General features: G+C 73.6%; 57 protein-coding genes (2 of these 57 only partly in view). 36 read left to right on the forward strand and 21 right to left on the reverse strand.

The annotated features are described in order from the left end of the window. The 3 genes from GCE86_RS06915 to GCE86_RS06925 all read left to right on the forward strand — a co-directional run. On the forward strand, positions 1–107 hold the 3' portion of the coding sequence (locus GCE86_RS06915) for a hypothetical protein (RefSeq protein ID WP_154226158.1). It extends 103 nt beyond the left edge of the window; only the last 107 of its 210 coding nucleotides appear in the window; its start codon lies beyond the left edge, outside the window; its stop codon occupies positions 105–107. A gap of 160 nt (positions 108–267) precedes the next feature. Further along, positions 268–1,017, forward strand: coding sequence for a neutral zinc metallopeptidase (locus GCE86_RS06920; RefSeq protein ID WP_244317215.1), 750 nt, complete (start codon positions 268–270; stop codon positions 1,015–1,017). A 114-nt stretch (positions 1,018–1,131) separates the two neighbouring features. Next, positions 1,132–1,779 (forward strand): HAD family hydrolase, encoded by a 648-nt coding sequence (locus GCE86_RS06925; protein ID WP_154226159.1) that lies wholly within the window; start codon positions 1,132–1,134, stop codon positions 1,777–1,779. A 4-nt stretch (positions 1,780–1,783) separates the two neighbouring features. On the opposite strand, the gene GCE86_RS06930 is transcribed toward GCE86_RS06925, so the two are convergent. The 6 genes from GCE86_RS06930 to GCE86_RS06955 all read right to left on the reverse strand — a co-directional run bounded on the left by GCE86_RS06930 (position 1,784) and on the right by GCE86_RS06955 (position 8,725). Then, positions 1,784–2,158 (reverse strand): carboxymuconolactone decarboxylase family protein, encoded by a 375-nt coding sequence (locus GCE86_RS06930; RefSeq protein ID WP_154226160.1) that lies wholly within the window; start codon positions 2,156–2,158, stop codon positions 1,784–1,786. A 101-nt stretch (positions 2,159–2,259) separates the two neighbouring features. Next, entirely contained in the window at positions 2,260–4,809 is a 2,550-nt protein-coding gene (locus GCE86_RS06935; protein WP_154226161.1) for an ABC transporter permease, read from the reverse strand. Next, positions 4,809–5,576 (reverse strand): ABC transporter ATP-binding protein, encoded by a 768-nt coding sequence (locus GCE86_RS06940; RefSeq protein WP_091265895.1) that lies wholly within the window; start codon positions 5,574–5,576, stop codon positions 4,809–4,811. Before GCE86_RS06940 ends, GCE86_RS06935 begins: the two co-directional genes overlap by 1 nt. Positions 5,577–5,833: 257 nt before the next feature. Beyond that, a complete protein-coding gene (locus GCE86_RS06945; RefSeq protein WP_154226162.1) occupies positions 5,834–6,517 on the reverse strand; it encodes a response regulator in 684 nt (227 codons plus the stop codon). Between the two features lie 28 nt (positions 6,518–6,545). Beyond that, positions 6,546–7,739, reverse strand: a complete 1,194-nt coding sequence (locus tag GCE86_RS06950) for a sensor histidine kinase (RefSeq protein WP_154226163.1) — start codon at positions 7,737–7,739, stop codon at positions 6,546–6,548. 77 nt (positions 7,740–7,816) lie between these two features. After that, positions 7,817–8,725: a RecB family exonuclease gene (locus GCE86_RS06955; RefSeq protein WP_154226164.1), complete on the reverse strand. Its 909-nt coding sequence runs from the start codon at positions 8,723–8,725 to the stop codon at positions 7,817–7,819. Positions 8,726–8,927: 202 nt separating this feature from the next. Here GCE86_RS06955 and GCE86_RS06960 point away from each other — a divergent pair, with 202 nt between their 5' ends. From GCE86_RS06960 to GCE86_RS06970, 3 genes are all read left to right on the forward strand, one after another. Further along, positions 8,928–9,986, forward strand: coding sequence for a M50 family metallopeptidase (locus GCE86_RS06960; RefSeq protein ID WP_239543016.1), 1,059 nt, complete (start codon positions 8,928–8,930; stop codon positions 9,984–9,986). Next, complete coding sequence (locus tag GCE86_RS06965) at positions 9,983–10,939, forward strand: tRNA (adenine-N1)-methyltransferase (protein WP_154226166.1); 957 nt, start codon at positions 9,983–9,985, stop codon at positions 10,937–10,939. Before GCE86_RS06960 ends, GCE86_RS06965 begins: the two co-directional genes overlap by 4 nt. A 164-nt stretch (positions 10,940–11,103) precedes the next feature. After that, positions 11,104–11,676 carry a hypothetical protein gene (locus GCE86_RS06970; RefSeq protein WP_154226167.1) on the forward strand — a complete coding sequence of 191 codons (573 nt, stop codon included), beginning with the start codon at positions 11,104–11,106 and terminating at the stop codon, positions 11,674–11,676. Positions 11,677–11,730: 54 nt separating this feature from the next. Here the strand turns inward: GCE86_RS06970 and GCE86_RS06975 are convergent, their stop codons facing one another. Further along, entirely contained in the window at positions 11,731–12,024 is a 294-nt protein-coding gene (locus GCE86_RS06975) for a ferredoxin (RefSeq protein ID WP_154226168.1), read from the reverse strand. Between the two features lie 177 nt (positions 12,025–12,201). Here GCE86_RS06975 and arc point away from each other — a divergent pair, with 177 nt between their 5' ends. The 6 genes from arc (at position 12,202) to prcA (ending at position 18,321) form a co-directional block, all read left to right on the forward strand. Continuing rightward, positions 12,202–13,983 carry a proteasome ATPase gene (gene arc / locus GCE86_RS06980; RefSeq protein WP_154226169.1) on the forward strand — a complete coding sequence of 594 codons (1,782 nt, stop codon included), beginning with the start codon at positions 12,202–12,204 and terminating at the stop codon, positions 13,981–13,983. 180 nt (positions 13,984–14,163) lie between these two features. Next, a complete protein-coding gene (gene dop, locus GCE86_RS06985) occupies positions 14,164–15,681 on the forward strand; it encodes a depupylase/deamidase Dop (RefSeq protein WP_154226170.1) in 1,518 nt (505 codons plus the stop codon). Positions 15,682–15,787: 106 nt separating this feature from the next. After that, entirely contained in the window at positions 15,788–15,994 is a 207-nt protein-coding gene (locus GCE86_RS06990) for a ubiquitin-like protein Pup (RefSeq protein ID WP_073836803.1), read from the forward strand. A gap of 5 nt (positions 15,995–15,999) precedes the next feature. Beyond that, positions 16,000–16,668: an endonuclease VII domain-containing protein gene (locus tag GCE86_RS06995; protein ID WP_154226171.1), complete on the forward strand. Its 669-nt coding sequence runs from the start codon at positions 16,000–16,002 to the stop codon at positions 16,666–16,668. Beyond that, positions 16,587–17,426, forward strand: coding sequence for a proteasome subunit beta (gene prcB / locus GCE86_RS07000; RefSeq protein ID WP_208818080.1), 840 nt, complete (start codon positions 16,587–16,589; stop codon positions 17,424–17,426). The genes GCE86_RS06995 and prcB overlap by 82 nt, the downstream gene beginning before the upstream one ends. 58 nt (positions 17,427–17,484) lie before the next feature. Continuing rightward, complete coding sequence (prcA, locus tag GCE86_RS07005; RefSeq protein ID WP_154226173.1) at positions 17,485–18,321, forward strand: proteasome subunit alpha; 837 nt, start codon at positions 17,485–17,487, stop codon at positions 18,319–18,321. A 69-nt stretch (positions 18,322–18,390) separates the two neighbouring features. Here prcA and rfbB read toward each other — a convergent pair whose 3' ends face one another. After that, positions 18,391–19,368, reverse strand: coding sequence for a dTDP-glucose 4,6-dehydratase (gene rfbB / locus GCE86_RS07010; RefSeq protein ID WP_154226174.1), 978 nt, complete (start codon positions 19,366–19,368; stop codon positions 18,391–18,393). A 118-nt stretch (positions 19,369–19,486) separates the two neighbouring features. Between rfbB and pafA the strand changes: the two genes are divergently transcribed. From pafA to GCE86_RS07025, 3 genes are all read left to right on the forward strand, one after another. Beyond that, a complete protein-coding gene (gene pafA, locus GCE86_RS07015; protein ID WP_091265859.1) occupies positions 19,487–20,845 on the forward strand; it encodes a Pup--protein ligase in 1,359 nt (452 codons plus the stop codon). 63 nt (positions 20,846–20,908) lie between these two features. Continuing rightward, positions 20,909–21,130, forward strand: coding sequence for a hypothetical protein (locus tag GCE86_RS07020; protein WP_154226175.1), 222 nt, complete (start codon positions 20,909–20,911; stop codon positions 21,128–21,130). A 289-nt stretch (positions 21,131–21,419) separates the two neighbouring features. Continuing rightward, complete coding sequence (locus GCE86_RS07025; RefSeq protein WP_239542996.1) at positions 21,420–21,800, forward strand: carboxymuconolactone decarboxylase family protein; 381 nt, start codon at positions 21,420–21,422, stop codon at positions 21,798–21,800. Positions 21,801–21,806: 6 nt separating this feature from the next. Here the strand turns inward: GCE86_RS07025 and GCE86_RS07030 are convergent, their stop codons facing one another. Both GCE86_RS07030 and GCE86_RS07035 read right to left on the reverse strand, forming a co-directional pair. Beyond that, positions 21,807–22,892: a DUF3866 family protein gene (locus tag GCE86_RS07030; protein ID WP_154226177.1), complete on the reverse strand. Its 1,086-nt coding sequence runs from the start codon at positions 22,890–22,892 to the stop codon at positions 21,807–21,809. A gap of 60 nt (positions 22,893–22,952) precedes the next feature. Next, positions 22,953–23,960, reverse strand: a complete 1,008-nt coding sequence (locus GCE86_RS07035; RefSeq protein ID WP_154226178.1) for a cation diffusion facilitator family transporter — start codon at positions 23,958–23,960, stop codon at positions 22,953–22,955. Between the two features lie 151 nt (positions 23,961–24,111). On the opposite strand from GCE86_RS07035, the gene GCE86_RS07040 reads away from it, so the two are divergent. The 6 genes from GCE86_RS07040 (at position 24,112) to GCE86_RS07065 (ending at position 28,375) form a co-directional block, all read left to right on the forward strand. Next, the gene (locus GCE86_RS07040; protein WP_154226179.1) at positions 24,112–25,110 is read left to right on the forward strand and encodes a helix-turn-helix transcriptional regulator; all 999 of its coding nucleotides are present in this window, start codon (positions 24,112–24,114) and stop codon (positions 25,108–25,110) included. Next, entirely contained in the window at positions 25,107–26,114 is a 1,008-nt protein-coding gene (locus tag GCE86_RS07045) for a helix-turn-helix transcriptional regulator (protein ID WP_154226180.1), read from the forward strand. The genes GCE86_RS07040 and GCE86_RS07045 overlap by 4 nt, the downstream gene beginning before the upstream one ends. 10 nt (positions 26,115–26,124) lie before the next feature. Next, positions 26,125–26,373, forward strand: coding sequence for a hypothetical protein (locus GCE86_RS07050; protein WP_154226181.1), 249 nt, complete (start codon positions 26,125–26,127; stop codon positions 26,371–26,373). Between the two features lie 215 nt (positions 26,374–26,588). Then, positions 26,589–26,873, forward strand: coding sequence for a Sec-independent protein translocase subunit TatA (gene tatA, locus GCE86_RS07055; protein WP_091308730.1), 285 nt, complete (start codon positions 26,589–26,591; stop codon positions 26,871–26,873). Between the two features lie 20 nt (positions 26,874–26,893). Further along, complete coding sequence (tatC, locus tag GCE86_RS07060) at positions 26,894–27,847, forward strand: twin-arginine translocase subunit TatC (protein ID WP_154226182.1); 954 nt, start codon at positions 26,894–26,896, stop codon at positions 27,845–27,847. A 132-nt stretch (positions 27,848–27,979) separates the two neighbouring features. Next, on the forward strand, positions 27,980–28,375 hold the full coding sequence (locus GCE86_RS07065; RefSeq protein WP_154226183.1) for a hypothetical protein: 396 nt from the start codon (positions 27,980–27,982) through the stop codon (positions 28,373–28,375). Positions 28,376–28,385: 10 nt separating this feature from the next. Here GCE86_RS07065 and GCE86_RS07070 read toward each other — a convergent pair whose 3' ends face one another. After that, positions 28,386–29,270: an ABC transporter substrate-binding protein gene (locus GCE86_RS07070; RefSeq protein ID WP_154226184.1), complete on the reverse strand. Its 885-nt coding sequence runs from the start codon at positions 29,268–29,270 to the stop codon at positions 28,386–28,388. Between the two features lie 164 nt (positions 29,271–29,434). Between GCE86_RS07070 and GCE86_RS07075 the strand changes: the two genes are divergently transcribed. The 5 genes from GCE86_RS07075 (at position 29,435) to GCE86_RS07095 (ending at position 34,754) form a co-directional block, all read left to right on the forward strand. Further along, a complete protein-coding gene (locus GCE86_RS07075) occupies positions 29,435–29,803 on the forward strand; it encodes an SCP2 sterol-binding domain-containing protein (protein WP_163636870.1) in 369 nt (122 codons plus the stop codon). Next, positions 29,800–31,851: an amylo-alpha-1,6-glucosidase gene (locus GCE86_RS07080; protein ID WP_154226186.1), complete on the forward strand. Its 2,052-nt coding sequence runs from the start codon at positions 29,800–29,802 to the stop codon at positions 31,849–31,851. Before GCE86_RS07075 ends, GCE86_RS07080 begins: the two co-directional genes overlap by 4 nt. Positions 31,852–32,023: 172 nt before the next feature. Further along, positions 32,024–32,722 carry a hypothetical protein gene (locus GCE86_RS07085; RefSeq protein WP_154226187.1) on the forward strand — a complete coding sequence of 233 codons (699 nt, stop codon included), beginning with the start codon at positions 32,024–32,026 and terminating at the stop codon, positions 32,720–32,722. A 2-nt stretch (positions 32,723–32,724) separates the two neighbouring features. After that, entirely contained in the window at positions 32,725–33,768 is a 1,044-nt protein-coding gene (locus GCE86_RS07090) for a zinc-dependent alcohol dehydrogenase family protein (protein WP_154226188.1), read from the forward strand. Positions 33,769–33,827: 59 nt separating this feature from the next. Next, positions 33,828–34,754: a diacylglycerol kinase family protein gene (locus GCE86_RS07095; RefSeq protein WP_154226189.1), complete on the forward strand. Its 927-nt coding sequence runs from the start codon at positions 33,828–33,830 to the stop codon at positions 34,752–34,754. Here the strand turns inward: GCE86_RS07095 and GCE86_RS07100 are convergent. After that, on the reverse strand, positions 34,717–35,682 hold the full coding sequence (locus GCE86_RS07100) for an EamA family transporter (RefSeq protein WP_154226190.1): 966 nt from the start codon (positions 35,680–35,682) through the stop codon (positions 34,717–34,719). The genes GCE86_RS07095 and GCE86_RS07100 overlap by 38 nt on opposite strands. Positions 35,683–35,761: 79 nt before the next feature. Next, on the reverse strand, positions 35,762–36,526 hold the full coding sequence (locus tag GCE86_RS07105; RefSeq protein ID WP_154226191.1) for an HAD family hydrolase: 765 nt from the start codon (positions 36,524–36,526) through the stop codon (positions 35,762–35,764). 86 nt (positions 36,527–36,612) lie between these two features. Here GCE86_RS07105 and GCE86_RS07110 point away from each other — a divergent pair, with 86 nt between their 5' ends. Both GCE86_RS07110 and GCE86_RS07115 read left to right on the forward strand, forming a co-directional pair. Beyond that, positions 36,613–39,414, forward strand: coding sequence for a DEAD/DEAH box helicase (locus tag GCE86_RS07110; RefSeq protein ID WP_154226192.1), 2,802 nt, complete (start codon positions 36,613–36,615; stop codon positions 39,412–39,414). Positions 39,415–39,576: 162 nt separating this feature from the next. Continuing rightward, positions 39,577–40,461, forward strand: a complete 885-nt coding sequence (locus GCE86_RS07115) for an MHYT domain-containing protein (RefSeq protein ID WP_154226193.1) — start codon at positions 39,577–39,579, stop codon at positions 40,459–40,461. Positions 40,462–40,474: 13 nt separating this feature from the next. Here the strand turns inward: GCE86_RS07115 and GCE86_RS07120 are convergent, their stop codons facing one another. Genes GCE86_RS07120 through GCE86_RS07135 form a run of 4 tightly spaced genes read right to left on the reverse strand, consistent with a single transcriptional unit; the run spans position 40,475 to position 44,547 of the window. After that, positions 40,475–41,398, reverse strand: coding sequence for a 5'-3' exonuclease (locus GCE86_RS07120; RefSeq protein ID WP_154226194.1), 924 nt, complete (start codon positions 41,396–41,398; stop codon positions 40,475–40,477). A 52-nt stretch (positions 41,399–41,450) separates the two neighbouring features. Next, positions 41,451–42,113, reverse strand: coding sequence for a YdcF family protein (locus GCE86_RS07125; RefSeq protein WP_163636868.1), 663 nt, complete (start codon positions 42,111–42,113; stop codon positions 41,451–41,453). Positions 42,114–42,144: 31 nt separating this feature from the next. After that, positions 42,145–44,160, reverse strand: coding sequence for a hypothetical protein (locus GCE86_RS07130; protein ID WP_154226196.1), 2,016 nt, complete (start codon positions 44,158–44,160; stop codon positions 42,145–42,147). Between the two features lie 15 nt (positions 44,161–44,175). Next, positions 44,176–44,547 carry a hypothetical protein gene (locus GCE86_RS07135; protein WP_154226197.1) on the reverse strand — a complete coding sequence of 124 codons (372 nt, stop codon included), beginning with the start codon at positions 44,545–44,547 and terminating at the stop codon, positions 44,176–44,178. A 177-nt stretch (positions 44,548–44,724) separates the two neighbouring features. Here GCE86_RS07135 and GCE86_RS07140 point away from each other — a divergent pair, with 177 nt between their 5' ends. Beyond that, positions 44,725–45,798: a DUF4037 domain-containing protein gene (locus tag GCE86_RS07140; RefSeq protein WP_154226198.1), complete on the forward strand. Its 1,074-nt coding sequence runs from the start codon at positions 44,725–44,727 to the stop codon at positions 45,796–45,798. Positions 45,799–45,834: 36 nt separating this feature from the next. Here GCE86_RS07140 and GCE86_RS07145 read toward each other — a convergent pair whose 3' ends face one another. Further along, entirely contained in the window at positions 45,835–47,097 is a 1,263-nt protein-coding gene (locus GCE86_RS07145; protein WP_154226199.1) for an MFS transporter, read from the reverse strand. An 83-nt stretch (positions 47,098–47,180) separates the two neighbouring features. Here GCE86_RS07145 and GCE86_RS07150 point away from each other — a divergent pair, with 83 nt between their 5' ends. Beyond that, entirely contained in the window at positions 47,181–48,089 is a 909-nt protein-coding gene (locus tag GCE86_RS07150; RefSeq protein ID WP_154226200.1) for a winged helix-turn-helix transcriptional regulator, read from the forward strand. Between the two features lie 18 nt (positions 48,090–48,107). Here the strand turns inward: GCE86_RS07150 and GCE86_RS07155 are convergent, their stop codons facing one another. Then, the gene (locus GCE86_RS07155; protein WP_154226201.1) at positions 48,108–48,824 is read right to left on the reverse strand and encodes a TetR/AcrR family transcriptional regulator; all 717 of its coding nucleotides are present in this window, start codon (positions 48,822–48,824) and stop codon (positions 48,108–48,110) included. A gap of 101 nt (positions 48,825–48,925) precedes the next feature. On the opposite strand from GCE86_RS07155, the gene GCE86_RS07160 reads away from it, so the two are divergent. Then, positions 48,926–49,909 carry an NAD(P)-dependent alcohol dehydrogenase gene (locus tag GCE86_RS07160; RefSeq protein WP_154226202.1) on the forward strand — a complete coding sequence of 328 codons (984 nt, stop codon included), beginning with the start codon at positions 48,926–48,928 and terminating at the stop codon, positions 49,907–49,909. Here GCE86_RS07160 and GCE86_RS07165 read toward each other — a convergent pair. After that, positions 49,906–50,469 (reverse strand): GNAT family N-acetyltransferase, encoded by a 564-nt coding sequence (locus tag GCE86_RS07165; protein ID WP_154226203.1) that lies wholly within the window; start codon positions 50,467–50,469, stop codon positions 49,906–49,908. The two genes, GCE86_RS07160 and GCE86_RS07165, sit on opposite strands and share 4 nt — an antisense overlap. 47 nt (positions 50,470–50,516) lie before the next feature. Between GCE86_RS07165 and GCE86_RS07170 the strand changes: the two genes are divergently transcribed. The 5 genes from GCE86_RS07170 to GCE86_RS07190 all read left to right on the forward strand — a co-directional run bounded on the left by GCE86_RS07170 (position 50,517) and on the right by GCE86_RS07190 (position 56,443). Continuing rightward, on the forward strand, positions 50,517–51,107 hold the full coding sequence (locus GCE86_RS07170) for a TetR/AcrR family transcriptional regulator (RefSeq protein WP_239542995.1): 591 nt from the start codon (positions 50,517–50,519) through the stop codon (positions 51,105–51,107). Between the two features lie 200 nt (positions 51,108–51,307). Further along, entirely contained in the window at positions 51,308–52,639 is a 1,332-nt protein-coding gene (locus GCE86_RS07175) for an extracellular catalytic domain type 1 short-chain-length polyhydroxyalkanoate depolymerase (RefSeq protein ID WP_154226205.1), read from the forward strand. 214 nt (positions 52,640–52,853) lie between these two features. Further along, entirely contained in the window at positions 52,854–55,439 is a 2,586-nt protein-coding gene (locus tag GCE86_RS07180; RefSeq protein ID WP_154226206.1) for a discoidin domain-containing protein, read from the forward strand. Positions 55,440–55,542: 103 nt separating this feature from the next. Continuing rightward, positions 55,543–55,665 carry a 50S ribosomal protein L36 gene (locus tag GCE86_RS07185; protein WP_091265774.1) on the forward strand — a complete coding sequence of 41 codons (123 nt, stop codon included), beginning with the start codon at positions 55,543–55,545 and terminating at the stop codon, positions 55,663–55,665. 4 nt (positions 55,666–55,669) lie between these two features. Continuing rightward, positions 55,670–56,443, forward strand: coding sequence for an SDR family oxidoreductase (locus tag GCE86_RS07190; protein ID WP_154226207.1), 774 nt, complete (start codon positions 55,670–55,672; stop codon positions 56,441–56,443). On the opposite strand, the gene GCE86_RS07195 is transcribed toward GCE86_RS07190, so the two are convergent. Beyond that, a protein-coding gene (locus GCE86_RS07195) for a glycosyltransferase family 2 protein (protein ID WP_154226208.1) crosses the window boundary here: on the reverse strand, positions 56,403–56,768 show its final stretch. The gene runs 393 nt beyond the window's last position; the window shows 366 of its 759 coding nt (coding positions 394–759); the start codon falls outside the window, past its right edge; it ends in the stop codon at positions 56,403–56,405. The two genes, GCE86_RS07190 and GCE86_RS07195, sit on opposite strands and share 41 nt — an antisense overlap.

Genomic DNA, 56,768 nt, shown 5'->3' on the forward strand with positions numbered 1-56,768 from the left:
CGGCGGCGGTCCGGGCGGCCAGGGCGGAGCGGCACCGGCGGGCGGCCGAGCGGGAGCACGCGCAGCATGACGGCTGGAACAACGGGGGTCACGGCTTCACCGGCTGACGCCGTCCGGCGCGGCGCGGCGTCCAGCGGCTGCCCGGTGACCCGCATTCACCGCCCTCGGCTGAACGAAGGCCGGCGCGCGCCCGTGATCTCCGGTGGGCATCAACGGCGCACCGCCGGGGTACTGCGTCCACGACAGCGACTCAGCCGGGAGGCAACGGTGGGGGAGAAGGCGGTACGTCGGCGGCCAGGACCGCTCGCCGGGCTGCTGGTGGCGCTGGTGGTGGCGGCCGGCTGCATGGGCGGCGGGCTGGACCAGGGCGAGCCGGAGCAGCCCCGTCCCCGGCAGAGCGGCCGGCCGGCCTCCCCGGGGGCGGACGCGACCCGGGCCGACGGCACCACCAGCGTGGCCGAGTTCAAGCAGGACTTCTCCGACGCCGTCGGCATCGCCGAGCAGTACTGGACGGCGCAGTTCCGCGGCTCCGGCAAGCAGTTCCAGCCCATCCGCCGGGTCGTGCCGTACACGAGGTCGGGCGAGGTGTCGTGCGGCGGCCAGGGACTGCCCCGCAACAACGCGGTCTACTGCTCGGCCGGTGACTTCATCGCCTACGACGTGAACTGGTCGGTGGCGGCCTTCCGCCAGGTCGGCGACGCCTTCCTGTTCTACCTGCTCGGCCACGAGTACGCCCACGGCGTCCAGGTCCGCCTCGGCATCCGCTACAACTTCACCATCCAGCAGGAGCTGCAGGCGGACTGCATGGCCGGGGCGTACATCGGTGACAACGTGCGCTCGGGGACGCTGACGCTGGCCGAGGGCGACCTGGACGAGTTCCGGGAGGGGCTGCTGGCGGTCGGCGACGACCCGGACCAGCCCTGGTTCGCCGAGGGCTCGCACGGCACGGCCGAGCAGCGCAGCGAATCGTTCTTCCGCGGCTACGAGAAGTCCCTGGACGCCTGCGACCTCGGGTGATGCCGCAGGTCACCCTCGCCGGGGACGGTGACCGCCCGGCAGGGCGCGGCTGAGAGGATCGGTGGGTACCCGCACCGAGGGAGGCCCCCGCTGAGCAGCAGACACCCCGCCGCCGTGCTCTTCGACATGGACGGCACCCTGGTCGACAGCGAGAAGCTCTGGGACGTCGCGTTGCAGGAGCTCGCGGCCGTCTACGGCGGCACCCTCTCCGAGGCGGCACGCCGGGCGATCATCGGCACCAGCATGGCCGTCTCCATGCGCATCGTGCACGACGACCTGGGCCAGCCGGAGCGGGACCCGCAGGCCAGCGCCGACTGGATCAACGCCCGGATCCTGGAGCTGTTCCGCGACGGGCTGCGCTGGCGGCCGGGAGCGCTGGCCCTGCTGCGCGCGGTCCGCGCCGCGGGCATCCCCACCGCCCTGGTCACCTCCAGCACCCGGCCGCTGGTCGAGGTCGCCCTCGACACGCTGGGCCGGGACAGCTTCGACGCGGTGGTCTGCGGCGACGAGGTGGGCGCGGCCAAGCCGCACCCGGAGCCGTACCTGACCGCGGCGCAGCTGCTCGGTGTGCCGATCGAGCGGTGCGTGGCCATCGAGGACTCGCCGACCGGGGTGGCCAGCGCCCTCGCGGCCGGTGCCGCCGTGCTGGCCGTACCGGCCGAGGTGCCGCTGGCGCCGGTCGACGGCGTACACCAGCTGGAGAGCCTGACCGCGGCGGACCTGGAGCTGCTGTCCGCCCTGCTCGGCGAACGCCCCGCCTGACCGGTCAGCGGGCCTCGCCGAACACCGCCACGGCGATCTGGTAGCTGTCGAACGCGCGGGCGGCGCCCGCGTAGGCGGCCAGGTGGATGAACAGCTCGACGATCTCCTCCCGGGTCACCCCGGAGTGCAGGGCGATCCGCAGCTGCCCGCGCAGCGGCTCGTGAGTGCCCAGCGCCGCGGCGATCGCCACCGACACCAGGCACCGGGAGCGCAGGTCCAGGCCCTCGCGGGGCCACACGTCGCCGAAGGTGTGCTCGGTGGCCAGCCGGCGGAAGTCCGCGCCGGCCGCCGGCTCGCCGGGGCCGAGCGGAAGGGTGAGCGGCTGGCCGAGCAGCCGCTCGGCGTTCTCCAGCGCCCGCGCGTAGGCGTCATCCGGCACGTCCCTCACCCCCGTAACCCGAGTGTGGCAGCGGGCGCGGTGCCGGCGGGAACGGAAACGGCCCCCGCCACACTCCCGTGGCGGGGGCCGTCCTGCGTGCGTCAGTCGTGGGCGATGGCGCCCAGCACGTTGATCCGCGCGGCGCGGATGGCGGGCAGCACCGCGGCGACCACGCCGATGATCGCCGCCAGGACCAGGAAGGTCCCCATCTGGCTCCAGGGCAGGACCAGGTCGGTGATGCCCTCGTCCTTGAGGGCCCGGACCACGGCCGCGCCGAGGCCGGTGCCGACCACGACGCCCAGCAGCGCGCCGAAGATCGAGATCACCACCGCCTCCACGGTGATCATCCGCATGGTCTGGGCCCGACGCAGGCCGATGGCCCGCAGCAGGCCCAGCTCCCGGGTCCGCTCCAGCACCGACAGGGCCAGGGTGTTGATGATGCCCAGCACCGCGATCACGATGGCCAGCGCCAGCAGGATCTGGATCATCCGCAGCGGGGTGTCCAGCTGGCTGGTCTGCTGCTTGATGAACGCGGCCCGGTCCGCGACCGACACCTCGGGGCTGTCGGCGAGCAGCCGTTCGATCTGCGGCTGCACCGCGGCGACCGAGGTGCCCGGGGCGAGCTGCACGAAGCCCTGGATGGGCTGCGGGATGGCGAAGTCGGCGGCCGCCTGCGGCGGCAGCACCACCGGGTTGGTCAGCTGCGAGCTCTCGTAGACGCCGCTGACCGTGTAGGTGCGGGCCTCACCCCGGGACAGCTGCACGGTGACCGTCGAGCCGACCGACAGGTTGCGGGACTTCGCGGTGTCCGAGCTGAGCAGCATCTGGTCCGGGTTCAGCCGGCTGATGTCACCGGCGTTCGCCTTCGCTCCGAAGATCTGCCCCAGCGCGGCCACGTTGCTGGACGCGGCCACCCAGGTCCGCTGGCCGTTCAGCGTGGCCATGTCGCCGTACTCGCCGTCGACCAGCCGCACCCCCGGGATGGCGGCGGCCTTCTCCAGCACCGCCGGGTCGAAGCTCGGCGGGCGGGGGCCGGCCTGGGCGCCGGAGATCACCAGTTCGGCCTTGATGGTGTCCTCCGCCAGGGCGCTGATGCTGCCCTTGGCCGAGTCGAGGATCACCGTCACCCCGGTCACCAGCGCGATGCCGACCATCAGCGCGGCGGCCGTGATCGCCGTGCGGCGAGGGTTGCGGCCGGAGTTCAGCCGGCCCAGCTTGCCGGGCACCGACCAGGCGAACAGCGTGCCCAGCAGGGCGACGACCGGCCGGCTGATCAGCGGGGTGAGCAGCGCCACGCCGATGAACGCGAACAGCACGCCGCCCAGGATGGTGGCCAGGGTGTTGTCGCCGGCGTGGCCGCCGAGCCCGAGGAACAGCAGGCCCGCGCCGATCGCGGTGACCACGGATCCGCCGATGGTCACCTTGGTCAGCGGCCGGTCCGGCGTGGCGACGTCCTGCATGGCGGCGATCGGCGGGATGCGCGAGGCGCGCAGCGCGGGCAGCAGCGCCGCCACCACCGTGATCACCGTGCCCACGGCGAAGGCGCCGATGACCGCCGCCGGGGGCACGCCCAGGCCGGCCAGGGTGAGCCCGCCGGCGAGCTTGCCGAACAGGTACGCCAGCAGCGCGCCGACCCCGATGCCGGCGGCGAGGCCGAGCACCGAGGCGATCAGGCCGACCGCCACGGCCTCCAGCACCACCGAGCCGATGATCTGCCGCCCGCTCGCGCCGATGGCCCGCATGAGCGCCAGCTCGCGGGTGCGCTGCGCCACGATGATCGAGAAGGTGTTGAGGATCAGGAAGGTGCCGACGAGCAGCGCCACCGCGGCGAAGCCGAGCAGGATCTTGTTGAAGAAGGACAGGCCCTCCTTCAGCCCGGCGGACGCGTCGTCCGCGAGCTGCTTGCCGGTCTTCACCTCGTAGTCCGCGCCGAGGGTGCGGGCCACGTCGTCGCGCAGCGCCTCCGGCGTGGTGCCGTCGGCGGCCTTCGCGGTCACGTTGGAGAACACGTCCGGCTTGCCGAGCATCAGCTGCTGGGCCACCGGGGTCGTGAACATCACCTCGTTGACCCCGCCGACCGAGTCCCGGCCGCCGCTGTAGCCGAAGACGCCCACCAGGGTGAACTCCTTCTTCGGCGCCAGGGTCAGTACGCCCACCCGGTCGCCGACCTTCACCTTGGCCGCGTCGGCGAGCGCCGCGTTGACCACGATCTCGTCGTCGGCCCGCGGCGCGCGCCCCTCGCGCAGCTTGAGCAGGTCGCCCTCGCCGAGCCAGTTCTCGCCGAGCTGCGGCGGGCCGAACGAGGTGACCACCTTGCCGTTGCTGCCGATGAGCCGGGCCCCGTCGGCGTTGACCACGCCTTGGACGTCGGTCACGCCCGGCACCGCCTTGACCCGGTCGACGACCGACGCGGGCACCGGGGCGGCCACCTGCTCGCCCTCGACCTCGGACAGGGCGACCTTGGGCTTCGCGGCCACGTTGACGTCGACCTCGGAGAACGCGTCGGCGAAGACCGCGTCGAAGGAACGGCCGAGGGTGTCGGTGAGCACGAACGCGCCGGAGACGAACATGACGCCGAGCACCACCGCGAGGCCGGACAGCAGCAGGCGCACCTTCCGCGCCAGCAGGCTCTTCAGAGTGGCCCGGAACATCAGTTGCCCACCTCGGCCGGCGCGTCGAGCTTCTTCATGGTGTCCAGCACCGTGTCGGCGGTCGGCTCGATCAGCTCGGAGACGATCTGGCCGTCGGCGAGGAAGACCACCCGGTCGGCGTACGCGGCGGCCGTCGGGTCGTGGGTGACCATGACGATGGTCTGGCCGTGCTCCCGGACCGAGTTGCGCAGGAAGTTGAGCACCTCGGCGCCGGAGCGGGAGTCCAGGTTGCCGGTCGGCTCGTCGGCGAAGATCACCTCGGGGCGGGCCACGAGGGCGCGGGCGCACGCCACCCGCTGCTGCTGGCCGCCGGAGAGCTGCGCCGGGCGGTGCCCGAGGCGCTCGCGCAGGCCGACCGTGTCGATCACGGTGTCGTACCAGGCCGGGTCGGGCTTGCGGCCGGCGATGGACAGCGGCAGCAGGATGTTCTCCTGCGCGGTGAGCGTGGGAAGCAGGTTGAACTGCTGGAAGATGAAGCCCACCTTGTCGCGGCGCAGCTTCGTCAGGCCGGCGTCGCCCAGCCCGGTCACCGTGGTGTCACCGATCATGACGGTGCCCCGGGTCACCGAGTCCAGGCCCGCCAGGCAGTGCATGAGCGTCGACTTGCCCGAGCCGGACGGGCCCATGATCGCGGTGAACCGGCCCCGCTCGAACTCGGCGCTCACCCCCCGCAGCGCGATGACCTGCGCCTCGCCGCTGCCGTACACCTTCCACACGTCGCTGGCCCGGGCCGCGGCCTGCGCCTGCTGCCCTACCGTCGCGGTCACGTCATCTACCTCTTCCGTCAGCCTGCTATCCGCAACCGCCCCCGCTGGCCGGTGCGGCAGATCCATCCTCGGCGCCGCCGGGCGCGGATCCGTCCACCCCCGGGCGGAACCGTCGCCGAACTTTCCGTTGGGGTCGCCCCCGAGGCCGACTCAGGGTCATCCCTGACCGGCCGGCGCCGCCGACGCTAGGACCTCACGTCGCGTCATGGTCAACCCCGCCGCGCCGCCGATGGTCACGGTAGGTGACCGGCGCCACCTCACCCGCCGGGGCGGACCAGGCCCGTCTCGTACGCCAGCACCACGGCCTGCACCCGGTCGCGCAGCCCCAGCTTGGTCAGGACGTGCCCGACGTGGGTCTTCACGGTGGTCTCGCTCACCGACAGTTCCCGGGCGATCTCGGCGTTGGACAACCCGCGCGCCACCTGCACGAGCACCTCCCGCTCCCGTTCGGTCAGCGCGTCGAGGGCCTTCGGCGGGGTGGCCGCCGGGTCGGGCAGCACGTCGGCGAAGCGGTCCAGCAGCCGGCGCAGGATCCGCGGGGCCACCACCGCCTCACCGGCCGCCACCGTCCGGATCGCGGTCACCAGGTCCTCGGCCGGAACGTCCTTGGCCAGGAAGCCGCTGGCGCCGGCGCGCAGCGCGCCGACCACGTACTCGTCGAGGTCGAAGGTGGTGAGGATGAGCACCCGCACGGGCAGCCGGGCGTCCACGATCGCCCGGGTGGCCGCGACCCCGTCCATCCGCGGCATCCGGATGTCCATGAGCACCACGTCGGGCAGCAGCCGCCGGGACAGCTCCACCGCCTCCACCCCGTCGCCGGCTTCGGCCACGATGTCCAGGTCGTCCTCGGTGCCCAGCACCATCCGGAAGCCGGTACGCAGCAGCGGCTGGTCGTCGGCCAGCAGGATCCGCACCGGTCGGCCGGCGGTGCTGTCGGTCATCGGTCTCCCTCGTTCGGCCGGGTGCCGGTCACGCCGGGACCGCCCCGGCGGGCTCCAGCGGGATCCGCGCGTACACCCGGAAGCCGCCGCCCGGGCGCGGGCCGGTCCGCAGGATCCCACCGTAGAGGGCGACCCGTTCCCGCATGCCGACCAGCCCGTGACCGATCCGGTCGGCCGCCGGCGCCGGGCCGCGCCCGGTGTCGGTGACCTCCACGGCCAGGAAGCCGTCGGCGAGGGTGAGCCGCACCAGCGCCGTGGCCCGGCCGGCGTGCTTGAGCGCGTTGGTCAGCGCCTCCTGCACGATCCGGTAGACGGTGAGCGCCACCCCGTCCTCCATCGGCCCGGGCGTGCCGTCGACCCGCAGCGTGACCGGTAGCCCGGCCTCGCGGACCTGCTCGACCAGGGCCTCGATGCCGGTCAGCCCCGGCTGCGGGGTCAGCTCGGCGGCCGGTTCGGCGTCGGTACGCAGCACGTCGAGCAGCCGGCGCAGCTCCCGCAGGGTGGCCCGGCCGGTCTCCTCGACGGTGGCCATCGCCTCGTCGGCGGCGTCCGGGTCCCGGCGCAGCACCCGGCGCGCCCCGGTGGCCAGGACGCCCATCACGCTGACGTGGTGGGCCACCACGTCGTGCAGCTCCCGGGCGATCCGGCGCCGCTCGTCGGCCACCGCCTGCTCGGTCAGCGACCGCTGCGTGGCCTCGGCGACGCGGGCGCGCTCCCGCAGCATCCGGGTGGACTGCCGGCGGGCCTGCACGGCGCGGCCCACCGCGTACGCCACCGACGCGGTGAGCAGGTTGTTGAGCACCAGCACCCCGGGGCCCATGGTGAGCACGCCGTCCAGGGGCGCGACCAGGTTCGCCAGCACCACCGGCACCCAGAGCAGCACCGCGGCGAGGCCGGCCTGGCGCAGCGGCCGGTGCGCCGCCATGGTGTAGGTGAGGACGACGAAGGCCAGCCCCTGCGTGGTGGGCGCGTGGTGGAACAGCACCGGCACGGCGAGGGTGGCCACCGCCGCGCCCACCGCCGGCCACGGCGCGGCCCGCCGGATCGCCACCGGGGCGGCGCACAGCACACTCCAGCCCAGCGCCGCCCAGAGCTGCTCGGGCCGCAGCTCCCGCGGTGTCAGCAGCAGGAACGCCGCGTCCACCAGCGCCAGCGCGACGGCCGTGGCGGCGTCCACGGCCAGCGGCCGGTCCCGCGCCCACGCGCGCAGCCGGTTGGTCATGCGTCGACGCTAGCCGCCGCCCGGCGCCGGCCGGTCGTCGCCGATGCCGAACCCGGTCTCCTCCGTGGGGAGGATGCTCACTCGTCCGCGCCGGGCGCGGCCGGCCGGGACCGCGCGTCGGTGAGCGGGTCGGCCGGGCCGGCGACCGGGAACGGCGGCGGGGTGCCGCCGAAGCTCGGGCAGAGCGCCTGGTGGCTGCACCAGTCGCAGAGGCGGCTCGGCCGGGGCCGGAAATCCTGCCGGGCGGTGGCCTGCTCGATGGCCTGCCAGAGCGCCACGATCGTGCGCTCGAAGCGCAGCAGCTCGTCGGCGTCGGGGGAGTAGTCGCACACCTCGGCGTCGCGCAGGTAGAGCAGCCGCAGCACCCGCGGCACCACCCCGCGGGTGCGCCACAGCACCAGCGCGTAGAACTTCAGCTGGAACAGCGCCCGCGCTTCGAACGCCTCCCTCGGGGCGCCGCCGGTCTTGTAGTCGACCACCCGCAGCGCGCCGTCGGGCGCCACGTCGAGACGGTCGAGGTAGCCCCGGATGAGCAGCTCGTCGTCGACCACCGCGGAGATCAGCGCCTCCCGCTCGGCCGGCTCCAGCCGGCGCGGGTCCTCCACCGCGAAGTAGCCCTCCAGCAGCCCCGCCGCCGAGCGGAGGAAGCCGTCGACCGCGGCCGCGTCGCCCTCGGCGAACAGCGTCGCGAGCTCCGGCTGCTCGGTGACCAGCCGGTCCCACTGCGGGGCGACCAGGTCGCCGGCCGACTCCGGGGTGCGGGCCGCCGCCGGCAGGTCGAACAGGCGCTCCAGAACGGCGTGGACCAGCGTGCCCCGCACCTGCTCGACGGTGGGTCGCTCGGGCAGCCGGTCGATGCTGCGGAACCGGTAGAGCAGCGGGCAGGTCTTGAAATCGGCCGCACGCGACGGCGACAGCGACGCCCGCACCGTGGGCGGAGTGGCCGTCGGGTCGGGCTGCGTGTCGATCACCGGTTCCGCCGTCATGCCCGGAAGGTTAGGGCACCGGTGTGACAGGGCCGCCGTCGCCGCACCGGTGCATGATCGGCGCCCTCCTGCGTTCGCCACTGCGGGCTCGCAGACCCGCTCACGTAGCATCGGGCCGGTGAAGCAGCGCACCCGACCGTCGCGCCGGCCCGGGCTGACGCTCGGCCGGGTCTTCGGGGTGCCGCTGCGCGCCGACGCCTCGATGCTGCTGCTCACGGCGGTCGTCACGGTGCTCTACGCCGCGCTGGCCCGCCGCCAGCTCGACCTCGGCCACCTCGGCGGCTACCTGGTCGGCCTGGGCTTCGTCGTCTCCCTGCTCGGCTCGGTCCTGCTGCACGAGCTGGGCCACGCGCTGACCGCCCGGCGCTACGGCATCGGTGTGCGCGGGATCACCCTGGAGCTGCTCGGCGGCTACACCGAGATGGACCGGGACGCCCCCAGCCCCAAGGTCGACCTGCTGGTCTCCCTCGCCGGCCCGGCCGTGTCCGCGGTGCTCGGCGCCGGGGCGGTCGCCGCCACCCTGGCCCTGCCCGCCGGCACCCTCGCCCACCAGCTCGCCTTCCAGCTCGCGGTCAGCAACGTGGTGGTGGCCGTCTTCAACAGCCTGCCCGGGCTGCCCCTGGACGGGGGCCGGGCGCTGCGCGCCGCGGTCTGGGCGGTCACCCGGGACCGGCACCGGGGCACCGAGGTGGCCGGCTGGATCGGCCGGGCCGTGGCGGTCGCCACCGTCGTCCTGGTCGTGGTGCTCACCCTGCGCCGGGCGCTCGCCCCGCTCGCCCTGCCGCTGATGCTGCTGGTCGCCGTGACCCTGTGGCGGGGCGCCGGGCAGTCCATCCGGATGGCCCGGATCGGCCGCCGCCTGCCGCTGGTCGACCTGGCGCGGCTGGCCCGCCCGCTGCTGCCGGTGCCCACGGGCACCCCGCTGGCGGAGGCGCAGCGCCGCCGCGCCGACGGGGGCACACCGGACGCCGCGCTCGCCGTGGTCGACTCCGCCGGCCGCCCGGTCGCCCTGGTCGACCCGGCGCGCGTCGCCGCCGTACCCCCGGAACGGCGGCCGTGGCTCGCGGTGGACGAGGTGGCCCGCGGCCTGGACCGGGTGCCCGCCCTGCCGGTCGGCGCGGACGGCGAGCGGGTGCTGGAGACGGTGCGCACCCACCCGGGCGCGCAGTACGTCGTGACGGCAGGCGAAGATGTGGTCGGCGTGCTGCACATCGCGGATCTCGCCCAGCTCCTCGAACCCAAACGGAAGACGAACACGTGACCGCAGATACCTCCACCGTCCCGGCGCTGCCCCCCGTGCACCGGGGGCCGTTCCGCCCCGGCGACCGGGTCCAGCTGACCGACCCGAAGGGCCGGATGCACACCGTGACGCTGGAGCCCGGCAAGGAGTTCCACACCCACCGGGGGATCCTCAAGCACGACACGCTCATCGGCCTGCCCGACGGCAGCGTGGTCACCACCGCCGGCGGCGGCACCGCCTTCCTGGCCCTGCGGCCGCTGCTGTCCGACTACGTGCTCTCCATGCCGCGCGGCGCCCAGGTGATCTATCCGAAGGACTCGGCGCAGATCGTCGCCATGGGCGACATCTTCCCCGGCGCGAAGGTCCTGGAGGCCGGCGCCGGCTCCGGCGCGCTGTCCTGCTCGCTGCTGCGGGCCGTGGGCACCGACGGCGAGCTGCACTCCTTCGAGGTACGCGACGACTTCGCCCAGATCGCCCGGCGCAACGTCGAGGCGTTCTTCAACGGCCCGCACCCCGCCTGGCGGCTGCACGTCGGTGACGTCGCCGAGTGCACCGAGACCGGTTTCGACCGGATCATCCTGGACATGCTCACCCCGTGGGAGATGCTCGACATGGTCGAGCGCGCCCTCGTCCCCGGCGGCGTGCTGATCGGCTACGTGGCCACCACGCCGCAGCTGTCCGAGCTGGTCGAGGCGCTGCGCGAGCGGGGCGGCTGGACCGAGCCCCGCGCCTGGGAGTCCCTCGTGCGGGACTGGCACGCCGAGGGGCTCGCGGTGCGGCCCGACCACCGCATGATCGCGCACACCGCCTTCCTGGTCTCCGCGCGCAAGCTCGCCCCCGGGGTCACCGCCCCGCCGCGGCGCCGCAAGCCCAGCAAGGGCGCCGAGGCGTACGCCCAGCGCCGGGACGCGCTGCGCGCGGCCGAGGCGGCCCGGCGGACGGCCGCCGAGGGCGAGGAGCCGGATCAGGCGTGACCCCGCGGCGCGGGCGGGTATGAGCGGGCGGATCATGGGTCCCGGCGTGGACGACACCGAGCGGGTGGAGACGGTGGCATGAGCGAGCGGATCGGGGCACGCGGCGCGGACCGCGCCCGCCCCGGCGGTCCGGACCGGCGGCGCGCGGGCCGGGAGGCGGCGGCATGAGCAGGCCCGGCTACGGCAACGGCGACCTGCCCGCCGTCTTCCCCGACTGGTCGCCCTACACCGACCTGGAGTCGGCCGCCCGGGCCTACCTGCGCGACCCCGACATCGCCCTGGACGCCCTGGGCAGGGTGCTGCGCGGCGCCTCCGTGCTCGGCTTCACGCTGGAACGCTTCGTCAACGAGGTCAACGGGGTGTGGCAGGAGGTCGTCGTCTGCGACGGCAGCCGGCTCGTGCTCTGGCACGGCGAGGACGTCCCGCCGGGGGAGGGGCCGCCCGGCTCGATGACCTCCTCGCTGCGGGTGGTGCCGGTCTCCACGGTGACCGAGGTCGGCTGCCGCCGGCGGCTCACCCGCTCCGACACCGGCGAGGTCCGGGTCGACAGCATCGACGTCTACCTGCTGCTCAGCTCGCTGGACGAGGCGCCGCCCAGCGACGAGGTGGTCGGCGCGCCCCGGCACGACGCCCTGCGCTTCGGCAAGACCCTCGACGACGGCGGCGCCGGGCAGATCGCCCGGCTGGAGGAGTTCGCCCGGCTGGTCGCCTCGGTCGTCGGCCGCCCGATGCTCTGACGAGACGCCACGGGCCGGGGACCATCCGGTCCCCGGCCCGCGGCGATCCGTCCGTCAGTCCTCGGCCTCCGGGCCGGCCACCTCCGTGCCGTCGGAGGCGCGCACCACGTGTATGCACTCGCCCGGGCACTCCTTCGCCGAGTCGATCACCTCGAGGCGCAGGTGCTCCGGCACGTCGACCCGGGCGCCCGGCGCCTGCCGCAGCTCGCCGTCGGGCCCCTTGACGTACGCCAGGCCGTCGACGTCGAACTCGAAGACCTCCGGCGCGTACTGCACGCACAGCCCGTCACCCGTGCACAGGTCCTGATCCACCCAGACCTGCAGCTGGTCCGTCGCGACGTCGGTCACGAAGCACCCCCCATGTTCTCCCGTCCCACGCTCCGACGGTACCCGAACGCCCGTACCCGCCCGACGACCAGCCCTTGGCGATCAAGCTTCGGTGACGAGCGCGTTGCGGAGGACCGAATCGGGCTCATAGCGGCTAGTGTTAGCTCAGAACGTTCAAGCCCCCCGGGGAGGTGGGACGTGGCACGCAGCGACGACGCGGACTCGCGCGCCGCACGGTGGGAGAAGGAGGCCCACGATCTCTCCACGCAGGTCGCGTTCCTTCAAGAGGAACTCGCTCTGGTGCGGCGCAAGTTGACCGAAAGCCCCCGACACGTCCGGCAGCTCGAGGAGCGGCTGGCGGCCACCCAGGCGCAGTTGGCGCGGCTGACCGAGAACAACGAACGGCTCGTGAGCACCCTCAAGGAGGCTCGCGCGCAGATCGTGACGCTCAAGGAGGAGATCGACCGCCTCGCCCAGCCGCCGAGCGGCTACGGCGTCTTCCTGGCGAAGCACGACGACGGCACGGTGGACGTGTTCACCGGCGGGCGCAAGCTCCGGGTGGCCGTCTCGCCCTCACTCGAGGTCGACGAGCTGCGCCGGGGCCAGGAGGTCCTGCTCAACGACGCCCTCAACATCGTCGACGCGTTCGGCTACGAGCGGGTCGGCGAGGTCGTGATGCTCAAGGAGGTGCTCGCCGGGCCCGACGGCGCTCCGGGTGACCGGGCGCTCGTGGTCTCGCACTCCGACGAGGAGCGCATCGTGCACCTCGCGGAGACCCTGATCGGCACCGCGATCCGGGCCGGCGACTCGCTCATGATCGAGCCCCGCTCGGCGTACGCGTACGAGCGGATCCCGAAGAGCGAGGTCGAGGAGCTCGTCCTGGAGGAGGTGCCCGACGTCGACTACTCCGACATCGGTGGTCTCCACTCGCAGATCGAGCAGATCCGCGACGCGGTCGAGCTGCCGTTCCTGCACGCCGACCTGTTCCGCGAGCACCAGCTCCGGCCGCCGAAGGGCATCCTGCTCTACGGGCCGCCCGGCTGCGGCAAGACGCTGATCGCCAAGGCGGTGGCCAACTCGCTGGCCAAGAAGATCGCCGAGCGGCGGGGCGAGGAGAAGCACACCAGCTTCTTCCTCAACATCAAGGGCCCCGAGCTGCTCAACAAGTACGTCGGCGAGACCGAGCGGCACATCCGGCTGATCTTCCAGCGGGCGCGGGAGAAGGCCGGCGAGGGCACGCCGGTGATCGTGTTCTTCGACGAGATGGACTCGGTCTTCCGCACCCGCGGCTCCGGTGTCTCCTCGGACGTGGAGAACACCATCGTCCCGCAGCTGCTCAGCGAGATCGACGGCGTGGAGGGCCTGGAGAACGTCATCGTCATCGGCGCCTCCAACCGGGAAGACATGATCGACCCGGCGATCCTGCGCCCCGGCCGGCTCGACGTGAAGATCAAGATCGAGCGGCCGGACGCCGAGGCGGCCAAGGACATCTTCTCCAAGTACATCCTCTCCGGGCTGCCCCTGCACGCCGACGACCTGGCCGAGCACGGCGGCGACCCGCAGGCCACCGTGGCGGCGATGATCGACGCGGTCGTCCTGCGGATGTACTCGGAGACCGAGGAGAACCGCTTCCTCGAGGTCACCTACGCCAACGGCGACAAGGAAGTCCTCTACTTCAAGGACTTCAACTCCGGCGCGATGATCCAGAACATCGTCGACCGGGGCAAGAAGATGGCCATCAAGGAGTTCCTCACCTCCGGGCGCAAGGGGCTCCGGCTCCAGCACCTCCTCGACGCCTGCGTCGACGAGTTCCGCGAGAACGAGGACCTGCCCAACACCACCAACCCCGACGACTGGGCCCGCATCTCCGGCAAGAAGGGCGAGCGGATCGTCTACATCCGCACGCTCGTCTCCGGCGGCAAGGGCGCCGAGGCCGGCCGGTCCATCGAGACCGCCAGCAACACCGGCCAGTACCTGTAGTCCGACGGCACGACGGAGGCCCGTGGCGCACCGCGCCGCGGGCCTCCGCGCGTCCGCGCCCGGCGCCGCCGCGCGCCGCCACACCGGACGCCCCCGGGCCGCCGCGCCACCATCCCGCGTGACGGCGACTACGCTCGACGTGACGGGGGACCGGGACGGGCGAGCGGAGCGGGCAGGTCGATGAGCGTTAGACGGATCATGGGCACCGAGGTCGAGTACGGCATCTCCGTGCCGGGCCAGGCCGGGGCCAACCCGATGGTCACCTCCTCCCAGGTGGTCAACGCCTACGGGGCACGACCGGAACTCAACCGGGGCGGCCGGGCGCGCTGGGACTACGAGGAGGAGTCGCCGCTGCGCGACGCCCGCGGCTTCACCTACTCCGGGGCGGCCTACGACCCGGCCGAGGCGCTCGCCGACGAGGACCTCGGGCTGGCCAACGTCATACTCACCAACGGCGCACGGCTCTACGTCGACCACGCGCACCCCGAATACTCCACGCCCGAGGTGACCAACCCCCTCGACGTGGTGCGCTGGGACAAGGCCGGTGAACGGGTGATGGCCGAGGCGTCCAGGCGGGCCGCCACCATCCCGGGCACCCACCCGATCCACCTCTACAAGAACAACACCGACAACAAGGGCGCCAGCTACGGCGCCCACGAGAACTACCTGATGCGGCGGCAGACCCCGTTCGCCGACATCGTGGCGTACCTGACGCCGTTCTTCGTCACCCGGCAGATCGTCTGCGGCGCCGGCCGGGTCGGCATCGGCCAGGACGGCGGCCAGAGCGGCTTCCAGATCTCCCAGCGCGCCGACTTCTTCGAGGTCGAGGTGGGGCTGGAGACCACCCTGAAGCGGCCCATCATCAACACCCGCGACGAGCCGCACGCGGACGCCGACAAGTACCGCCGGCTGCACGTCATCATCGGCGACGCCAACCTGTCCGAGATCTCCACGTACCTGAAGGTCGGCACCACGGCGCTGATCCTCACCATGATCGAGGAGAAGGCGCTCGGCCCCGACCTGGGCATCGCCGACCCGGTCAGCGAGCTGCGCGCGGTCAGCCACGACCCGGGGCTCAAGCACCTCATGCGGCTGCGCGACGGCCGGAAGCTGACCGCGCTGGACGTGCAGTGGGCGTACCTGGAGCGGGTCCGGTCCTTCGTGGACGACCGCTACGGCAGCGACGCCGACGCGCAGACCACCGACGTGCTCGACCGCTGGGAGAGCGTGCTGGACCGGCTCGGCCGCGACGCCTTCCTCTGCGCCGACGAGCTGGACTGGGTGGCCAAGCTGCGGCTGCTGGAGGGCTACCGGGAGCGGGAGAAGCTCGGCTGGGGCTCACACAAGCTCCAGCTGGTCGACCTGCAGTACTCGGACGTGCGGCCCGAGAAGGGCCTCTACCACCGGCTGGTGCAGCGGGGCTCGATGAAGACCCTGCTGACCGACGAGCAGACCCGCTCGGCCATGACCGAGCCGCCGGAGGACACCCGGGCCTACTTCCGCGGCCGCTGCCTCGCCCAGTACGCCTCCGAGGTCGTCGCCGCGAGCTGGGACTCGGTCATCTTCGACGTGGGCCGGGAGTCGCTGGTCCGGGTGCCGATGATGGAGCCGGAGCGGGGCACCCGCGCCCACGTGGGGCAGCTGTTCGACCGCTGCGAGAGCGCCAAGGACCTGCTGGAGATGCTGACCGGCGGCTGAGCCGCATGCCGGAAAGCCCGTCCCGTGCCGGAACCCGGCGCGCGACGGGCTTTTCGTCGTCGGCGCGAGGTAAGTTGATCGCAGGCGATCGTGGAGGAGGCACACCATGGCGACCCAAGAAGGCGGGCAGACCCAGTCCGGCAAGTCCCACGAGGAGGTCGAGGAGGTCACCGCGCAGGCCAACCCCGAGGTTGCCGAGCGGCACGCCGAGATCACCGAGGACGTCGACGACCTGCTCGACGAAATCGACTCCGTCCTGGAGGAGAACGCAGAAGAGTTCGTGAGGGGGTACGTCCAGAAAGGGGGTCAATGAGGCTTATGTCCGATTTGCCGGAGGCGTCGGACAAGCCCTGCCCCCAGTGCGGCCGGTCGCTGCCCACATCGGCGTTCCACCGCAACCGGCGACGTGCGGACGGCTTGGCGTTCTACTGTAAAACCTGTGCGGCGGCCCGCTCCGAGGCGAGCCGCCGCAAGCGCGGGATCGAGCCGCAAAGGAAGGCCGCCGTGCCGGTGACGGACGGGCTGAAGTGGTGTCCTGACCGCGAGCAGATCAAACCGGTCGAGGACTTCCCTCGCACCACTAACGCGAGTGGACGGCACAGCTATTGCAAGCCCTGCCACAACGCCCGCGGCAGGGAGACGGCTCAGCGATTCTACGGCGGCACCCGTGAATACCACCTGCGGAGGCGCTACGGCGTGGGGGAAGAGGAGTTTCAGGACCTTCTCGCTGAGCAGGGCGGCGTGTGCGCGATCTGCGGCGGCGAAGATCCGCAACACCTGGACCACGATCATCGCACCGGATGGGTGCGCGGGATACTCTGCTTCAACTGCAACGGTGGTCTTGGTCAGTTCAAGGACAGCCCCGAGAGTCTGGCCAGGGCGATCACGTACCTGAGAGGAACCACGTGGCAGCGGGTTTTGATCCATCCGGGCGTCTTCCAGATGTGTTCACCAACGCGGGGACGTCCTCCTTCACCGCGTTCCTGAGCAAGGTGGCTCCTGAAATGCTGCCCGGCCGTCGGCCGCTGCCGCCGGGCATGGCCGCCGACATGGCGCCGCACGCGACGACCATCGTGGCCATCTCGGCCAGCGGTGGTGTGGTCATGGCCGGCGACCGGCGCGCCACGATGGGCAACCTGATCGCCCAGCGGGACATCGAGAAGGTGCACCCGGCCGACGCGTACTCGCTGGTCGGCATCGCCGGCACCGCGGGCATCGGCATCGAGCTGATGCGACTGTTCCAGGTGGAGCTGGAGCACTACGAGAAGATCGAGGGCGCCATGCTCTCGCTCGACGGCAAGGCCAACCGGCTGGCCTCGATGATCCGGGGCAACCTGGGCGCCGCCATGCAGGGCCTCGCCGTGATCCCGCTCTTCGCCGGCTTCGACCTGGCCGCCGCCGACCCGGCTCGGGCCGGGCGGATCTTCAGCTTCGACGTGACGGGCGGCCCCTACGAGGAGACCGGCTACGACGCGATCGGCTCCGGTTCGCTGTTCGCCAAGTCGGCGCTGAAGAAGCGGTTCCGGGCGGGCCTGTCGATCGACGACGCGACCCGGCTGGCCGTCGAGGCGCTCTACGACGCGGCCGACGATGACACCGCGACCGGTGGCCCGGACCTGACCCGCCGGATCTACCCGGTGGTGATGACCGCGACGGCCGAGGGCACGCACCGGCTCACCGACGCCGAGACGGCGGCGATCGCCGAGGGCGTGGTGTCCGGCCGGATGGAGAACCCGGGCGGCTGACCCCGCTCCCACCTGAGTCAGCAGTCCGCAGCACAACGCCCGAAGGAGAACCGCCGCCGTGGCCATGCAGTTCTACGCCTCGCCCGAGCAGATCATGCGCGACCGCTCCGAGCTGGCCCGCAAGGGCATCGCCCGGGGCCGCAGCGCGGTGGTCCTGAGCTACGAGGGCGGGGTGCTCTTCGTCGCGGAGAACCTGTCCAGCACCCTGCACAAGGTCAGTGAGATCTACGACCGGATCGGCTTCGCCGCGGTGGGCCGGTACAACGAGTTCGAGAACCTGCGCCGGGCCGGGGTGCGGATGGCCGACCTGAACGGCCTGAGCTACGACCGGCGGGACGTGACCGGGCTCGGCCTGGCGAACGCGTTCGCGCAGACCCTCGGCGCGATCTTCACGGAGCAGTCGAAGCCGTTCGAGGTGGAGATCTGCGTGGCCGAGGTGGGCGCCACGCCCGAGGACGACGCGCTCTACCGGCTGACCTACGACGGGTCGGTCAACGACGAGCCGGGCCGGATGGCGATGGGCGGTCAGGCCGAGGCGATCACCGGGGTGCTGAAGAACGAGCACCGGCCGGAGATGTCGCTTTCGGAGGCGGTCCGGGCCGCGGTGAAGGCGCTCAGCAGCGTCGGCGGCGAGGGCGGGGCGGCCCGCACGATCGCGGCGAACCAGCTGGAGGTGGCGGTCCTGGACCGGCGCCGGGTGGGGCGGACGTTCCGGCGGATCACCGGGGCGGCCCTGACCGCGCTGCTGGACGGCGACGCGGGTGCGGACGCGGCGCCGGCGCCGGGGCGGGCGAAGACCCCGACGGTGCCGACCGAGGAGGCGAAGAAGCCGACGACGTCGGCGGGCTCGGCGGACCTGGAGGGCCAGTCGCAGGAGGAGCAGCCCGGCGACTGACACCGGCGTGGTGGCGGTATCGCCGCGGGCTGGAAGCCGCCACTCGCCGACCTGGAGTCGATCACCGGCTCAGCGGTGCGGCTTCAGCGGCGTCCACCAGGCGCGGTTGGCCCGGTACCAGTCGACCGTGGCGGCCAGCCCGGCGTCGAGGTCGACCGTCGGGTGCCAGCCCAGCTCACGGCGGGTGGTGGTGGTGTCGAGGGCGTACCGGCGGTCGTGGCCCTTGCGGTCGGCGACCGGCCGGACGCGTTCCCAGCCGGCGCCGCAGGCGGCGAGCAGCCGGCCGGTGAGGTCCCGGTTGGTGAGTTCGTCGCCGCTGCCCAGGTGGTAGATGCCGCCGGCCCGGCCGCGGGTCTGCGCGAGCGCGACGCCGTGGCAGTGGTCGTCGACGTGCAGCCAGTCCCGGACGTTGCCGCCGTCGCCGTAGAGGGGCACGTCGTGCCCGTCGAGCAGGTTGGTGACGAACAGCGGGATGATCTTCTCGGGGTACTGGTAGGGCCCGTAGGTGTTGGCGCCGCGGGTGACCACGACGTCGAGGCCGTGGGTGCGGTGGTAGGCCAGGGCGAGCAGGTCCGCCGCGGCCTTGCTGGCCGAGTACGGGGAACTGGGGTCGAGGGCGGTCTGCTCGGTCCAGGCGCCGGTGGCGATGGAGCCGTACACCTCGTCGGTGGAGACCTGGACGAAGCGGCGCACGCCGTGGCGTAGGGCCGCGTCGAGCAGGATCTGGGTGCCGACCACGTTGGTGGTGACGAAGTCGGCGGCGGCGGCGATGGAGCGGTCCACGTGCGACTCGGCGGCGAAGTGCACGATGGTGTCGTGACCGGCGACGGTGGCGTCGACCAGGGCGGCGTCGCGGATGTCGCCGCGGACGATTCGCAGCCGCGGGTCGGCGCGGACCGGGTCGAGGGCGCCGTCGGTGGCGGCGTAGGTCCAGGCGTCGAGCACGGTGACGGCGCCGGGGGAGAGGTCCGGCTCGGCGCCGGTGAGCAGCCGCCGGACGTACGCCGACCCGATGAAGCCGGCGCCGCCGGTGACGAGGATTCTCACGGCTGGGACCGTACCCGGCGGTGGGATCCGCGGACGCGGGGAATGCCCGGCCCGGTACGGATGAGACCACCGGGTTGAGCGCTGCCCATCCGGGGCTCCGGGCGGCTAATGTCACATCATGGAGCGGCGAATCTTCGGCCTCGAAACCGAGTACGGCGTCACCTGCACCTATCGCGGGCAACGCCGACTGTCCCCCGACGAGGTCGCGCGGTACCTGTTCCGGCGGGTGGTGTCGTGGGGCCGGTCGAGCAACGTGTTCCTGCGCAACGGAGCCCGCCTCTATCTGGACGTGGGCTCGCACCCGGAGTACGCGACGCCGGAGTGCGACTCGGTGACCGACCTGGTGGCCCACGACCGGGCGGGGGAGCGGATCCTGGAGGGGCTGCTCGTCGACGCGGAGAAGCGGCTGCACGACGAGGGCATCGCGGGTGAGATCTACCTGTTCAAGAACAACACCGACTCGGCCGGCAACTCGTACGGCTGCCACGAGAACTACCTGGTGTCCCGGCACGGCGAGTTCGGCCGCCTGGCCGACGTGCTGATCCCGTTCCTGGTCACCCGTCAGTTGATCTGCGGGGCGGGCAAGGTCCTCCAGACGCCGCGCGGAGCGGTCTACTGCCTGTCGCAGCGGGCCGAGCACATCTGGGAGGGCGTCTCCTCGGCGACCACCCGCAGCCGGCCGATCATCAACACGCGGGACGAGCCGCACGCCGACGCCGAGCGCTACCGGCGGCTGCACGTGATCGTCGGCGACTCGAACATGAACGAGGTCACGACGCTGCTGAAGGTCGGGACCGCCGACATCGTGCTGCGGATGATCGAGGCCGGTGTGGTGATGCGGGACCTCACGCTGGAGAACCCGATCCGGGCGATCCGCGAGGTGTCCCACGACATCACCGGCCGGCGGAAGGTGCGGCTGGCCTCCGGCAAGGAGGTCTCGGCGCTGGAGATCCAGCAGGAATACCTGGCGAAGGCGACGGAGTTCGTCGAGCGCCGGGGTGGGGACCAGACCGCGAAGCGGGTGGTGGAGCTCTGGGGCCGCGTGCTGCGGGCCGTGGAGACCGGTGACCTGGACCCGGTGGCCCGCGAGATCGACTGGGTGACGAAGCTGCGGCTGATCGAGCGCTACCAGCGCAAGCACGACCTGCCGCTGTCGCACCCCCGGGTCGCGCAGATGGACCTGGCCTACCACGACCTGCGGCGCGGCCGGGGCCTCTACGGGCTGCTGGAACGGCGCGGCGAGGTCGACCGGGTGGCCACCGACCCGGAGATCTTCGAGGCGAAGGAGACCCCGCCGCAGACCACCCGGGCGCGGCTGCGCGGCGAGTTCATCCGGCACGCCCAGGAGAAGCGGCGGGACTTCACCGTGGACTGGGTGCACCTCAAGCTGAACGACCAGGCCCAGCGCACGGTGCTGTGCAAGGACCCGTTCCGGGCGTACGACGAGCGGGTGGAACGGCTCATCGCGAGCATGTGACCCGGGTTCGGCGGCCGGTGCCGGGGCGCCGGCCGCCGCACCCACGGGTACGCTGGCGTCGCGATGAACACTTCCGAACCTGCCGGCCGCCCCGGCCGCGACACGCCCGCCGGCCGTGACGGCGGCACCGAGAAGCTCAACTGGATCGACCGGCGCCGGGAGAAGATCCGCGCCGAGATCGAGCGCAACCGCCGCGGCGAGTTCACGGTGCCGACCTGGGTGCTGGCGGCGGCGCTGGTGCTGATCGTGGGCGCCTGGCTGGCGCTGATCTTCCTGGCCGGCTGAGGCGCCAGTCGCCGAGCCGGGGCCTTGACGCCTCGCCGCGCACCATGCTCGGGTATGGCCCACGGGTGAACCGGCGGATGTCGCCGCGTGCTCCCGGCCGACGACGAGGGAGCGTGACGTCATCGCACACATCGACCTCGGCCTGGACGAGCAGGCCCACCCCGGCATCAACGGGCTGGCCCGCTACCGCCCCGAGACCGGCGCGCTGCTCCAGGACCTCGCCGACGCACTGCTGCACGCCCCGCATCCCACGCTGAGCCAGGGGGAGCGGGAACTCATCGCCGCGTACGTGTCGGATCTGAACGCCTGCACGTTCTGCTGCGAGTCGCACTCCGCGTTCGCGGCCGCCCAGCTACCGGCGGGGATGCCGCTGGTGCGGCAGGTCCGCGAGGACCTGGACGCGGCGCCGGTTGAGGCGAAGCTACGGGCCCTGCTCCGGATCGCCGGGGCGGTGCAGCGCAGCGGCCGGGAGGTCACCACCGAGCTGGTGGAGGCCGCCCGCGTCGAGGGCGCCACCGACCTGGAGATCCACGACGCGGTGCTGATCGCCGCCGCCTTCTGCATGTTCAACCGCTACGTCGACGGGCTGGGCACGGTGGCACCGGCCGACCCGGCGGGCTACACCCGGGCCGCCGAGCATATCGTCGCGCACGGTTACGCGACGCGCTGACCGGCCTCAGCCGAGGAGGCGGGCCGCGTGCCGGCCGGCGGCGGCCGCGGCCAGGAAGTAGGCGTGGTCGCCGTCGAGGTCGCGCCCCATCGTCGACAGGCCGACCGGGCTGGCCCGCAGCGCCGCGTCCAGGCCGTCGGTGGGCACCGTGACGATCCGGTGCCGCGCGGCGAGCGGGGCCAGCGCGGCGGCCACCTCGGCGGCGAGAGCCGGGTCCAGGCCGTCCGGCACGACCAGCTCCGCGGGGGCCAGGGCCACCCGGCCGTACGCGGTGAGGCTGTGGTGGGAGACGCCACGGTGCCGGGGGCGCGGGTCGGCGTCGGAGAGGCGCAGCGAGCCGACCGGGCGTCCGCCCAGCGTGGCGACCGCGTTGACCGCCTCGCCGACGGCCACTCCGGAGAAGCCCCAGCGGGTGCCGGTGCCGAGGTTGCCGGGGCCCTGGGCGACGATCGCGACGTCGGCGCCGAGCACGTGCCGCGCGGCGAGCAGGCCGCTGTGCAGGGTGCTCGCCTCCAGGTCGCCGCCGAACGCCTGGCCGACGCTGACCGTGCCGGCGAGGTGCCCGGCGAGCCCGGCGAGGGTGCGGGAGAACCAGGCCGGCAGCGCCCCGCCGTCGGTGAGCAGGTAGGCCACCCGGGCGTCCGGGGCGTCGGCGTGGACGCCGGCCAGGATCGCCGGCAGCGCGGAATGCAGGTCGGCGGTGACCACCGGCATGCCGTCGACGGATTCGGCGGCGGCCAGCCGCGCGTGGTGCGGGGAGGCCTCCTCGTCCACCCCGAGCAGGATCGGCTGCAGCGGGGTGTAGCGGGCCTTGACGAGGTGCCCGGCGTCGCGGGTGTCGGTGGCCTGCGGCGGGTCGGCGGGGAGCCGGTCGGGCAGGGCGACGACGAGGGCGTACCCGCCGGTGCCGAGGCCCATGAGCAGGGCGCCGGCGTTGAGGAGCACCCGGTCGCCGGGCTCCGGGTCGCCGACCAGCCCGGGGTAGGCCAGGGCGCGCATCCGGCCGCCGCCGGGCAGGTCGACGTCGAGTTCCACGGCGCCGGCCCACCGTCGCCGTACCGCCGTGACCGTGCCGGACCGCCATCGCACCATGCCCGGCACGCTATCGGCCGCCGCCGGGCCGGGGTGTGGCCGGGTCGGCCGGGCCGCCGGTCAGGGCACCCCGCCGGGCTCCTGGTCCACGGCCCGCTCGTCCTCGTCCTGGGTGGTGCGGGCCCGGTGCCCGTCGCTGCCGCGCCTCGAGCGGGTGGGGTCGAGGAAGACGTACCCGATCTCCGGGTACCGGTCGGTGAGCCGTCGCTCGGCCTCATCGGCGGCGGCCTCGATGTCGGCGCCCGTGGCGTCGTCGTGGAAGTCGACCTTGGCGGCGACCAGGATCTCCTCGGGGCCGAGGAACATGGTCATGAGGGTGTCGACCCGGTTCACGGTGGGCAGCCCGGCCAGCTCCTGCTCGATCCGGCGGTGCACGCGGTCGGACACCGCCCGGCCGACCAGCAGCGAGATGTTGCTGCGCGCCAGGATGCCGGCGACGATCAGGAGCAGCACGCCGATGAGGATCGAGGCGACGCCGTCGTAGACCTCGTCGCCGGTGAGGTGCGACAGCGTGAGCCCGCCCGCGGCGAGCAGCAGGCCGATGAGGGCGGCGCTGTCCTCCAGGAAGACCGCCTTGACCGTGGTGTCGGCGGTCAGCCGCAGGTAGCGGTGCGGGCTGGCCCGCCAGCGGCGCGACTCCCTGCGGACCTGCCGGACCGCCCGGGCCAGCGACACCGACTCGATGGCGAACGAGATGGCCAGGACGATGTAGGAGGCCAGGTAGTCGCCGGTGTGCTCGTGCACGAGGATGGTGGTCACGCCGTGGGTGATGGCGAAGCCGGCGCCGACCACGAACGTGAACAGGGCCGCGAGGAACGCCCAGACGTAGCTCTCCTTGCCGTACCCGAAGGGGTGCCGGGTGTCGGCGGGCCGCGCCCCGCGGCGCAGCGCCAGGTAGAGCAGGACCTCGGTGGTGGTGTCGGCCACCGAGTGGGCGGCCTCGGAGAGCATCGCCGCGGAGCCGGAGAGCAGGCCCGCGACCAGCTTGGCGATCGCGATGGCGAGGTTCGCGGCGCCGGCCACCACGACGGTGCCGACGCTCTCGCTCTTGATTTCCGGCTCCGCCATGCGCTCACCCTATGGCCGCCGTCGGCCCCCCGCGCGGCGAGCGGCGCGGGGGCCGGGCGGTGTGGTGCGGATCGCCTCGGCGGCGGGACTCGCGCGCGCCGCGCCCGCGCGGGTGCGCGCTGCGGACGTGCGGGCTGCTAGCGTTTCCCACGTGTCGCGGACCCGTACCGAACGCCTGGTCAACCTGGTGATCTGCCTGCTGTCCACGCGACGGTTCCTGACCGCCGCGCAGATCGCCGCGACCGTGCCCGGCTACGAGCACGATCCGGACGACGCCAAGGACCACGAGGCGTTCCAGCGCAAGTTCGAGCGGGACAAGGCCGAGCTGCGGGAACTCGGGGTGCCGCTGGAGACCGGCACGGCCAGCGTCTTCGACGCCGAGCCGGGCTACCGGATCGCGCCCCGGGAATACGCCCTGCCCGACATCCCCCTCGAACCGGACGAGGCCGCCGCCGTGGGCATCGCGGCGCGGCTGTGGCAGCACGCCGGCCTGGCCGCCGCCGCCTCGTCGGGGCTGGCCAAGCTGCGCGCCGCCGGCATCGACGTGGACCCGCAGGCCACGCTGGGCCTGGAGCCGATGGTCACGGTCGACCCGGCGTTCGCCCCGCTGACCGCCGCCGCGCGCGACCGGCGCGAGGTCAACTTCGACTATCGGGTGCCCGACCGGGACGCCCCGACCCGGCGCCGGCTACAGCCGTGGGGCGTGGTCTGCTGGCGCGGCCGCTGGTACGTGGTCGGCCACGACCTGGACCGGGCGGCGACCCGCTGCTTCCGGCTCTCCCGAGTGGTGGGCGCGGTCCGGGTGACCGGCCGGCCGGAGGCCTACGAGCCGCCCGCCGGGGTGGACCTGATCAGTCACGTGGCCCGCTGGTCCGGGCCGGTGGAGCGCACCGGGCGGGCCACCGTGCTGGTCGCACCCGGCCGCGCCGCGGGCCTGCGCCGCTGGGCGGTGGAGACCCAGGCCGGGCCGGACGGCGACCACCTGGTCCTGCCCTACGCCGACGCCGACTACCTGGCCGGCCAGATCGTCGGCTACGGCCCGGACGTGCGGGTGCTGGAGCCGCCGGAGGTCCGTGAGGCGGTCATCCAGCGGCTGAAGGAGATCGCGGCCCGCCACGACGACCTGGCCGTGGCCGGGGGTGCCCGGTGACCCGCCCGGCGGCCCGTGGTGGCCGCGCCTCGGCGGACCGGCTCGCCCGGCTGCTCAACCTGGTGCCCTACCTGCTGGCCCGCCCCGGCATCGAGATCGCCGAGGCGGCGCACGACCTCGGGGTGACCGAGAAGCAGCTCCGCGAGGACCTGGAGCTGCTCTGGGTGTGCGGGCTGCCCGGTTACGGCCCGGGTGACCTGATCGACATGGCGTTCGACGGTGACCGGGTGACGATCACCTACGACGCCGGCATCGACCGCCCGCTGCGGCTCACCCCGGACGAGGCGCTGGCCCTGGTGGTGGCCCTGCGGATGCTCGCCGAGACGCCCGGCGTGGCCAACCGGGAGGCGGTCGAGCGGGCCCTCGCCAAGATCGAGAGCGCGGCCGGTGACCTGGCCGGCGCCCCGGTCGAGGTGCGGCTGCCCGGCGACACGGCCCGGGTCCGTGAGCTGCGCGCCGCCGTGGAGCGTGGCCGGGCGCTGCGGATCACCTACTACACGGCGGCCCGTGACGAGACGACCGAGCGCACCATCGACCCGCTGCGGATGCTGATGGTGGGCGGCCGGGCCTACGTGGAGGCGTGGTGCCGCCGGGCCGAGGCCGTCCGGCTGTTCCGGGCCGACCGGATCGACGCGGTCACCGAGCTGGCGGAGCAGGCCGTGGTGCCGCCGCAGGCCCGCCCGCACGACCTCAGCGACGGGGTGTTCCGCCCCTCGCCGGACCTGCCGCTGATCACGTTGCGGATCGGCCGGGGGGAGCGGTGGATCACCGAGTACTACCCGTGCGAGCGGGTCGAGGCCGACGGCGAGCAGTGGCTGGTGTCGCTGCGGGTCACCGACCTGGGCTGGGCCCGCCGGTTCGTGCTCGGGCTCGGGCCCGACGTGACGGTGGTCGCGCCGACCGAGCTGGCCGAGCAGGTGCGGGCCCAGGCGGCCGCCGCGCTCGACGCGTACGCCATTCCGGTCGACCGCGCCGACCCGGCGGTGGCCGGCGCCACCCAGTAGGCTGACCGCCGTGGTGACGTGGATCGTGCTCGGGGTCGTGCTGTTCGCGCTGATCGTGCTGGCCCTCGCGGTCCGGCCGGTGCTGGCGCGTCTGCCCCGGCTGCGCCGGGCGGCGCTGGCCCTCCAGCGGCGCGCTACCGAGGCGGAGTCCCTGCGGTCCGCCGCCGAGGAACTCCAGGCGCGGGCCGAGTCGCTCCAGGAGCGGGCGACCGTCGCGCAGGAGCGGATCGCGTTGATCAAGGCCAGCCGCGGGAAGTGATCGACGGCGGTCGGTCCGCTGTTCGGTAGCTGCGCGTTCGCGGGCGGATCCGCGCACGATTGCGCCCCCGCGGGTGGTTGACGGGACACTCCGGGTTGGCCGAGACTTCACCGACCAGGCCCGCAACCGGGGGCCCGGCAGGGTGGCAACCGCCTTCGACGCACGTACGATGGGCTCCGACCACCCTCACCGACACAGAGCGACTGGAGCTTCCCATGGGTGCCCTCAAGCCGTGGCACATCGCCGTACTCGTGGTCGTGCTGATCCTGCTCTTCGGCGCGAAGCGGCTCCCCGACGCGGCCCGCTCGCTGGGCCGTTCGCTGCGGATCATCAAGGCCGAGACCAAGAGCCTGCACGACGACGACCGTGACCTGGCCGAGAAGGCCGACGCGCAGTCCGGCTACCAGCCGCTCCCGCCGCAGCAGCAGCAGTTCGCGCAGCCGCAGCAGCAGCCGGTCGCCCCGCCGGTCGACCCGGTGCAGCGCGTCCGCGAGAACTGACCCGAGAGGGCCCCACCATCGTGGCCTTCGGGTTGAAGAAGCGCGGCCCGAGCACGTTCGAGCGGGCCGCCGACGGCTCGATGACCCTCATCGAGCACGTCCGTGAGCTGCGTAACCGGCTGTTCCGGGCGTCGCTGGCGATCCTGGTCGGCTTCGGCTTCGGCGTCTGGCTCTCCGGGCCGGTGCTGCACCTCCTGCAGAAGCCGTACTGCGACCTGCCGAAGGCGCGGCTCGTCAACGGCACCTGCAACTTCGTCCAGCTCGGTCCGGCCGACCTGTTCCTGTTGCAGATGAAGGTCGCCCTCTGGGTCGGCCTGATCATCGCGGCGCCGATCTGGCTCTACCAGCTCTGGGCGTTCATCGCGCCGGGCCTGCACCGGCACGAGCGGCGCTACGCCTACTTCTTCACCGCCCTGGCCGCGCCGCTGTTCGCGGCCGGTGCGGTGCTGGCGTTCTTCGTCACCTCCAAGGGCCTGGAGTTCCTGCTCAACGTGTCGGGTGGCGGCGACGTCACCACGACGCTGGACATCACCCGCTACATCGGCTTCGTCACGAACCTGATCCTGCTGTTCGGGGTGGCGTTCGAGTTCCCGCTGATCGTGCTGATGCTCAACTTCGTCGGGCTGGCCAGCGCCAAGCGGCTGCTGGGCTGGTGGCGGGTGGCGATCTTCGTGTTCTTCGCGTTCTCCGCGGTGGTCACGCCGACGCCCGACCCGTTCGGCATGACGGCGCTGGCGATCTGCCTCGCCGCGCTCTACTTCGGCGCGGTCGGGGTGGCCTTCATCAACGACCGGCGGCGGGGGCGGGGACGCGAGGTCTACGCCGACCTGGCCGACGACGAGGTGTCGCCGCTGGACCTGTCCGTCGAGCCGGTCGGTGCCGCGGGCGGGGTCGAGGCCGCCACTCCGGTCGGGGCACCCGAACCGATCGCCGCGCCGGCGCCGATCGAGCGCCGCTACGACGACATGACCTGACCGGTTCCGCCCGAGCACGACCCGGACGCCGTCCCCGCCGCAGGGGGCGGCGTTCGTGCGTGCGGTGGCCGGAACACGGCGAGCGGGGTTCCGGGACACCGTGGGGCCCGGTGGCTCGGCATACTGGCGACCATGATCGACAACGACCGGGCGGGCCGTACCGACCTGCCCTCGGCGCTGCGCTTCCTCACCGAACTGGTCGCCTGGGTCGCCGCCCCCTGGGCCCTCGCTCCGCACTCCGTGGTGCTGGCGGTCGCCTCGGTGGTGTTGCTGATCGGCCTGCCCACCGTCTTCGCCACCCCCGGCGACAAGCGGCACGCGATCGTGCCGGTGCCCGGGCTGGTCACCGTCGCGCTGGTGCTGCTGCAACTGGTCGCCGCGGTGCTCGGGGCCTGGGCGGCCTGGCCGCGGCCGGTCGCGGTGACGGTCACCCTGCTGGCGGCGGCCACCCTGCTGACCGAGCTGCCCCGCTGGCGCCGGCTCGCCCCGCTCGGTCGCGACGGCCGTCCGGCCCGCCGCACGAGCTGACCGGCCGGGATCAGGCCACCCGGCGGATCGCGCCCTCCGGCGGGGCGGGCACGGCGTCGGGGTGCAGGATCGCCGCGATCGCCTCGGTGCCGTCGACCAGGCGCGGGCCGGCCCGCACGACCAGCCCGTCTGCGTCGAGCGCCCAGATCTCGGCGCCGGGGAAGTGCCCGGCCACCTCGGCGGCCTGGGCGGCGGCCCCGTCCAGGTGGAAGCCGCACGGCGCGACCAGCACCACCTCGGGCCGGGCGGCCCGCAGCGCCGCCCAGGTGGTCGGCGTGGACCGGGCCCCGGGACTGGTCGCCACCGGCTCGCCGCCCGCGGCCTCGACGAGGTCGGGGATCCAGTGCCCGGCGCCGAACGGGGGGTCCACCCACTCCACGACGGCGACCCGCCGCCGGGGCCGGCCGGCCACCGCCGCGCGGACCGCCGCGAGCCGCGCCCGCAGCCCGTCCACCAGGGCCTCCGCCCGGTCCGGCACCCGGGCCGCCGCGCCCACGGCCAGGATCGTGCCCAGCACGTCCGCCAGGGTGTACGGGTCGAGCGACAGCACCTCCGCCCGGCAGCCGAGGTGCTCCACGGCGTCCGCCACCCGGCCCGACGGCAGGGCGCAGACCCGGCACAGGTCCTGGGTGAGGATCAGGTCCGGATCGAGCCCGGCGAGCGCCCCGGCGTGCAGGGTGTAGAGGTCCGCGCCGGCGGCGAGCTGGCCCTTGACGTAGGCGTCGATCTCGCCCGGGCTCATGCCCTGGGTGTCCCGGCCGCCCACCACGACGGTGGTGCCGGACCGGTACGCGGGCGGCACCGCGCACTCGAAGGTGACCCCGACCAGGTCGTCGCCGAGCCCCAGGGCGTAGGCGATCTCGGTGGCGGCGGGGAGCAGCGAGACGAGGCGCATGCCGTCATCCTGCCGGTCGCCGCAGTTCCCCCGATCCCCGGGTCCGGGCCGGGGCGCGGCGTTAGTCTGGGGCGGCGCCCGAGGCGGTGCGGACGCGTCCGTCGTGGCGGCCCGCCGAGCATCGGTGCCGGCGGCGCGACGTCCCTCTTCCGGGAGGCGGTGCGGTGTCCGATCCGATCGAGGCGTTCTTCGGGCAGCTCGCCCGGCAGCCGCCGGGGCGGCTGCTGCGCCGCACCGCCGGCACGATCCGGTTCGAGCTGGAGGGGCCTGACGGGCTCGACGTCTGGCACCTGACCATCGAGCACGGGCGGATCGCCGTGGACCGCCGGGCGCGGCACGCCGACACGGTGATCCGCACCCGGCGCGACTTCTTCCTCCGGATGTGCCGGGGTGAGGCCAAGCCGCTCCCCGCCTGGCTGCGCAACGAGTTCACCGCCGAGGGGCACTTCCGGTTCGTGGTGTTGCTGGAGCGGCTCTTCGCGGCGCCGTCCGGGGCACGGCATCCACGAGCCCTCACCGGGGACCCCGGGTGAACCCGAACCTGGTCCGCGTGCTGGACGGCAACGTCTTCGTGCTCAGCGACGACAACGGCGACATCGAGGCGACCACGGCCAACCCGGTCGGCTTCTTCGACTTCGACACCCGGTTCCTGTCGGTCTGGCGCCTCACCCTGAACGGGGACCGCCTGAGTGTGCTCTCCACCGCCGAGCGCGACCACCTCCACCTGCGCTTCTTCCTGGTCCCGGGCGCACCGACGCACTACGTGGACGCCAAGTCGTCGGTGATCCGGGAGCGGACGATCAACGGGGGTGTGTTCGAGGAGCGCCTCACAGTGTTCAACCACCATCACGCGCCGGAGGATTTCACCGTCCGGCTCGACGTGGACAGCGACTTCGCGCCGATCCTTGGCGTCAGCGTCGACCGCTCGCCGCCGGGACGGCTCTACCGCCGCAGCGAGGAGCGCGGGCTGCGCCTCGGCTACCAGCGGGAGAGGTTCCAGCGGGAGACGATGGTGACCAGCAGCGAACCGGTGCGGGTGGACGGGCGGGCTCTCACCTGGACCGTGCGGCTGGACCCCAAGGAGGCCTGGACGGTGGAGCTGCGGGTCCGGTCGCTCGTGCTGTGCCCGGACGGCGTGGACGCCCGGGACCGGTTGGAGCGGCGGCCCCGGGCCCGCCTCCACGAGCGGCAGGACGACCTGGCCGGGTGGATGTCCCGGGCACCGCAGCTCAGTTGCGACTGGGAGGCGCTGACCGACGTCTACCGGCGCAGCCTGGTGGACCTGGCGGCGCTGCGCTACTCGCCGCTGACGCTGCCCGACCAGGTGATGCCCGCCGCCGGGCTGCCCTGGGCGGCCACCATCACGGGCCGGGACAGCATCCTGACCAGCTTCATGGCGCTGCCGGTCGCCCCGGAACTGGCGTCGGCGACGGTGCGGATGCTCGGCATCGACCAGGGCGCGGTGCTCGACGACTTCCGCGACGAGGAGCCCGGCAAGATCCTCCGCGAGTTCCGGTACGGGGAGATGGTGGCCTTCGAGGAACGCCCGGAGTCCCCGTACTACGGCAGCGCCGACGCCACCCCGCTCTACGTGATGCTGCTCGACGAGTACGAGCGGTGGACCGGCGACGCCGACCTGGTGCGGGAGTTCGAGGACGAGGCCCGGGCGGCCCTGCGGTGGATCGACGAGTACGGCGACCTGCTCGGCGACGGCTACGTCCGCTACCGGCGGCGCAACGAGCGCTCGGGGGTGGCGAACCAGGGCTGGAAGGACTCGCCGGAGGCGATCTGCCACGCCGACGGGCGGCTGCCCGGCCCGCCGCTGGCCACCTGCGAGCTCCAGGGGTACGCGTACGACGCGAAGCTGCGCGGCGCGCGGATGGCGCGGGAGTTCTGGGGCGACCCGGCGTACGCCGACCGGCTGGAGCGGGAGGCCGCGGTGCTGCGCGAACGCTTCGACCGGGACTTCTGGATCGGCGACCGGGGCTACTACGCGCTCGCCCTGGACGGCGACGGCCGGCAGGTCGACGCGCTGGCGTCCAACATGGGCCATCTGCTGTGGAGTGGCATCGTCCCGCCGGAGCGGGCCGCGCAGGTGGCCGGCCACCTGGTCGGGCCCCGGCTCTTCTCCGGCTGGGGGATCCGCACCCTGGGCACCGGACAGGAGCGGTACAACCCGCTCGGCCACCACGTCGGTGCGGTGTGGCCGTTCGACAACGCGCTGATCACCTGGGGCCTGCGCCGGTACGGCTTCGCCGAGGAGGCGGGCCGGGTCGCCGAGGCCATCGTGGACGTGTCCCGGTACTTCCAGGGCCGGCTGCCCGAGGCGTTCGCCGGCTACCCGCGCGAGCTGACCGGGTATCCGGTGCGCTATCCGACGGCGAACAATCCGCAGGCGATGGCGACGGCCGCCCCGTTCCTGCTGCTGCGCGCCCTGCTCGGCCTGGAGGCGGCCGGCGAGCACCTGCTGATGGCGCCACGGGTACCGCCCCGGTTCGGGCGCGTGGAACTGCTCGACGTGCCGGGCCGGTGGGGCCGGCGGGACGTGATCGGCAGCGGGCTGGCCCACGTCGACCGCTGACCCGCGTCACGCCGCGCGGCCGGTGCCGCCGGCCGCGCCAACCGTTGCCCTTGCCAGGACGTCGGGAGTGCTTAGACTCTGCTGACTCCGCCGAAGTCCCCCCGGGCGGTGCACCGGGGTGACTGTCGGCGTCCGTCCTGGTCAGCACGCTGACCTCCGCCTCGGAGAGCCGATGAAGAGCCGTACCGCCGCCGTCGTGGTCGCGATCTGCGCCACCGCCGCCCTCACCGCCTGCGGTGACGACGACCCCACCCCGGAGGGCACTCAGGTCCCGGTGACCGCCACCGACACCAGTTGCGAGGTCGCCACCACCCTCTTCACTCCGGGCGCGGTCACCTTCGCGGTCACCAACCGGGGGCAGCAGGCCACCGGCGTCTACCTGTACGGCCGTACCCGGAAGGGGTTCACCAAGGTGGTCGCCGAGACGGCGGAGGTCGCACCGGGGAAGACCGGCGACCTGAGTGCCACCCTCGCCACCGGCCTGTACGAGGTCGCCTGCAAGCCCGGCCGGCAGGGCGACGGCGTGCGGTCCCGGATCACGGTCTCCGACGACGGCACCGTGGCCAGCGCCGCGGCCGAGACGGCGTACGACCGGGAGGTCGCCGTCGAGCTGACCGGGGCCGGGATCACCGGCGCGGACGGGCTGATCGCCGAGCCCGGTGAGAAGATCCAGTTCAAGGTGACCAACAAGACCACCGGCGCCGGGACGCTGGAGGTGCTCAACCCGGACCGCAAGCGGGCCGCGGAGGTCAAGGTGGCGGCGAACGGGACGGCCGTGGCGGTCGTGACGTTCGTCGACGTCGGCGGGTGGACCCTGAAGGTCAAGGGCGACGGCGTGCACCCGGCGACCAAGCCGCTCGTGGTGCGCTGACCATGCGCGCCACCGTGATCCACGGCCCGAACGACATCCGGGTCGAGGAGGTGCCCGACGCCGCCGTCCGCACCCCCACCGACGCCGTCGTCCGCACCGTGCTGGCCTGCATCTGCGGCAGCGACCTGTGGGCGTACCGGGGGGTGGCGAAGCGGCAGCCGGGTCAGCGCATCGGGCACGAGTTCCTCGGCGTGGTCGAGGCAGTCGGTGCCGAGGTCGGCTCGGTGCGGGTCGGTGACCTCGTGGTGGCGCCGTTCGTCTGGTCCGACGGCACCTGCGACTTCTGCCGCGAAGGGCTGCACACCTCCTGCCCGGACGGCGGCTTCTGGGGCTCCGTCGGCTCGGACGGCGGCCAGGGCGAGGCCGTCCGGGTCCCGCACGCCGACGGCACCCTGGTGAAGCTGCCCAACGAGGCGGCCGGCGACCAGCGGCTGCTCACCGCGCTGCTGGCGCTCTCCGACGTGCTGGCCACCGGCCACCACGCGGCGCTCGCCGCCCGGGTCCGCCCGGGCGCCACCGTCGCCGTGGTCGGTGACGGCGCGGTCGGGCTCTGCGGCGTGCTCGCCGCGAAGCGGCTCGGCGCGGAGCGAGTCATCGCGCTGGGCCGGCACGCCGCCCGCACCGACATCGCCCGTTCCTTCGGGGCCACCGACGTGGTCGCCGAGCGCGGCGAGGCGGCGATCGCCGCGGTGCGGGAGCTGACCAGGGGGTACGGCGCGCACGCCGTGCTGGAGGCGGTCGGCACCGAGGATTCGATGCGGACCGCCATCTCCATTGCCCGCGACGGCGGGGCGGTCGGCTACGTCGGCGTACCGCACGGCGGCAGCGCCGGTGTGGACATCCAGCAGATGTTCGACCGCAACGTGGCCGTCGCCGGCGGCGTCGCGCCGGCCCGGGCGTACATCCCGGAGCTGCTGGCCGACGTGCTGAACGGCACCGTCGACCCGTCCCCGGTCTTCGACCGGTCGGTGACCCTCGACGGGGTGCCGGAGGGCTACCGGGCCATGGACGAGCGGACCGCGCTGAAGGTGCGCATCACGTTCTGAGCCACGGCGGCCGGGGTGGGGGTGTCGCCCCTGGTGAGCGGCGTGGTTCGTGCCGTACGGTGCTCGCCGTGACCGCGCACGATCATGTACCGCCCGGCCCGGTGGCCGTGCTCGCCAACCCGACCGCCGGCCGGGGACGGCACCGTGGCCTGCTGCCCCGGCTGCTGGAGGGGTTGGGCGGCGCCGGCCGGCCGGTGGAGCTGTTGTCGGCGCGTACCCCGGAGGAGGCGGAGGCGGCGTGCCACGCCGCGGTCGCGGGCGGCGCCGGCGCGCTGGTCGCCGTCGGCGGGGACGGCACCGTGCACCGGGCGTTGCAGGCCGTCGCCGGCACGGCGGTGCCGTTCGGCCCGGTGCCCGCCGGCACCGGCAACGACTTCGCCGTGGACACCGGCTTCCCGGCCGACCCCCTCGCCGCCGTGGCGGTGATCGCCGACGCGCTGCACGCCGGCCGCACCCACCCGGTCGACCTGGCCCGGCTCACCACCCCAAGCGGCGACGACCGCTGGTACGGCGCCGTCCTGGCCGCCGGCTTCGACGCGATCGTCAACGAGCGGGCCAACCGGATGCGCTGGCCGCGCGGCCCGCGCCGCTACGACCTGGCCATCCTCGTCGAGCTGGCCCGGCTGCGGCCGCGCCGCTACCGGCTGCGCCTCGACGGCGTGGCCCACGAGGTCGACGCCGTGCTGGTGGCGGTCGGCAACGCGGCCAGCTACGGCGGGGGCATGCGCATCTGCCCCGACGCCGACCCGCACGACGGCCTGCTGGACGTGGTGGTGGGCGGCCGCTTCGACCGGCGCACCCTCATGCGGGTCAAGCCCCGCATCTACCAGGGCACCCACGTCACGCACCCGCTGGTGCGCAGCTACCGGGCCCGGACCGTCGAGCTGGACGCCGAGGGCATCACCACGTACGTCGACGGGGAGCGGGCGTTCGACCTTCCCGTGCGGGTCAGCGCGGTGCCGGCGGCGGTGCGGCTGCTGCGCTGACCAGCGCGCCGCCCTCGGCGCCCGGCCCGGCGGGCGGCGGCGCGGCGGCCGGGGTGCCGGCCCGTACCGCGCCGATGCTCGCGGCGATCACCAGGGCGATGGCGAGCACCTCCACGGGGTGCAGCGCCTGGCCGAGCACCAGCCATCCCGCCAGCGCGGCGATGGCCGGCCCGAGGCTCATGAGCACGGCGAAGGTCGCCGTGGGCAGCCGCCGCAGCGCCAGCAGCTCCAGGGTGTACGGCAGCACCGAGGCGAGCAGGGCCAGCCCGGTGCCGAGCCCCAGCACCGCCGGGTGCCACAGCCGGCCGCCCGAGCCCACCAACCCGACGGGCAGGGTGATGAGCGCGGCCACCGCGAGCGCCAGGGCCAGCCCGTCGGCCCGCGGGAACCGCCCGCCGACCCGGGCCGAGCAGACGATGTACGCGGCCCACAGCGCGCCCGCGGCCAGCGCCAGCGCGGCGCCGACCGGGTCCAGCCGGTCGAACCCGCCCTGGCCGAGCAGGGCCACGCCGGCCAGCGCCAGCCCGGCCCAGCACCAGGCGGCCAGCCGCCGGGCGGTGACCACGGACAGCGCCAGCGGCCCGAGCACCTCCAGGGTCACGGCGGGCCCCAGCGGGATCCGCTCGATCGCCTGGTAGAAGATCGAGTTCATGCCCGCCAGGGCCAGCCCGAAGGCGACCACGGCCGCCCAGTCGCCCCGGCCGTGCCCGCGCAGCCGGGGGCGGCACACGGCCAGCATGAGCAGCGCGCCGATCGTCAGCCGCAGGGTGACCGCGCCGGCCACCCCGGTACGCGGGAACAGCAGCGCGGCCACCGCCGAGCCGAACTGCACCGAGAGCGCCCCGCCGAGCACCAGCCCGACCGCGCCGAGCCGGCCGCCGGAGAGCCGTCCGGTGACCCGGGGACGAAAGGAGCGGTCGGGCGTCATGCCGTTACGCTAGCGCCGCTGGCCAGCCGCGATGCGCCCGGGCCGCCCGGCGTCCAGGCCCCCGGGCCGCCCGGTGCCGTCAGTTCCGCAGCGCCAGGTCCAGCACGGCGCCCAGCCCGTTCGGCCGGCCCGGGTCCGCGCAGGGCAGCACCAGCACGGCGCAGCCCGCGGCCACCGCACCCGCGTCGGCGCGGGTGTCACCCACCATGAGCGTGCGCTCCGGGTCCACCCCGAGCATGCCGCACGCCCGCAGGAAGATCCCCGGGTCCGGCTTGCAGCGCCCCACCTCGTACGACAGGGCCCAGGCGTCGATGAGTTCGTCCAGCTTCCAGGCGGCGAACAACGGCCGCAGGTCGAAGCCGATGTTGCTGACCACCGCCACCTTCACCCCGGCCTCCCGGAGCGCGCCGAGCACCGGCTCGGTGTCCGGGTACGGCACCCAGCCCTCGGGAACCAGCACCCGCTCGTAGAGCGCGTCGGCGAACCCGTCGATGCCGGCATCCACCGTCTCGGCCAGCCCGGTGTAGGCGCCCCGGTGGGCGTGCGGGTAGAGATCCCGGTCGGACCACAGCTCGGCCAGCCGGGGCGGCACCCGGGCCGGCAGCGGCCCGCCCGCCCGGCCGGCCGTGAGCAGCCGGTCGGCCAGCGCCGTGGCGCGCACCCGGTCCAGCTCGACCCCGCAGGCCGCCGCGGCGGCGAGCACCCACTCGCGGGGCTCCTCCACCTGCGCGAGGGTGCCGTGGAAGTCGAAGAGCACCGCCTCCACGGGCCGACGGGACGGGCTCGGGCGGACGGCGTCGTCGGCGCCGCGCGAGACTCGGGGCGGTTGGGCATGATCCGGCACGTCGTGCACCCTACCGACCCGCTCCGACCCACCTGCCGGACGGCCTTGGCCGGTGGTCGTCGTGCGCACCGATTAATCTTGGGGACATGTCGAGCCCCGCCGAGCGGTACGCCGCGGCGCGCCGCCGGGCCGCGCAGGCCTCCGCCTTCCCGGCCCTGGACGAATTCGCCCGCGACCTGGGGTTCGACCTCGACGACTTCCAGCGGGAGGCGTGCGAGTCCCTGGAACGGGGAAGCGGTGTGCTGGTCTGCGCCCCCACCGGCGCCGGCAAGACCGTGGTGGGCGAGTTCGCCGTACACCTGGCGCTGCGCGGCACGCCCGGGAAGCCGGCGGCCGCCGACGGGGGCGGCGGGCCGACCACCCGGCGCAAGTGCTTCTACACCACGCCCATCAAGGCGCTGTCCAACCAGAAGTACCACGACCTGGTCGACCGCTACGGCGCCGAGCAGGTCGGCCTGCTCACCGGCGACAACGCGATCAACGGCGACGCGCCCGTGGTGGTGATGACCACCGAGGTGCTGCGCAACATGCTCTACGCCGGGTCGGCCACCCTCGAGGGCCTGGCCTACGTGGTGATGGACGAGGTGCACTACCTCGCCGACCGGTTCCGCGGCGGCGTGTGGGAAGAGGTGATCATCCACCTGCCCGCGTCGGTCACCCTCGTCTCGCTCTCCGCCACCGTCTCCAACGCCGAGGAGTTCGCCGACTGGCTGGTCACGGTCCGCGGGGAGACCGCCGTGGTGGTCAGCGAGCACCGCCCGGTGCCGCTCTGGCAGCACATGCTCGTCGGCAAGCGGATGTTCGACCTGTTCCACGACGCCGACGCGGCCCGCAAGCACGACGTCCACCCCGAGCTGCTGCGCTACACCCGCGACACGGTGCGCCGGCTGGAGCTGGGGGAGGGGCGCAGCGCCGGTCCCGGCGCCGGCCGGCGGGGGCCGCGCTGGCGGGGCCCGATGCGCCCCGACATCGTCGAGCGGCTGGACCGGGAGAACCTGCTCCCGGCGATCCTGTTCATCTTCAGCCGGGCCGGCTGCCAGGCGGCCGTCCAGCAGTGCCTGGCCGCCGGGCTGCGGCTCACCTCGCCCGAGGAGCGCGCCGAGATCCGCGAGGTGGTCGAGGCGCGGATCACCGCCATCCCGGGCGAGGACCTGACCGTGCTGGGCTACTGGGAGTGGCTCGACGGGCTAGAGCGCGGGCTCGCCGCCCACCACGCTGGCATGCTGCCCGCGTTCAAGGAGGTCGTCGAGGAGCTGTTCGTCCGCGGCCTGGTGAAGGCGGTCTTCGCCACCGAGACGCTCGCGCTGGGCATCAACATGCCGGCCCGCTGCGTGGTGCTGGAGCGGCTCGTCAAGTTCAACGGCGAGGCGCACGTCGACCTCACCCCGGGGGAGTACACCCAGCTCACCGGGCGGGCCGGCCGGCGCGGCATCGACGTCGAGGGGCACGCCGTGGTGGTCTGGTCGCCGGAGACCGACCCGCGGCACGTCGCCGGCCTCGCCTCGACCCGCACCTACCCGCTTCGGTCCAGCTTCCGCCCCTCCTACAACATGGCCGTCAACCTGGTCGGCACGGTCGGCGCGGAGCCGGCGCGCGCCCTGCTGGAGTCCTCCTTCGCGCAGTTCCAGGCCGACCGGTCGGTGGTCGGGCTGGCCCGGCAGGTGCAGCGCAACACCGAGACCATCGAGGCGTACGGCGCCGAGGCCGCCTGCCACCAGGGTGACTTCGACGAGTACTTCGCCCTGCGGGTGGCCATCGCCGACCGGGAGCGCGCCATCGCGCGCCAGGGCCAGACCCAGCGCAAGGCGGCGGCCGTGGCCTCGCTGGAGCGGCTGCGGGTGGGCGACGTCATCCGGGTGCCGTCGGGCCGGCGGGCCGGCCTGGCGGTGGTGCTCGACCCGGCCACCGGCGGCTTCGGCGAGCCCCGCCCGCTGGTTCTCACGCAGGACCGGTGGGCCGGGCGGGTCAGCCCCGGCGACTTCACCACCCCGGCCGAGGTGCTCGCCCGGATCCGGGTGCCCAAGCACTTCAACCACCGCTCGCCGGCGGCCCGGCGCGACCTGGCCGCCGAGGTCAGCGGCACCGGCCTCGACCGGCACGGCGGCCGCCGGGGTGGCCGCTCCCGGCAGGCGGTCGGTGAGGACCACCGGCTCAGCCAGCTTCGCACCGAGCTGCGCCGGCACCCCTGCCACGCCTGCCCCGACCGGGAGGAGCACGCCCGCTGGGCCGAGCGGCGGCGCCGCCTGGAACGCGACACCGAGGAGCTGCGCCAGCGGGTGGCCGGGCGGACCGGCTCGCTGGCCCGCACCTTCGACCGGATCGTCGCGCTGCTGACCGCGCGCGGCTACCTGTCCGCCGACGGCGAGGTCACCGACGCGGGCCGGATGCTGGGCCGGATCTGGACCGAGGCCGACCTGCTCGTCGCCGAGTGCCTGCGCCGCAAGGTGTGGGACGGGCTCTCCCCGGCCGAGCTGGCCGCCGCCGTCTCGGTGGTGGTCTTCGAGGCCCGCCGGGACGTCGACGAGCGGGCGTCGCTGCCGCGCGGCGCGGTCGCCGACGCCGTCGACGAGACGCTGAAGCTGTGGGGCGACATCGAGGCGGACGAGGCCTCCCGCGGCCTGACGGTCACCCGCGAGCCCGACCTCGGCTTCGCCTGGCCGATCTACCGCTGGGCCCGCGGTGAGGCCCTCGCCAAGGTGCTGGCCAGCGGGCACCAGTTCGACGGCGAGATGCCGGCCGGTGACTTCGTCCGCTGGGCCCGCCAGGTGGTCGACCTGCTCGGCCAGCTCGCCGACTCCGGCGGCGCCTCCACCGAGCTGCGTGCCACCGCCCGGCAGGCGATCGCCGAGGTCAACCGCGGGGTGCTGGCCTACCACGCCGCCGCCTGATCGGTTCCGGTCAGCGTGGCCGGAGAATCGACGCACGCTCCGTCACTGTGACACCACCGCCCGACACGACCGGGGGGTGGTGTCACACGCGTTCGGCGGAACCCCGATGATTGCCGAGGCGCAAGTGTTACGCGCCGGTAGCCCAACTGGGGGGAGGCCGTCATGGCAGAGATCAATCACTTCGAGTACGGGTGGATCACCCCCACGCTCAGTTACGCGCTCTCCGTGCTCGGCTCGGTGATCGGGCTGGTCTGCGCCGGGCGGATCCGGACCGCCACCGGCGCCGGCCAGCGCGCCTGGTGGGGGCTGCTGGCCGCCTGGTCGCTGGGCGGTACGGCGATCTGGGCCATGCACTTCATGGCCATGCTCGGCTTCGCCGTCGAGGGCACCCGGATCCGGTACGACGTCCCGCTGACCGCCGCCAGCACGGCGATCGCCGTGGCCGCCGTCGGCATCGGCCTGGCCATCGTGGGCACCGGCCGGCTGTCGGCGGTCCGGCTCATCGCCGGCGGCCTGTTCACCGGCGCCGGTGTGGCCGCCATGCACTACACGGGGATGGCCGCCATGCGGCTGGACGGCACCCTCGGCTACGACCGGGCCCGGGTGGGGCTCTCCGTGGCCATCGCCGTCGTGGCGGCCACGGTGGCGCTCTGGCTCTCGATGACCGTGCGCCGGGGCCTGGCCATCGCCGTCTCCGCCCTGGTCATGGGCATCGCCGTCAACGGCATGCACTTCACCGGGATGAGCGCCCTGTCGGTGCACCCGCACGAGCGGCGCGGCGAGCTGACCGGCACCGAGGTGGGCAGCCTGCTCGTGCCGATCATCCTGGCCGTGGTCTTCGGCGTCGTCGGGCTGGTCTACGCGCTGCTCGCGGCGCCGACCGACGACGACCGGGCCGGTGCCGCGTACCTGGCGGCACGGCAGGACGGGGCGGTGCCGGGCGCCGCGGGGGAGCCGGCGCCGGACCCGGTGGGCCTGCGGGCCCGGTCGACGCTGGGCCAGCCGGGCACGCCGTTCCCGTCCCGCCGGGACACCGGGCGACGCTGATCGCCTTCGGTCGTCAGGGACAGGGCAGGGCGAGCGCGTCCACGAGGCGACGGCACGAGCCGGCCAGGTTCCAGCGCTCGGCCAGCTCCAGCAGCCGGTCGGGATCCGCCGGTGCCGTGGGCAGCGCGGTGGGCAGCTCCGGCAGCGGCACGTCGAGGGCGACCCGGACCACCTTGGGCGCGACGGCCAGGTAGTCCCGGGCGGCGTTGAGCTTGGTGCGCAGCCCCGGGGCGAATCCCGAGCCCGGGTCGTCCAGCGCGGCGAGGATGCCGGGCAGGCCGTCGTAGCGCTCGATGAGGCGGGCCGCCGTCTTCTCGCCCACCCCCGGCACGCCGGGCAGGCCGTCGCTCGGGTCGCCGCGCAGCGCCGCGAAGTCGGCGTAGCGGTCGGCGGGCACGCCGTAGCGGGCGCGGACCGCGGCGTCGTCGCAGTCGTCGAGCTTGGCCACGCCCCGGCCGACGTAGAGCAGGCGCACCTGACGCGCGTCGTCGACGAGCTGGAACAGGTCGCGGTCGCCGGACACCACCTCGGCCGGGCCGGGCTGGGTCACCGAGAGGGTCCCGAGCACGTCGTCGGCCTCGTAACCGGTGGCGCCGACCGCGGTGATGCCGAGCGCGTCGAGGACCTCGAGGATCATCGGCACCTGCGGGGAGAGGGTGTCCGGCACGACCTCGCCGCCCTGCGGCGCGACCCGGTGCGCCTTGTACGACGGCAGCAGCTCCACCCGCCACGCCGGCCGCCAGTCGTGGTCGAGCGCGCAGACCATCCGGTCGGGCCGCCGGGTGCGCACGAGCTGGGCCAGCATGTCGAGGAAGCCACGGACGGCGTTGACCGGCTGGCCGTCGGCCGTCTTCGCCGCCGACTCGGGGATGCCGAAGTAGGCGCGGAAGTAGAGGCTCGGGGAGTCGATCAGCAGGATCGGGGGTCGGTTCGCCACGCCGACAGCCTGGCACAGCCCACCGACGAGGTGGGGGACGAACTGATCCGGCTCACGGATACCGGCGTAGGCCGGCCACGCGCGCAATCCGCCAGATGAGTGCGGCGCGATCGGTCGCGACGCGCACCGCTTGGTCCGGATCTTGCGGGAGGTGTAGAAGCACCAGCCTACTGACGAGGTCGACAACTGGGCTCGCCGTGCTCACCTTCGGCTCAGGCACCACTACACCGAGGTACGGCCGCTGGAGTGTGCGAGGCGCGATGAGGGAGAGCATTCGACGCAGGTGCTGCCGCTGCGCGACAATCGCGACCGGCGCGTCATCGCCGAAGTGACCCTCCAACTCTGATCGCAGGAAGTTGGTCACCGTGTCGATCGAGTGCCGCTCGACCCGTACGGCAGCCGCAGGAATGCCCATCCGTAGCAGCTCGCGCCGCATCAGATCGGCCTCTGGAATCCCTATGAACGACTCGCCCGGGCAGTCGGGTGGCGACCAGCGGCGCCCTGCGGTGTCCACCGGCGACTTGTAGCCCGAGCAGACAATCCGCCCGCCCCTGCTCGCGATCACCCGGTGAAGCTGCCCCGCGGTTCGTACCCGGTCGATGCCGTCCGGGGTGAGGCCGCTACCAGACTCCGCGCGGCCCCGACCTGGTACGAGAAGGTGACTGACGTCCTCGAGGGTGAGACCGGGCGTGCCGGCGAGGATGTGGAACTTCATACTCATGGATTCCATACCATCGACCCGTGGATCACCAGGCCTGTGGCTCGACCGCAGCCAGCCGTTTGCGCAGCCGTTGGTGTCGGAACTCGAAGTAGTTTCCCTGCTTCCGGAGAATGCCACCTTGATGACAGGCGCGAAGGAACGTGACAAGCCGCCACGGCAGCCGGTCCCAGCAGGCTAGCCAGAGGTGTGCCGTCTTGTAGCGCACCCAGACGTTCCAGTACAACATCGCGACTAACCCACCGGCCGGAGCGGCCAGCAGCCCCCACGCGGCTTCTCCCGGCAACAGGACGGCGTAGTACATCAGATAGCCTGCACCGAGCGTGCCGGTCGCAAGAACAAGCATCCCTATCCCCGAGCGCCGGTCGCCATGGATGGCCTCCAGCGGGTCTGTCGCTCGCGCGCCGGTGCCAGAGTCCAACCGGGAATTGGCGCGAAGCAAGCGGGCGGCGACTAGTGCGCCGAGAAAGCCGACCAGGGGTGCGACCACGGTAGCCAGAATCATTCCGACCCAGAAGTCGACCGGGCCCAGGCTGAACCGCCAGGCCGGCTGGGTGGCGGTGGTGGAAACTGCCAACAGGCATCCGCCGTACGACAAAACGACGAACGGGAGTGCCGCAAGCAGCCGGGTGGCGTGATGCCGCAGGTCACCGTCCTTCTGAATCTTCGGCAGAACCGCCGGCCGGGCTCCGCGTGCCAGGCGTTCGCGCTGGTCGGCGTCGAGCTCGAAGCCTGGTCGGATCACATCGTCGCTGTCCATCGTCCGTCCGGTAGCGTAGCCACGCGCGAAACCGAAACCAAAGAAGAGTCCGGCCCACAGGAGGAAGAACGCCGGTCCTACCACCTCCGGGATGACGTGACCTGCAGCGCCGATCAGTGCGCCGGTAGCCGTCGCGGGGAGCAGCCCCAGCCGGTTCAGCGGGGCGTAGCGCCGGATCTCCCAGAAGGCGATGACGCCGCGGCTCCCCGCGCGTCGACTGAGGTGATGCAGCCAGCGCTCAGCGTCTGATACGGCGAACGCGCTCGCAGGTGATCCCGAGCTGCGCCGGCTAATGGCAGTTCTCGGAAACACTGAGCGGACCAGGCCACCGAGCAGATGCTCCTCGATTGCCTCGCTGGTGCCTAGATCGGCGCGCAACAACTCGATCGGGCTTGGGTGCGGCGCGCGGTTGCGCTCTGCCTCGGACGGATCGTAGATGCTCTTGGCGAGCCAGCTCATGAGCGGTGATGAGAGTGCGACGCTCACGGGGGAATCCGCGTCCGAGGTGACCCGCCGCACGACGTCCTCCCATTGTGCGCGCTCCGACGACTGCACGTCGTCCAGCAGATATCGGCCCACTTCGTCGGGTTCGACTGGTGCCAACGTGACGACTTCGGCGTGGCGCAGGGCGGCGCGCGGTGTCACGCCGCCGTCAACAGGGATGCTGGTGAGGACGACCGCCCTGCCGCGCCAGAACACATCAATTTCCCGGGCTGCCGCCGCCCGACTGCTTTCCTCGATTTCATCGAACCCGTCGAAGATCGGGATGACTACGGCTCCCTCGATCGCGTCCCGCGCCGCCTCCAGCCGGGGACCATCCCGGACGCCGTAGTCCTGGCGGATGACATCGATCATCCAGTCCATTAGCGGAGTGCGCTCGGCGCACCAGCCGGCCAGCGGGAAGATGACCGGCAGCTTCCTGCTCTCCGCGGCAAGCAGTACCGCCAGTCGTGTGGACAGGGTGGTCTTTCCAGACTGGGACCGGCCGAGGATGAGCAGGCCGTTGCCGCTCGCGACGAAACGGACGAGCGCCGTCTCGTCTGCGAGGTCCGGCTGCCGGGCCCCATCCCGTCGTGGTTCCTGCAGCCATGGCACCGTGAGGAGCCCTCGGTTCGTCAAGGCATTGGACTGGACGGCGATCGCGCTGCCTATCTTCGTCCGCAGTCGATCGAAGGTAGGATCCGGTGAACGGACGTTAACAGCGCCGACCTCGCCGACGATGTTGATCTGCTGCGCTTGGTCAGCGGCATGGGCATCGATGTGCCGGCCTTCGGTCGGTGTCACGGCGCTTCGTGCCTTCTACAGCGTAATCGATCCTATGCTGCCGCCCGCGATATTCACCTGTTTCGCGTTGTCCCGGGCGACAGCGATGACCCCGGCCAGCCGCTGGTCCAGTTCGACGTCTGCGAGCAGCGCCTGCGCCGCGCTACGGAACTCCGCGTCCGCCGCGGCGGCCGATGCGACCTCGGTGGCGACGCGATCCATTGCGTCCCGGTCGTCGCCGATCCGGTCCAGAGCCCGCGCCGTCTGCGGAGACACCCGCGAGCGAACGAGCGTACCCAGCCGCTGGACAGCTTGCCACGCCGCCGAACCGGCCTGCGTTCCGAACTCCTCGGTTGCCTTGGCGCCGAGTAGGGCAGCCACCGCGAGACCGATAGTGAATGGCTCCACCTGGCACTCCTTCGTGGACATCCCGAGATGTGCAACGGAAAGCTATCGCACCTTCGCGTTACGTATGCATAGCCCCTTCGACTAAGGCTCGAAGCCCCTCGGAGGTCGAGGGATCGGCCAGGCGGGTAGTTCTGCGTGCCCGCCCTCTTGATTCAACGCACGATGCAGACTGGCGGGGTGACGTTCGTACCCGGGCTGACCCTGGCGCGCCGGTTCCATGACGAGGTGGTCGCCCCGCTGCTGGGCCGCCGGCTGCCCGGCCTGCGCTACGCGGCCGGGCTGCTCGACGGCGGCTCGGAGCTGCTCGGCCTGGACACGCCCCGGTCGACCGACCACGACTGGGGGCCCCGCACCCAGCTCTTCGTGGCCACGGCGGCCGACGTGGCGCCCGTGCGGGCGGTCCTCGACGCCGAGCTGCCGGCCGAGTTCCTCGGCTGGCCGACCCGGTTCACCGGCGGCCCGACCGTCCGGCTCGGCGTGGCCCGGGCCGACGGGGAGCGGCACGGGGTGAGCGTCGACGAGCTGGGGGCGTGGTTGCGCGACCGGCTCGGCGGGGACCCGCAGGCCGGGATGACGGTGGCGGACTGGCTGGCCGCGCCCACTCAGCGGCTCGCCGAGCTGACCGGCGGGGCGGTGTTCCACGACGGGCTCGACGGCGCGCTCACGGCCGTCCGGGCCCGGCTGGCCTGGTATCCGGACGACGTCTGGCGGCACGTGCTGGCGGCCGGGTGGCAGCGGGTCGGCCAGGCCGAGCACCTGGCCGGCCGCTGCGCCGAGGTCGGCGACGAGCTGGGCAGCCGGGTGGTGACCGCCGGCCTGGCCCGCGACCTGATGCGCCTGGGCCTGCTGCTGCACCGCCGCTGGCCCCCGTACGCGAAATGGCTCGGCACGGTCTTCGCCGCGCTGCCGGAGTCGGCGCCGCTGGTGGACGCCCTGGCCACGGCCCTCGGGCCGGACGGGTGGCCCCGGCGGCAGGCCGGGCTGGTCCGGGCGTTGGAGACGGTCGCGGGCTGGACCAACGACACCGGCCTGGCCGCACCGGTCGACCCGGCCGCGCGACCGTTCCACGACCGGCCTTTTCTGGTCCTGCACGCCGAGCGGTTCACCGCCGCGCTGCGGGCTGCGATCACCGACCCGGCCCTACGCGACCGTCCACCGGTGGGCGGGGTGGACCAGTACCTCGACAACGTCGACGTGCTCACCCACCCGGACCGGGCCCGGCGGGTCGCCGCAGCCGTCCTCGCCGACTGAGCGCCGACGGCCCGGCCGGCGAGGAACCGCCCCGGATCAGCGGGCGGCGACGGTCTCCGGGGCGGCCGGCTCGTCGATTTCCAGGTCGGTCAGGTCGCGCAGGCGGCGTACCGGGGACAGGAGCAGCGCCAGCGGAGCCAGCACGGTGGCCGCGGCGAAGCAGAACAGGGTGACCCGGGCGCCGGCGAGTCCGGCGAGCGCCCCGGCGAGCAGCCCGCCCACCGGGATGGCGCCCCAGGAGACGAAGCGCACGGTGGCCATCACCCGGGACAGCAGCTCGGGTGGGCTGGCGATCTGCCGGTAGGTGCGGGTGGTCACGCTGAGCACCACCACGCCGCCCGCGAAGGCCACGTTGCCGGCCGCGAACGCCAGGTACGCGGGCCAGCCGGCGCCCACCGGCACCAGGAACGCGCCGCCGACCGCCACCACGCAGGCGACCAGCAGCGACCGGGCGGTACCCCAGCGTGCGGTGATCCACGGGGTCAGGGTCGCGCCGACCAGCGAGCCGACCCCCTCGACGGCGAGCAGGACACCGACCAGCGCGGCCGGTGCGTGCAGCTCCCGGACCAGGTAGAGCGGGTAGACGGCGAGCTGCGCCCCGCAGACGAAGTTGACCGCCGTGGCCGTCCACATGGTCGGTCCCATCACCGGGTGGCGGGTGACGTACCGCCAGCCTTCGCCGATCATGGCGCGGACCGGGGGCCACCGGTCCGGGGCGTCGACCCGGCGCGCGGGCAGCGATCCCAGCAGCGCGGCGGAGACCAGGTAGCTGGCCGCGTCGACCAGCACGGCCGGCACCGCGCCGAGGGCCTGCACCGCCACGCCGCCCAGGGAGGGGCCGCTGAGCTGGGTCGCCGCGTGGGTGGCCGAGGTGAGGCTGTTGCGGGCGTGCAGCTGGTCGCGGCCCACGATGGCCGGCAGGAAGGTGGCGTTGGCGACGTCGAACAGCACGTTGGCGAAGCTGACCACCAGCGCCACGACGACCAGTTGCGCGACCGTGAGCCGCCCCCACCACCAGGCCAGCGGCACCGAGGCCACCGCGGCGGCCCGGGCCAGGTCGGCGCCGACCTGGGCGCCGCGCAGCGGCAGCCGCTGGACGATCACGCCGGCGGGCAGCCCGATCACCAGCCAGGCCACGTAGCTGGCGGCGGCCACCAGGCCCATCTCGAACGCGGACGCGTCCAGCACGGTCAGCGCGGTGAGCGGCAACGCGACCGCACCGACCGCCGACCCCACCGAGCTGGTGGTGCCGGCGGTCCACCAGCGCCAGAACACCCCGGCCCCCTGCCCGACGGACATGCCGCCAACCCCCGATCCGAGCCAGTGAGTCCCAATCTGAAACGGACTATAGTCGAGGCCTCGGACCGAGCGGGAGGTGGGATGTGAGACGGGCGGACCTCGGCGACGCCGACTGCGGCATCGCGCAGGCGCTCGGCGTCCTGGGCGACTGGTGGACCGTGCTGATCGTGCGCGAGATCGCCGGCGGCGTCACCCGGTTCGACGGGCTCCAGCGCGAGCTGGGCGTCAGCCGGCGGGCGCTCACCGAGCGGCTGGGCGGGCTGGTCGCGCACGGCGTGCTGCGCCGCGAGCCCTACTCGGCGCACCCGCCGCGCCACGACTACCTGCTCACGCCCAAGGGGGAGGCCCTGCTGCCGGTGCTGGTGGCCCTCCAGGACTGGGGCACCCGGCACGTGATGGGCGACGGCGCGCTGACCGCGACCGCCGACGCGGACTCGGCCGAGGCGCGCCGGGCGCACCGGCTGGTCGGGCGCCGCGTACCCCAGATGAGCCTGCTCCGGCACGACGGCGGCGCGGAGCCGCCGGGGGTGCCCGGGCGGTGGACCGTGCTCTACCTCTTCCCGGGGGCCTTCGCGCCGGGCACGCCGGCCCTGCCGCCCGGCTGGGGCGAGATCCCCGGCGCGGCGGGGTGCACGCTGGAGTCCCGCACGTACGCCGATCGGCACCCGCTGTTCCAGGCCGCCGGGGTGGCGGTGCGGGGCGTCAGCACCCAGCGCCCGGACCAGCTCGCCGCCTTCGCGGCGCACGCGCGGCTGCCGTACCCGCTGCTGTCCGACGAGGACGGCCGGCTCGCCGCCGGCCTGCTGCTGCCCACCTTCCGGGCCGGTGGCGTGGCCCGGTTCAAGCGGCTCACGCTGCTGCTGGACCCGGAGGCGGTGGTGCGGGCGGTGCAGTTCCCGGTCACCGATCCGGCCGGCTCGGTCGACGAGATGCTCGCCGAGGCGCGCCGCCGCACCGCCGCCGACGCGGCCGCGGGGTCCCGCCGGTCCTGATCCTGGCCGGCGGCCGTTTCACCGGGCCCGGCGGGACGACGTCCAGCCCTGCCGGTGCAGCCGTTCGATGCCGTCCAGCAGCAGGTCCAGCGCGAACTCGAACTCGAACTGGTCGTCACAGCCGGGCCCGACGACCGACTCGTCGTCGTGGGAGGCCGCCAGGGCGATCTCCGCGACGTGCGGGAACGCGGCCGCGACCTCCGGTGGGAGGTCCGCCGCCGGCGGTTCCGGGTCGGGCGTGCCGGACCGGCCGGCGCGCCGGGAGGCGTCGAACAACTCCTGGCTGAAGCCCAGGATCCGGCTGCCCATCGCGTGCATCACGTGGTGCGCGAGGTCCACGGAGAACCCGCCGGCCCGGAACGTCCCGATCATCGAGTCGAGGTAGCCCAGGATGGCCGGCGTGGCCGTGTTGCGGGATTCGATGGCGAGCGGCGCCCAGGGGTGGCGCAGCAGCATCTCCCGGGCCGAGAGGATGCGCCGGCGGACGGCGTGCTTCCAGTCGCCGGACACCGGCGGGTCGATCTCGCCGACGACCACGTCGATCATGCCGGCGAGCAGTTCGTCCTTGTTGGCCACGTGCTTGTAGAGGGCCATGGGGACGACGCCCAGGTCCTGGGCGAGGTTGCGCATGCTGAGGGACTCGATCCCGGCCTCGTCGGCGAGCGCGACGGCGGCGCGCAGGACCCGGTCCCTGCTCAGTGGCGTCCGGCGCAGCGTCTCAGCCTGCTCAGGCATCTCGCTCCTCGTCTTCCGGCGGCGGTTGAAACCATAACGCCCTTGACGGGTGTACGCCGTACACTTACCGTGGGTGTACGGCGTACACCTAGGGAGGGGCAATGAAGGCGATCGTTCAGGACCGGTACGGGCCTCCGGAGACACTCACCCTGGCGGAGGTGGACACGCCGGTGCCGGCCCCCGGCGAGGTGCTCGTGCGGGTGGAGGCCGCCGCGCTCAACGCGTACGACTGGCACGCCATGCGCGGCGATCCACGGCTGGCGCGCCTGTCGATGGGCCGGTCCCGTCCTCGCGCCCGCGTCCGTGGCCGCGACTTCGCGGGCCGCGTCGAGGCCGTAGGCGCCGACGTTCACCAGGTACGCCCGGGCGACGCCGTCTTCGGCGACCTCGGCGAGGCCAACGGCGCGTTCGCCGAATACGTCCGCGTGCCCGAGAACCGGGTCGCGGCCAGGCCCGCGAACCTGACCACGCAGCAGGCGGCGGCCCTGCCGCTGGCCGGCATCACGGCGCTCACGGGGCTGCGCGACGTCGCGCGGGTCGAGCCGGGCCACCGGGTGCTCATCAACGGCGCCTCCGGCGGCGTCGGCACCCTGGCGGTCCAACTCGCCAGGGCGCTCGGCGCGACGGTGACCGGGGTGTGCAGCACCCGCAACGTGGATCTGGTCCGCTCGCTCGGCGCCGACCACGTCGTCGACTACACCCGCGACGACTTCACCCGCGACACCGCGCGGCACGACGTCGTGTTCGACCTGGTGGGCAACCGCTCGCTCACCGCGCTGCGGCGGGTGCTCACCCCGACCGGGACGCTGGTGCTCTCCGGCGGCGGCGTGTACCGCGGCGGCAGCCTCGTCGGACCGGTCTGGCTCATCGCGCGGGGGCGGCTGCTGGCGCCCTTCGTCAAGCAGCGCGTCGTCACCCTCGCGACGGCTCCCAGCCGGGCGCACCTCGAGGCGCTGCGGGCCCACGCCGAGGCCGGCCGCCTCACCCCGGTGATCGACCGGACCTATCCGCTCCACGAGGTGCCCGAGGCCATGCGGTACCTCGAAGGTGAGCACGCGCGGGCGAAGGTCGTCATCACCGTCTAGGCGTCGGCCCCCGCCACGCCGGCACGCCACTCGTCGGCCAGCAGCGACCAGACCTCGATGTCGAGTCGTTCGCCGAGGAAGGGGAACGCGGCGCGCAGCACGCCCTCGCGGGTCATGCCCAGTCGCTGCGCCACCGCCCGGCTCCGCGCGTTGTGCGGCACGGTCCGCCACTCCACCCGGGCCAGGCCGCGTTCGTCCAGCGCCCAGTCGATCATCCGCCGCGCGGCGCGGGTCACCAGCCCGTGCCCCTCGGCCTCCGGCGCGAGCCAGACCCCGATCTCGCAGACGCCGGCCTCGGCGTCGAAGGTGCGGAACAGGGTGCCGCCCACCAGCCTGCCGTCCAGCCGGATCCCGTGGATGGAGCCGGCGTCGCGGGCCTGCGCGTCGGCGTAGCGCTGGAGGAACGCGCGGGCCGTGTCGGTGTCGGTGATCGTGTGCGCCCAGGGCAGCCAGGGCGCGAGGTGGGTGCGGGTACGCGCCACGAAGTCGGCGAACTCCGCCGCCTGCCACGGGGCGAGCGGGTGCAGGGCGGCGCGGTCGGTGAGGGGAAGAGCGAACACGGTGCTCCCAAGGTGCGTACCGAACGTTTGTTATGTACTGTAGCCCCATGCCGGCACGAGGTGACCACGAGGCCCGCCGCGCCGACGTCTCGGCGGCGGTCTGGCAGGTGCTGGCCGCCCGCGGCTTCGGCGGGCTGACCCTGCGGGCGGTCGCCGCCGAGATGGGCGTCTCCACCGGCCTGCTGACCCACTACTTCCCGAGCAAGCGGGCTCTCGTGCGGCACGCCGTCGACGTGGCCGAACGGCACACCGACGCGCGCGAGCGCCACGCCGCCGCGGGGGAGGGCCGGGCCGCGCTGCGCGCCGCGCTGCTGGACGTGCTGCCGCTGACCGACGAGGCGACGGTGATGAGCCGGGTCTGGGTCGGCTACTGGGACGGCGCGTTGGCCGACGAGGAGTTCGCCGCCGACCAGCGCCGCCGCTACGACCGCTGGCGCGCACGGCTGCGGTCGCATGTGGACGTCGCGCTGCGTGCGATGCCCGCCGGGCCGGACACCGACGCCGACGACCTGGCGGCCACCTGCGCGGCCTTCGCGCACGGCCTGGTCGTCCAGGCGCTGTTCGATCCGGCCGCCTTCCCGGCCCACCGGCAGGTGGCGCTGCTCGACGGCTTCCTCACGGGCCTGTTCCCGGCCTGACCGGGCCCCGGCGGTCCGACCGTTTCCGGAACTCGTTGTCGGTCCCGGGACCGGGGCCTAGACTCCGAACCGGACCGCAGCGATTTGCGGTCGTCTATCTCGTCTCCGAGGGTCCGGGCCGCCGTCGAAGGCGCCTCGCCGGCGAGCACGCCGCGGGCGCAGCCGCCCCGCGCGTCGTCCTCACCACCCGAGGAGAACCCATGCTGCTGACAAGGACGGGGCGCCGGCTGCTCGGCGCCGCCCTCGCCGCCGGGCTGGCCGCCCTCGCGGCCGTCACGGTCCCCGGCCCCGCCGCGGCCGCCGCGCTCACCGAGGTGACCGGCTTCGGCGCCAACCCGAGCAACCTGCGGATGTACCTGTACGTCCCGGACACCGTCGCCGCGCGGCCCGGGCTGCTCGTCGTCAACCACTACTGCACCGGCAGCGGACCGGCCATGTACTCCGGCACCCAGTTCGCGGCGCTGGCGGACCGGTACGGCTTCCTCGTCGTCTACCCGTCGGTGACCCGGAGCAGCCAGTGCTTCGACGTCTCCTCACCGCAGGCGCTGCGCCGCGACGGCGGCAGCGACCCGGTGGGCATCAAGTCGATGGTCGACTACGTGCGTCAGCGCTACCCCGTCGACGCGAACCGGATCTTCACCACCGGCGTCTCCTCCGGGGCCATGATGACCAACGTGCTGCTCGGGCTCTACCCCGACGTGTTCAGCGCGGGCGCGGCGTTCGCCGGCGTGCCCTTCGGCTGCTTCGCCACCACCAACGGCTCGGAGTGGAACAGCGACTGCGCCAACGGCCAGGTCGTGAAGACCCCGCAGCAGTGGGGTGATCTGGTGCGCAACGCGTACCCGGGCTACAGCGGGCGGCGACCCCGCATGCAGCTCTGGCACGGGACCAACGACGAGACCCTGCGCTACCCGAACTTCACCGAAGAGATCAAGCAGTGGACGAACGTGAACGGGCTCGGCCAGACGCCCGCGTACACGGACAGCCCACAGGCCGGCTACACCCGCACCCGGTACGGCGGCGCCGGCGGCACCGCGCCGGTCGAGGCGATCAGCATGCAGGGCGTCTCGCACAACCTGCCGGTCGACGCGGCCCAGGCCGTGCGCTTCTTCGGCCTGGACACCGTCGCGCCGCCCACGAGCCCGCCGCCGACCAGCACCCCGCCCTCGACGCCGCCACCGACGACCCCGCCGCCCAGCACGCCGCCGCCGTCGGGCGGGTGCCGGATCGGGTACGCGGTGAACGCCTGGAACACCGGGCTGACCGCGTCGGTCCGCATCACCAACACCGCCGCCACGGCGGTCAACGGCTGGAGCCTGGCCTTCACCCTGCCCGCCGGGCAGACCGTGACCAGCGGGTGGAACGCCACCTACGCCCCGGCCAGCGGGGCGGTGACGGCCCGCAACGTCTCCTACAACGGGACCATCGCGCCGAACGCCTCGGTGGACATCGGCTTCCAGGCCACCCACACCGGCAACACCGGCCGACCCACCTCCTTCACCCTCAACGGCGCCCCCTGCACGGTCGCCTGAGGACCGGCCGGCGGCCGCCGGGAGGTGCGCTCCCGGCGGCCGCCCGCCGTTAGTTCCGGACTTTTCACAAGGCGCGAAAAAAGGGGTGACCGAGCGATCGAGGAATTGACATGTGCCGCTGTCCGGCGAAAGGGTCCAGCGGAACGGTGCCCGCAACATTCCGGTAACCCGTTCGTCGTTCCGCTCCCCACCACCCCCCGCCACGGAGACGCCCATGTCACCCGTCCCGCTGCACCTCAGCCCACCCCGCCCGCCGCTGCGCCGGTTGCTCGCCGTGCTGGCCGTGCTGCTCGCCACCGTGGCACTGGTGGCACCGCCGTCCCCGGTCCGGGCGGCCGACCCGCTGCTCTCGCAGGGGCGGCCCACCACCGCCTCCTCGGTGGAGAACGCCGGCACCCCGGCCGCCAACGCCACCGACGGCAACACCGGCACCCGGTGGGCCAGCGCCTTCGCCGATCCCCAGTGGATCCAGGTCGACCTCGGCGCCACCGCCACCGTCTCCCGGGTCACCCTCGTCTGGGAGGCCGCGTACGCGCGGGCGTACCAGATCCAGACCTCGACCGACGGCGCCGCCTGGACGACGGTCTTCAGCACGGCGGCCGGCGACGGCGGCACGGACGACCTCACGGTCACCGGCACCGGCCGCTACGTGCGGATGACCGGCACCGCCCGGGCCACCGCCTACGGCTACTCGCTGTGGGAGTTCCAGGTCTACGGCACCACGGGCGGCGGCAGCGGCTGCGACACCGCGACCAACGCGGCGCAGGGCCGGCCGGCCACCGCCTCCTCCACCGAGAACGCCGGCACCCCCGCCACGGCGGCGGTCGACGGCAGCGCCACCACCCGCTGGGCCAGCGCGGCCAGCGACCCCCAGTGGCTCCAGGTCGACCTCGGCAGCGTCCGTACCCTCTGCCGGGTCGTGCTGAGCTGGGAGGCCGCCTACGGGCGGGCGTACCAGATCCAGACCTCGACCGACGGCGCCACCTGGACCACCGTCTACACCACCGCCACCGGAGACGGCGGGACCGATACCCTCACCGTCAGCGGCTCCGGCCGCTACGTGCGCATGTACGGCACCGCCCGGGCCACCGGCTGGGGCTACTCGCTCTGGGAGCTCACCGTGAACACGGCCGGCGGCGGCACCATCCCGGGCGGCGGCTCGCTCGGGCCGAACGTCCTCACCTTCGACCCGTTGATGTCGAGCGCCAGCATCCAGAGCCAGCTCGACGCGGTCTTCCGCACCCAGGAGTCCAACCAGTTCGGCACCCAGCGGTACGCGCTCCTGTTCAAGCCCGGCGACTACTCCGGCATCAACGCGCAGATCGGCTTCTACACCTCGATCATGGGGCTCGGCCGGAACCCCGGCGACGTCCGGATCCACGGCGACGTCACGGTCGACGCCGGCTGGTTCAACGGCAACGCCACCCAGAACTTCTGGCGGTCGGCGTCCAACATGCAGGTGTTCCCCTCCGCCGGGTTCACCCGGTGGGCCGTCTCGCAGGCCGCGCCGTTCCGCCGGATGGACATCCAGGGCGACCTCAACCTCGCCCCGAACGGCTACGGCTGGGCCAGCGGCGGCTACATCGCGGACAGCCGGGTCACCGGCGTGGTCCAGCCGTACTCGCAGCAGCAGTGGTACACCCGGGACAGCAACGTGGGCGGCTATCTCAACGCCGTGTGGAACGTGACGAACTCCGGCGTGGTCGGGGCGCCGGCAACCAGCTTCCCCAACCCCGCGTACACCACCCTGGCGCAGACCCCGGTCAGCCGCGACATCCCGTACCTCTACCTCGACGGCAGCGGCAACTACCAGGTCTTCGTCCCGTCCACCCGCACCAACGCCAGCGGCGCGTCCTGGCTGGGCGGCGCGACGCCCGGCACCTCGGTGCCGCTGAGCCAGTTCTACGTCGCCAAGCCGGGCGACTCCGCCGCCACCATCAACGCGGCTCTGGCCCAGGGGCTCAACCTGCTCTTCACGCCGGGCATCTACCCGGTCAGCCAGACCATCACGGTCAACCGGCCCGGCACCGTGGTGCTCGGCATCGGCTACCCGACGCTGATCCCGCAGAACGGCGTCACGCCCATGACCGTCGCCGACGTCGACGGCGTCCGGCTGGCCGGGCTGCTCTTCGACGCCGGCCCGACCAACTCGCCGGTGCTGCTCCAGGTCGGCCCGGCCGGCTCGGCCGCGAGCCACGCCGCCAACCCGACCTCCATCCAGGACGTCTTCTTCCGCATCGGTGGCGCCGGCGCGGGCAGGGCCACCACCAGCCTCGTGGTCAACCAGAACGACGCCCTCATCGACCACATCTGGGCCTGGCGCGGCGACCACGGCACCGGCATCGGCTGGACCGTGAACACCGCCGACACCGGCCTGATCGTCAACGGCAACAACGTCACCGCGCTCGGGCTCTTCGTCGAGCACTACCAGAAGTACGAGGTGATCTGGAACGGCAACAACGGACGGACGGTCTTCTTCCAGAACGAGCTGCCGTACGACCCGCCCAGCGCGTCGGCCTGGATGAACGGCTCGCGGGTCGGCTACGCCGCGTTCAAGGTGGCCGACGCGGTCACCTCGTTCGAGGGCTGGGGGATGGGCAGCTACTGCTACTTCAACGTCGACCCGACCATCGCGGCGTACCACGGCTTCGAGGCGCCGAACCGGACCGGCGTGCGGTTCCACAGCCTGCTCACCGTCTCGCTGGGCGGCAACGGGTCGATCACCCACGTCATCAACGACACCGGTGGCACCGCGCAGGGCACGAACACCGTTCCCGTGAACGTGGTCAGCTACCCGTGATCGTGCCGGGGGCGGTGGGGAGACCCGCCGCCCCCGCGCATGACGGGGGCCCCGGCGGGTACGCGACGCCGAACGGGGAAACCAGCGGGAACGGAGGAACGGGATGAAGGTCCGAAGCTCCCTGCGCGCGCTCAAGCGCAAGGCCAACTCGATCGTGGTACGCCGCCGGGGCAAGGTGTTCGTGCTCAACAAGGCGGATCCCCGGCAGAAGGCCCGGCAGGGCTGACCGGATGGCCGACATCCTCATCACCGGGGCCGGCAGCGGCCTCGGCCGGGGCGCGGCGCTCGGCCTGGCCCGGGCCGGCCACGACGTGATCGCCGGCGCGGAGATCTGGCCCCAGGTGCGCGACCTGCGCGCCGAGGCCGAACGCGCCGGCGTCACCCTCGACGCGATCAAGCTGGACGTGACGGACCCGGCCGACCGTGCGGCCGCCCGGCGGCACCGGGCCGACATCCTGGTGCTCAACGCCGGCGTCCAGGAGGCGGGGGCGGTGGTGGAGATCCCGATGGACCGGGTGCGGCGGTCCTTCGAGGTGAACGTCTTCGGCCACCTGCACCTCGCGCAGGACCTCGTACCGCCGATGCTGGAGCGGGGCGCGGGCAAGGTCGTCTGGATGTCCTCGGCGGTCGGCATCCGCACCCGGCCGTTCATCGGCGTGTACGCCGCCACGAAGCACGCCATCGAGGCGCTCGCCTGGGCCATGAAGGGCGAGCTGGAACCGCGCGGCGTCCGGGTCGCCGTGATCAACCCGGGCCCCTACCGGACCGGCTACAACGACACCGGGGTCGAGGCCATGTCCCAGTGGTGGGACGCCTCCACGGCCCTGCTCGACCGGCCGGACTTCGCCGACTACCTGGAGCACCAGCGCGACCCGCGGGAGATGGTCGACGAGCTGGTCCGGGTGATCCCGGCCGACCGCCATCCGTTCCGGACGCCGTACCCGGATGAGCTCCGGCAGCAGCTCAGGGAGTTCGAGTCGCAGGTCTGGGACGCGGCGACGTGACCTCGGCCGCCTCGTCGGCGTGCCGGCCGGGCGCCAGCAGCCGGGCGGCGGCGAACCGCACCAGCGGCCGGTAGATCCGGGCCGAGTCGGCCAGCGAGGAGAAGTGCGACGAGGAGTTGCCGGCCTGGTAGCGGGTGGCGATGGGGACCTGCGCGATCGGCAGCCCGGCCCGGGCGGCGAACAGCAGCACGTTCATCTCGTACTCGAACCGCTCGCCCGGGACGCTCCCGAGCCAGCCCAGCAGCGCGGCCGGGTAGGCCCGCAGGCCGGTCTGGGTGTCCCGCACGTGGCGGCCGGTGGCGACGCGGAACGCGGCCCGGGTCAT

The sequence above is a fragment of the Micromonospora terminaliae genome, from assembly GCF_009671205.1.
GTDB lineage: Bacteria > Actinomycetota > Actinomycetes > Mycobacteriales > Micromonosporaceae > Micromonospora > Micromonospora terminaliae.

Coding starts and splice junctions, on each gene's coding strand:
- GCE86_RS07125 (WP_163636868.1), bottom strand. CDS start 42,113: ATGAAGTTCCACATCCTCGCCGGCACGCCCGGTCTCACCCTCGAGGAC.
- GCE86_RS07110 (WP_154226192.1), top strand. CDS start 36,613: ATGTCGAGCCCCGCCGAGCGGTACGCCGCGGCGCGCCGCCGGGCCGCG.
- GCE86_RS06990 (WP_073836803.1), top strand. CDS start 15,788: ATGGCGACCCAAGAAGGCGGGCAGACCCAGTCCGGCAAGTCCCACGAG.
- GCE86_RS07065 (WP_154226183.1), top strand. CDS start 27,980: ATGATCGACAACGACCGGGCGGGCCGTACCGACCTGCCCTCGGCGCTG.
- GCE86_RS06935 (WP_154226161.1), bottom strand. CDS start 4,809: ATGTTCCGGGCCACTCTGAAGAGCCTGCTGGCGCGGAAGGTGCGCCTG.
- GCE86_RS07180 (WP_154226206.1), top strand. CDS start 52,854: ATGTCACCCGTCCCGCTGCACCTCAGCCCACCCCGCCCGCCGCTGCGC.
- GCE86_RS07115 (WP_154226193.1), top strand. CDS start 39,577: ATGGCAGAGATCAATCACTTCGAGTACGGGTGGATCACCCCCACGCTC.
- GCE86_RS06970 (WP_154226167.1), top strand. CDS start 11,104: ATGAGCAGGCCCGGCTACGGCAACGGCGACCTGCCCGCCGTCTTCCCC.
- GCE86_RS07100 (WP_154226190.1), bottom strand. CDS start 35,682: ATGACGCCCGACCGCTCCTTTCGTCCCCGGGTCACCGGACGGCTCTCC.
- GCE86_RS06960 (WP_239543016.1), top strand. CDS start 8,928: ATGCTGCTGCTCACGGCGGTCGTCACGGTGCTCTACGCCGCGCTGGCC.
- GCE86_RS06955 (WP_154226164.1), bottom strand. CDS start 8,725: ATGACGGCGGAACCGGTGATCGACACGCAGCCCGACCCGACGGCCACT.
- GCE86_RS06945 (WP_154226162.1), bottom strand. CDS start 6,517: ATGACCGACAGCACCGCCGGCCGACCGGTGCGGATCCTGCTGGCCGAC.
- GCE86_RS07090 (WP_154226188.1), top strand. CDS start 32,725: ATGCGCGCCACCGTGATCCACGGCCCGAACGACATCCGGGTCGAGGAG.
- GCE86_RS06995 (WP_154226171.1), top strand. CDS start 16,000: ATGTCCGATTTGCCGGAGGCGTCGGACAAGCCCTGCCCCCAGTGCGGC.
- GCE86_RS07020 (WP_154226175.1), top strand. CDS start 20,909: ATGAACACTTCCGAACCTGCCGGCCGCCCCGGCCGCGACACGCCCGCC.
- GCE86_RS07035 (WP_154226178.1), bottom strand. CDS start 23,960: ATGGCGGAGCCGGAAATCAAGAGCGAGAGCGTCGGCACCGTCGTGGTG.
- GCE86_RS07175 (WP_154226205.1), top strand. CDS start 51,308: ATGCTGCTGACAAGGACGGGGCGCCGGCTGCTCGGCGCCGCCCTCGCC.
- GCE86_RS07185 (WP_091265774.1), top strand. CDS start 55,543: ATGAAGGTCCGAAGCTCCCTGCGCGCGCTCAAGCGCAAGGCCAACTCG.
- GCE86_RS07085 (WP_154226187.1), top strand. CDS start 32,024: ATGAAGAGCCGTACCGCCGCCGTCGTGGTCGCGATCTGCGCCACCGCC.
- dop (WP_154226170.1), top strand. CDS start 14,164: ATGAGCGTTAGACGGATCATGGGCACCGAGGTCGAGTACGGCATCTCC.
- GCE86_RS07030 (WP_154226177.1), bottom strand. CDS start 22,892: ATGGTGCGATGGCGGTCCGGCACGGTCACGGCGGTACGGCGACGGTGG.
- GCE86_RS07170 (WP_239542995.1), top strand. CDS start 50,517: ATGCCGGCACGAGGTGACCACGAGGCCCGCCGCGCCGACGTCTCGGCG.
- tatA (WP_091308730.1), top strand. CDS start 26,589: ATGGGTGCCCTCAAGCCGTGGCACATCGCCGTACTCGTGGTCGTGCTG.
- GCE86_RS07190 (WP_154226207.1), top strand. CDS start 55,670: ATGGCCGACATCCTCATCACCGGGGCCGGCAGCGGCCTCGGCCGGGGC.
- GCE86_RS07070 (WP_154226184.1), bottom strand. CDS start 29,270: ATGCGCCTCGTCTCGCTGCTCCCCGCCGCCACCGAGATCGCCTACGCC.
- GCE86_RS07155 (WP_154226201.1), bottom strand. CDS start 48,824: ATGCCTGAGCAGGCTGAGACGCTGCGCCGGACGCCACTGAGCAGGGAC.
- GCE86_RS07145 (WP_154226199.1), bottom strand. CDS start 47,097: ATGTCCGTCGGGCAGGGGGCCGGGGTGTTCTGGCGCTGGTGGACCGCC.
- pafA (WP_091265859.1), top strand. CDS start 19,487: ATGGAGCGGCGAATCTTCGGCCTCGAAACCGAGTACGGCGTCACCTGC.
- GCE86_RS07160 (WP_154226202.1), top strand. CDS start 48,926: ATGAAGGCGATCGTTCAGGACCGGTACGGGCCTCCGGAGACACTCACC.
- GCE86_RS06950 (WP_154226163.1), bottom strand. CDS start 7,739: ATGACCAACCGGCTGCGCGCGTGGGCGCGGGACCGGCCGCTGGCCGTG.